The 57,671-nt window shown below is 58.4% G+C and carries 46 protein-coding genes and 7 pseudogenes (1 of these 53 running past the window's edge); 15 read left to right on the top strand and 38 right to left on the bottom strand.

The annotated features are described in order from the left end of the window. The 5 genes and pseudogenes from FJW03_RS00270 to FJW03_RS00250 all read left to right on the top strand — a co-directional run. On the top strand, positions 1 to 637 hold the 3' portion of the coding sequence (locus FJW03_RS00270; protein ID WP_140767233.1) for a M24 family metallopeptidase. Its footprint begins 464 nt before the window's first position; 637 of the gene's 1,101 nt are visible here — the last part of the coding sequence; its start codon lies off the left edge, out of view; its stop codon occupies positions 635 to 637. A gap of 3 nt (positions 638 to 640) precedes the next feature. After that, positions 641 to 1,633 carry a hydroxyectoine utilization dehydratase EutB gene (gene eutB / locus FJW03_RS00265; protein ID WP_140767225.1) on the top strand — a complete coding sequence of 331 codons (993 nt, stop codon included), beginning with the start codon at positions 641 to 643 and terminating at the stop codon, positions 1,631 to 1,633. Beyond that, on the top strand, positions 1,633 to 2,625 hold the full coding sequence (locus FJW03_RS00260; protein WP_140767224.1) for a cyclodeaminase: 993 nt from the start codon (positions 1,633 to 1,635) through the stop codon (positions 2,623 to 2,625). The genes eutB and FJW03_RS00260 overlap by 1 nt, the downstream gene beginning before the upstream one ends. Before the next feature lie 45 nt (positions 2,626 to 2,670). Beyond that, positions 2,671 to 2,826: pseudogene (locus tag FJW03_RS00255) on the top strand (transposase domain-containing protein); the annotation flags it as partial. After that, the gene (locus FJW03_RS00250; protein WP_140767223.1) at positions 2,823 to 3,440 is read left to right on the top strand and encodes a plasmid pRiA4b ORF-3 family protein; all 618 of its coding nucleotides are present in this window, start codon (positions 2,823 to 2,825) and stop codon (positions 3,438 to 3,440) included. The pseudogene FJW03_RS00255 and the gene FJW03_RS00250, both read left to right, overlap by 4 nt. 600 nt (positions 3,441 to 4,040) lie before the next feature. Here FJW03_RS00250 and FJW03_RS00245 read toward each other — a convergent pair. The 5 genes from FJW03_RS00245 to FJW03_RS00225 all read right to left on the bottom strand — a co-directional run bounded on the left by FJW03_RS00245 (position 4,041) and on the right by FJW03_RS00225 (position 8,865). Next, the gene (locus FJW03_RS00245) at positions 4,041 to 5,126 is read right to left on the bottom strand and encodes an ABC transporter ATP-binding protein (RefSeq protein WP_181173379.1); all 1,086 of its coding nucleotides are present in this window, start codon (positions 5,124 to 5,126) and stop codon (positions 4,041 to 4,043) included. 4 nt (positions 5,127 to 5,130) lie between these two features. Then, positions 5,131 to 5,958, bottom strand: a complete 828-nt coding sequence (locus tag FJW03_RS00240; protein WP_140767221.1) for an ABC transporter permease — start codon at positions 5,956 to 5,958, stop codon at positions 5,131 to 5,133. A 3-nt stretch (positions 5,959 to 5,961) separates the two neighbouring features. Further along, complete coding sequence (locus tag FJW03_RS00235) at positions 5,962 to 6,789, bottom strand: ABC transporter permease (protein ID WP_226890523.1); 828 nt, start codon at positions 6,787 to 6,789, stop codon at positions 5,962 to 5,964. Positions 6,790 to 6,865: 76 nt separating this feature from the next. Continuing rightward, a complete protein-coding gene (locus FJW03_RS00230) occupies positions 6,866 to 7,951 on the bottom strand; it encodes an ABC transporter substrate-binding protein (protein ID WP_140767281.1) in 1,086 nt (361 codons plus the stop codon). A 206-nt stretch (positions 7,952 to 8,157) separates the two neighbouring features. After that, positions 8,158 to 8,865: a hypothetical protein gene (locus FJW03_RS00225; protein WP_181173385.1), complete on the bottom strand. Its 708-nt coding sequence runs from the start codon at positions 8,863 to 8,865 to the stop codon at positions 8,158 to 8,160. A gap of 491 nt (positions 8,866 to 9,356) precedes the next feature. On the opposite strand from FJW03_RS00225, the gene FJW03_RS00220 reads away from it, so the two are divergent. Next, positions 9,357 to 9,545: a hypothetical protein gene (locus FJW03_RS00220; protein ID WP_140767282.1), complete on the top strand. Its 189-nt coding sequence runs from the start codon at positions 9,357 to 9,359 to the stop codon at positions 9,543 to 9,545. Positions 9,546 to 9,996: 451 nt separating this feature from the next. Here FJW03_RS00220 and FJW03_RS00215 read toward each other — a convergent pair whose 3' ends face one another. Beyond that, positions 9,997 to 11,166 (bottom strand): M24 family metallopeptidase, encoded by a 1,170-nt coding sequence (locus FJW03_RS00215; protein WP_140767283.1) that lies wholly within the window; start codon positions 11,164 to 11,166, stop codon positions 9,997 to 9,999. Positions 11,167 to 11,774: 608 nt separating this feature from the next. Between FJW03_RS00215 and FJW03_RS00210 the strand changes: the two are divergent. Further along, positions 11,775 to 12,463, top strand: a pseudogene (locus tag FJW03_RS00210) (Mu transposase domain-containing protein); the annotation flags it as partial. 257 nt (positions 12,464 to 12,720) lie between these two features. Here the strand turns inward: FJW03_RS00210 and FJW03_RS00205 are convergent. After that, positions 12,721 to 13,887: an acyl-CoA dehydrogenase family protein gene (locus tag FJW03_RS00205; protein ID WP_140767285.1), complete on the bottom strand. Its 1,167-nt coding sequence runs from the start codon at positions 13,885 to 13,887 to the stop codon at positions 12,721 to 12,723. Between the two features lie 4 nt (positions 13,888 to 13,891). Then, the gene (locus FJW03_RS00200; protein WP_140767286.1) at positions 13,892 to 15,094 is read right to left on the bottom strand and encodes a CaiB/BaiF CoA transferase family protein; all 1,203 of its coding nucleotides are present in this window, start codon (positions 15,092 to 15,094) and stop codon (positions 13,892 to 13,894) included. A 182-nt stretch (positions 15,095 to 15,276) separates the two neighbouring features. Between FJW03_RS00200 and FJW03_RS00195 the strand changes: the two genes are divergently transcribed. Further along, complete coding sequence (locus FJW03_RS00195) at positions 15,277 to 16,035, top strand: IclR family transcriptional regulator (protein ID WP_140767287.1); 759 nt, start codon at positions 15,277 to 15,279, stop codon at positions 16,033 to 16,035. 271 nt (positions 16,036 to 16,306) lie between these two features. Here FJW03_RS00195 and FJW03_RS00190 read toward each other — a convergent pair whose 3' ends face one another. Both FJW03_RS00190 and FJW03_RS00185 read right to left on the bottom strand, forming a co-directional pair. Next, complete coding sequence (locus tag FJW03_RS00190) at positions 16,307 to 16,726, bottom strand: hypothetical protein (RefSeq protein WP_140767288.1); 420 nt, start codon at positions 16,724 to 16,726, stop codon at positions 16,307 to 16,309. Between the two features lie 868 nt (positions 16,727 to 17,594). Beyond that, complete coding sequence (locus tag FJW03_RS00185) at positions 17,595 to 18,878, bottom strand: M20 family metallopeptidase (RefSeq protein WP_226890532.1); 1,284 nt, start codon at positions 18,876 to 18,878, stop codon at positions 17,595 to 17,597. Positions 18,879 to 19,081: 203 nt separating this feature from the next. Here FJW03_RS00185 and FJW03_RS00180 point away from each other — a divergent pair, with 203 nt between their 5' ends. The 3 genes from FJW03_RS00180 (at position 19,082) to FJW03_RS00165 (ending at position 22,455) form a co-directional block, all read left to right on the top strand. Further along, the gene (locus FJW03_RS00180) at positions 19,082 to 19,375 is read left to right on the top strand and encodes a hypothetical protein (RefSeq protein WP_140767289.1); all 294 of its coding nucleotides are present in this window, start codon (positions 19,082 to 19,084) and stop codon (positions 19,373 to 19,375) included. A gap of 1,061 nt (positions 19,376 to 20,436) precedes the next feature. Beyond that, on the top strand, positions 20,437 to 21,432 hold the full coding sequence (locus tag FJW03_RS00170; protein WP_140767290.1) for a succinylglutamate desuccinylase/aspartoacylase family protein: 996 nt from the start codon (positions 20,437 to 20,439) through the stop codon (positions 21,430 to 21,432). Positions 21,433 to 21,663: 231 nt separating this feature from the next. Next, positions 21,664 to 22,455, top strand: a complete 792-nt coding sequence (locus tag FJW03_RS00165) for an SDR family oxidoreductase (RefSeq protein ID WP_181173388.1) — start codon at positions 21,664 to 21,666, stop codon at positions 22,453 to 22,455. Between the two features lie 149 nt (positions 22,456 to 22,604). On the opposite strand, the gene FJW03_RS00160 is transcribed toward FJW03_RS00165, so the two are convergent. The 7 genes and pseudogenes from FJW03_RS00160 to FJW03_RS00130 all read right to left on the bottom strand — a co-directional run bounded on the left by FJW03_RS00160 (position 22,605) and on the right by FJW03_RS00130 (position 28,930). Beyond that, entirely contained in the window at positions 22,605 to 23,090 is a 486-nt protein-coding gene (locus FJW03_RS00160; RefSeq protein WP_140767292.1) for an Lrp/AsnC family transcriptional regulator, read from the bottom strand. A 568-nt stretch (positions 23,091 to 23,658) separates the two neighbouring features. Next, positions 23,659 to 23,854, bottom strand: a pseudogene (locus tag FJW03_RS00155) (IS5/IS1182 family transposase); the annotation flags it as partial. 96 nt (positions 23,855 to 23,950) lie between these two features. Then, the gene (locus FJW03_RS00150) at positions 23,951 to 25,042 is read right to left on the bottom strand and encodes an ABC transporter ATP-binding protein (RefSeq protein WP_140767504.1); all 1,092 of its coding nucleotides are present in this window, start codon (positions 25,040 to 25,042) and stop codon (positions 23,951 to 23,953) included. Between the two features lie 29 nt (positions 25,043 to 25,071). Next, positions 25,072 to 25,905 (bottom strand): ABC transporter permease, encoded by an 834-nt coding sequence (locus FJW03_RS00145; protein WP_181173412.1) that lies wholly within the window; start codon positions 25,903 to 25,905, stop codon positions 25,072 to 25,074. After that, entirely contained in the window at positions 25,902 to 26,861 is a 960-nt protein-coding gene (locus FJW03_RS00140; protein WP_140767506.1) for an ABC transporter permease, read from the bottom strand. The genes FJW03_RS00145 and FJW03_RS00140 overlap by 4 nt, the downstream gene beginning before the upstream one ends. A gap of 105 nt (positions 26,862 to 26,966) precedes the next feature. After that, positions 26,967 to 27,998 carry an ABC transporter substrate-binding protein gene (locus FJW03_RS00135; protein WP_226890531.1) on the bottom strand — a complete coding sequence of 344 codons (1,032 nt, stop codon included), beginning with the start codon at positions 27,996 to 27,998 and terminating at the stop codon, positions 26,967 to 26,969. A 620-nt stretch (positions 27,999 to 28,618) separates the two neighbouring features. Further along, the gene (locus tag FJW03_RS00130; RefSeq protein WP_140767391.1) at positions 28,619 to 28,930 is read right to left on the bottom strand and encodes a hypothetical protein; all 312 of its coding nucleotides are present in this window, start codon (positions 28,928 to 28,930) and stop codon (positions 28,619 to 28,621) included. Between the two features lie 116 nt (positions 28,931 to 29,046). Here FJW03_RS00130 and FJW03_RS30265 point away from each other — a divergent pair. Then, a pseudogene (locus tag FJW03_RS30265) lies at positions 29,047 to 29,628 on the top strand (transposase); the annotation flags it as partial. Positions 29,629 to 29,641: 13 nt separating this feature from the next. Here FJW03_RS30265 and FJW03_RS00120 read toward each other — a convergent pair. Further along, positions 29,642 to 29,935 (bottom strand): 3-hydroxyacyl-CoA dehydrogenase NAD-binding domain-containing protein, encoded by a 294-nt coding sequence (locus FJW03_RS00120; protein WP_319022921.1) that lies wholly within the window; start codon positions 29,933 to 29,935, stop codon positions 29,642 to 29,644. Between the two features lie 215 nt (positions 29,936 to 30,150). Here FJW03_RS00120 and FJW03_RS00115 point away from each other — a divergent pair. Both FJW03_RS00115 and FJW03_RS00110 read left to right on the top strand, forming a co-directional pair. After that, a pseudogene (locus FJW03_RS00115) lies at positions 30,151 to 30,244 on the top strand (IS5/IS1182 family transposase); the annotation flags it as partial. 587 nt (positions 30,245 to 30,831) lie between these two features. Further along, the gene (locus tag FJW03_RS00110) at positions 30,832 to 32,082 is read left to right on the top strand and encodes a serine hydrolase domain-containing protein (protein WP_140767389.1); all 1,251 of its coding nucleotides are present in this window, start codon (positions 30,832 to 30,834) and stop codon (positions 32,080 to 32,082) included. Between the two features lie 227 nt (positions 32,083 to 32,309). On the opposite strand, the gene FJW03_RS00105 is transcribed toward FJW03_RS00110, so the two are convergent. From FJW03_RS00105 to FJW03_RS00030, 16 genes and pseudogenes are all read right to left on the bottom strand, one after another. After that, positions 32,310 to 33,134: an MBL fold metallo-hydrolase gene (locus FJW03_RS00105; protein WP_210240625.1), complete on the bottom strand. Its 825-nt coding sequence runs from the start codon at positions 33,132 to 33,134 to the stop codon at positions 32,310 to 32,312. An 80-nt stretch (positions 33,135 to 33,214) separates the two neighbouring features. Continuing rightward, positions 33,215 to 33,919, bottom strand: a pseudogene (locus FJW03_RS00100) (3-hydroxyacyl-CoA dehydrogenase family protein); the annotation flags it as partial. Positions 33,920 to 34,503: 584 nt separating this feature from the next. After that, positions 34,504 to 35,886 carry an aspartate aminotransferase family protein gene (locus FJW03_RS00095; RefSeq protein WP_140767387.1) on the bottom strand — a complete coding sequence of 461 codons (1,383 nt, stop codon included), beginning with the start codon at positions 35,884 to 35,886 and terminating at the stop codon, positions 34,504 to 34,506. A 614-nt stretch (positions 35,887 to 36,500) separates the two neighbouring features. Beyond that, the gene (locus FJW03_RS00090) at positions 36,501 to 36,722 is read right to left on the bottom strand and encodes a hypothetical protein (protein ID WP_226890530.1); all 222 of its coding nucleotides are present in this window, start codon (positions 36,720 to 36,722) and stop codon (positions 36,501 to 36,503) included. A gap of 22 nt (positions 36,723 to 36,744) precedes the next feature. Then, positions 36,745 to 37,080, bottom strand: coding sequence for an SDR family NAD(P)-dependent oxidoreductase (locus FJW03_RS00085; RefSeq protein WP_140767385.1), 336 nt, complete (start codon positions 37,078 to 37,080; stop codon positions 36,745 to 36,747). Continuing rightward, positions 37,073 to 39,145: a 3-hydroxyacyl-CoA dehydrogenase NAD-binding domain-containing protein gene (locus FJW03_RS00080; RefSeq protein WP_140767384.1), complete on the bottom strand. Its 2,073-nt coding sequence runs from the start codon at positions 39,143 to 39,145 to the stop codon at positions 37,073 to 37,075. Before FJW03_RS00080 ends, FJW03_RS00085 begins: the two co-directional genes overlap by 8 nt. A gap of 316 nt (positions 39,146 to 39,461) precedes the next feature. Beyond that, positions 39,462 to 40,970, bottom strand: coding sequence for a class I adenylate-forming enzyme family protein (locus FJW03_RS00075; RefSeq protein WP_226890726.1), 1,509 nt, complete (start codon positions 40,968 to 40,970; stop codon positions 39,462 to 39,464). 235 nt (positions 40,971 to 41,205) lie between these two features. Further along, a complete protein-coding gene (locus FJW03_RS00070) occupies positions 41,206 to 42,138 on the bottom strand; it encodes an acetyl-CoA acetyltransferase (RefSeq protein ID WP_226890725.1) in 933 nt (310 codons plus the stop codon). Beyond that, positions 42,045 to 42,356 carry a hypothetical protein gene (locus tag FJW03_RS00065; RefSeq protein WP_226890529.1) on the bottom strand — a complete coding sequence of 104 codons (312 nt, stop codon included), beginning with the start codon at positions 42,354 to 42,356 and terminating at the stop codon, positions 42,045 to 42,047. Before FJW03_RS00065 ends, FJW03_RS00070 begins: the two co-directional genes overlap by 94 nt. Continuing rightward, positions 42,356 to 42,754, bottom strand: coding sequence for a Zn-ribbon domain-containing OB-fold protein (locus tag FJW03_RS00060; protein ID WP_226890528.1), 399 nt, complete (start codon positions 42,752 to 42,754; stop codon positions 42,356 to 42,358). The genes FJW03_RS00065 and FJW03_RS00060 overlap by 1 nt, the downstream gene beginning before the upstream one ends. 488 nt (positions 42,755 to 43,242) lie before the next feature. Next, positions 43,243 to 44,718 carry an NAD-dependent succinate-semialdehyde dehydrogenase gene (locus FJW03_RS00055; protein WP_140767203.1) on the bottom strand — a complete coding sequence of 492 codons (1,476 nt, stop codon included), beginning with the start codon at positions 44,716 to 44,718 and terminating at the stop codon, positions 43,243 to 43,245. A gap of 288 nt (positions 44,719 to 45,006) precedes the next feature. Beyond that, the gene (locus FJW03_RS00050) at positions 45,007 to 45,735 is read right to left on the bottom strand and encodes a GntR family transcriptional regulator (protein WP_140767204.1); all 729 of its coding nucleotides are present in this window, start codon (positions 45,733 to 45,735) and stop codon (positions 45,007 to 45,009) included. 504 nt (positions 45,736 to 46,239) lie between these two features. After that, positions 46,240 to 47,541: a hydantoinase/carbamoylase family amidase gene (locus FJW03_RS00045; protein WP_181173378.1), complete on the bottom strand. Its 1,302-nt coding sequence runs from the start codon at positions 47,539 to 47,541 to the stop codon at positions 46,240 to 46,242. A 55-nt stretch (positions 47,542 to 47,596) separates the two neighbouring features. Beyond that, positions 47,597 to 48,382, bottom strand: coding sequence for an IclR family transcriptional regulator C-terminal domain-containing protein (locus tag FJW03_RS00040; protein WP_140767206.1), 786 nt, complete (start codon positions 48,380 to 48,382; stop codon positions 47,597 to 47,599). Positions 48,383 to 48,433: 51 nt separating this feature from the next. Next, on the bottom strand, positions 48,434 to 48,640 hold the full coding sequence (locus FJW03_RS00035) for a hypothetical protein (protein ID WP_140767207.1): 207 nt from the start codon (positions 48,638 to 48,640) through the stop codon (positions 48,434 to 48,436). 395 nt (positions 48,641 to 49,035) lie between these two features. Then, positions 49,036 to 50,337: an aspartate aminotransferase family protein gene (locus tag FJW03_RS00030; protein WP_140767208.1), complete on the bottom strand. Its 1,302-nt coding sequence runs from the start codon at positions 50,335 to 50,337 to the stop codon at positions 49,036 to 49,038. A gap of 705 nt (positions 50,338 to 51,042) precedes the next feature. Here FJW03_RS00030 and FJW03_RS00025 point away from each other — a divergent pair. Further along, positions 51,043 to 51,207, top strand: a pseudogene (locus FJW03_RS00025) (TRAP transporter large permease subunit); the annotation flags it as partial. 273 nt (positions 51,208 to 51,480) lie between these two features. Here FJW03_RS00025 and fahA read toward each other — a convergent pair. The 4 genes from fahA to FJW03_RS00005 form a co-directional block, all read right to left on the bottom strand. Further along, positions 51,481 to 52,788, bottom strand: a complete 1,308-nt coding sequence (gene fahA / locus FJW03_RS00020; RefSeq protein ID WP_140767214.1) for a fumarylacetoacetase — start codon at positions 52,786 to 52,788, stop codon at positions 51,481 to 51,483. Positions 52,789 to 52,921: 133 nt separating this feature from the next. Further along, positions 52,922 to 53,863 (bottom strand): 3-hydroxyacyl-CoA dehydrogenase family protein, encoded by a 942-nt coding sequence (locus tag FJW03_RS00015; protein ID WP_210240624.1) that lies wholly within the window; start codon positions 53,861 to 53,863, stop codon positions 52,922 to 52,924. A 273-nt stretch (positions 53,864 to 54,136) separates the two neighbouring features. Further along, a complete protein-coding gene (locus FJW03_RS00010) occupies positions 54,137 to 55,723 on the bottom strand; it encodes an amidase (RefSeq protein ID WP_226890527.1) in 1,587 nt (528 codons plus the stop codon). Positions 55,724 to 56,000: 277 nt separating this feature from the next. Beyond that, a complete protein-coding gene (locus tag FJW03_RS00005) occupies positions 56,001 to 57,671 on the bottom strand; it encodes a N,N-dimethylformamidase beta subunit family domain-containing protein (protein ID WP_140767210.1) in 1,671 nt (556 codons plus the stop codon).

Genomic DNA, 57,671 nt, shown 5'->3' with positions numbered 1-57,671 from the left:
TGCGATGGCAGTGAATGAACTTGCCATTCGGACGTTCCAGTCGGCCCTTCGAGAGGGCGTAAGCGAGATGGAGATCGCAGAACTAATCAATGAGAGGGTGAGCGCTTTGGGGGCATCGCCGGTCATCCTTGTTTCGTTTGGCTTCGGTGATCGCAATGAACTGCCACATGAAAGGCCTTCAGCCCATCAGCTTTCCTTTAATGAGCCAGCGATGATTGAAGTCGGCGGCGTCAAGGATGCATATGTGGGGGCTCTGGTACGAAGCGCCGTGCTGGGCCGTCATGCTGAAACTGAGGCAGTCCACGCCTTGGCAGAGGAGGCTGTTGAAGCAGCCATCGTCGCTGCGAGACCTGGAGCCACGGCTGGCGAGTTCGATTGTGCCGTCCGAGGCGTGGTCGAACGAAGCGGGCGAGCGGACGGATTTCGACATCGCACGGGTTACCAAGTCGAGGCGTCTTGGAACGATAGCCTTGAACCGGAAGCGAAAGATATCATTGAAAAAGGCATGGCGTTCGATACGCCGATAATCCTATTCAGCGAAAACGGTTGTTTGTTCGGATGTAGTGAAAAGATCTTGGCGACCGAGCGGGGTGGCGAGCCTCTGAGCACGACTTCTCACGAACTGTTGAAAGCCTGACGTATGACAAGTGCAATTGATCTCGATTCGATCCACGAGGCCCGCGAGCGAATTGCTACCCATATTCGCGCTACGCCACTCGTGACATCGCTGACTTTGTCTCAGATTTGTGGCACGGCCGTGGGGCTAAAGCTTGAGCATCGTCAGGCTACTGGGAGCTTCAAACTTCGCGGCGCCACCAATGCGGTACTTCAGCTTTCTGAGACCCAGCGAGAGAGAGGAGTGGTCGCGGTTTCAACTGGAAATCATGGCCGAGCCCTTGCCTATGCAGCGCGTGCTGTAGGTTCTCAAGCGACGATTTGCATGTCCAGCCTCGTGCCGGAGAACAAGGTAACGGAAATTCAGCGTTTGGGCGCTGAAGTCCGAATCGTTGGGAATTCGCAAGATGAGGCGCAAGAGGAGGTGGGCCGATTGGTTGCAGATGGCATGGTGATCGTCCCTCCTTTCGATCATCCTGATGTTATCGCTGGCCAAGGGACAATTGGCCTTGAAATTGTGGAATCTGTTCCTGATGTCGACATAGTACTGGTCGGTCTATCAGGCGGTGGGCTTGCTGCAGGTGTTGCCACAGCCTTGAAGTCGTTACGACCTAGTGCAAGGTTCATCGGAATATCGATGACGCGCGGTGCGGCGATGAAGGCCAGTCTTAGCGCCGGCAAACCTGTGCTTGTGGCAGAGCTTCCGACGCTGGCAGACGCGCTCGGCGGCGGTATTGGACTCGAGAACCGCTGGACGTTTCCAATGTGCCAAAAGTTGCTGGACGATGTCATCGTGCTTAGCGAGGAAGAAATCGCTGCGGGCATTCGTCACGCTTACGAGGAAGAGAGAGAGATTGTCGAAGGTTCTGGTGCGGTGGGCATTGCGGCGCTCCTCGCAAGGAAAATCCCTAAGCCGAGAGGGCCGGTCGTCGTCGTCGTTTCAGGTGGCAATATTGATATGAACCTACATCGCAGCGTTATTAACAGCGTGCCCAATCCTTTGAGATGGAAAGAATAATGTCGAAAATACGGTTTCTTTCTGAGCACGATCTGAAGACGCTCGTGCCACTCGACCTTCGCGCGGTGCGATGTATCGAGGAGGCATTTCATTCGCTTGCGACCAAGGCGGTGGAGATGCCGCCAATTTTGCGATTGAACGTCCCCGAATACAGAGGGGAAGTGGACGTAAAAACGGCGTATGTTCCGGGTCTTGATGGATTTGCTGTAAAGATCAGTCCGGGGTTCTTTGACAATCCAAAGCTAGGTCTGCCTAGCACAAATGGGATGATGGTTCTCTTTCACAGCAAAACCGGACGTGTACAAGCACTGTTAATGGATAATGGCTATTTGACAAACGTCAGGACCGCAGCAGCCGGCGCGGTCGTGGCTAAATATCTAGCTCGAGGCGATGCCTCGAAAGCAACGATTATGGGCGCCGGAGTTCAGGCACGTCTGCAACTCCGGGCATTGACCCTTGTTAGGCCAATAAAAGAGGCGCGTATCTGGGCGCGTGATTTGACTGCGTCGAGGATGGTTGCATGTCAAATGTCTGAAGAATTGGACATACCGGTCGCTGTCTTTGACGATCCAGCTCATGCGGTCGCAGGCGCCCACATTATTGTGACCACCACTCCCTCTGAACGACCAATTATTAGAGGAGACTGGTTGGAGCCTGGTCAACATGTCACAGCTATGGGGTCCGACGCGGAGCACAAAAATGAACTGGACCCGGCCGCTTTTAAGGTTGCCGATTTGTACATCGCAGATAGTCTCAAGCAGGCGAGTAGGCTTGGCGAGCTGCATCACGCTGTTTCAGCTGGGATTGTAGTTGAGACTGAGCCATTTTCGGAAATAGGCGAGATCATCGCGGGCGAAAAGCCTGGCAGGACAAACGAAGGGCAGATAACAATCGCCGACCTTACCGGGACTGGTATCCAAGATACTGCCATAGCGGCGCTTGCTTTTGCAGAGGCTGAGGCGGCAGATGTCGGCATTTCGCTCGAGAATTGAGCTTGGGGACTGGTCCTGGAACACGCCCATTTCTGCTCTTGCCGCATGTACACGCTGATCGGAACGGCGAAGCTCAACGACGTCGACCCGCAGGCTTGGCTTGCCGACGTGCTCGCTCGCATCGCCGATACGCCGCAGAACCGGCTGAGCGATCTCTTGCCGTGGAACTGGAAGGCGCAATCTGCAAGATTGGCGGCATGACCAACGTCGATCGCATCGCCCGTATCAAGATCCAGCTCGATGACTGGCAGCCCGCCATCTGGCGGCGCGTGGAGGTGCCGATGACGGCCGCGCTCAAAGCGCTGCACGACGTCATCCAGGCGGCCATGCCGTTCGACGACTATCACCTCTTCGAGTTCCGGGCCGACGGAAAGCGCTATGGCATCCCCAATCCCGAATGGGACAACATGCGCGACAGAACCTATTCCGCCAAGACCATGCGGCTCGGCGCGCTCGTCGATCGCGGCATCACCAAACTTGCTTACACCTACGACTTCGGCGACGACTGGCGGCACACGGTCACGATCGAGGCGATCGCTGACGCCGATCCAGCTGTTGAATATCCCCGATACATCGACGGCGCCTGTCGCGCTCCACCAGAAGATGTTGGCGGCATCCCCGGCTTCGAACTGTTCCTCGACGCCATCGCCGATCCGTCGCACGAGCAGCATCGCCAACTCAAACGCTGGCACGGGCACCGGTTCGATCCCGACCGTGTCGCTGAAGACGAAATCCTCACCCGGATGCAAAAGCTCGCCAAACGCCGCGCTCTCGGCAAGGCGGGCTTCGCGAACAGCCGCAGCCAGACACGCTGAGCATCACGAATGGGTCTCGGCCCTCACCGAAGGCTTACACTTGTAGATCAGGCTGGTCGCGACATCACCACCGCCGCCACCGTGGCCCCCGGCGCCGCGGCCAGTATCCGGCACTGATCCTCTTCACTCCAACAACGACGGCGCTCCGGCCCGGTCAATATCGTCATCTGGCTCACGCTGTGCTGCTGACTGCGCTCGTAAGCACGACCTTGAGAGCGCAGCCTCGCTAACGTGCCACGCTCGCGCAAGGCGGCCTTCGCCGGAGGCGTACCTTCTCCGCCACGAATCTCGCTGTGTTGTGAAGGCGATAGTCGAGTTCAGGATGTTGGTGAAGGTAGCGGAGCCAGTCAGTTGCCTCGCCGTGCAAATTCCGAAAAGTCTCAACGCTGTGCATTTGTGCCATTCCATGTCAGGGTTCGTCGCCTTTTGGACATGTATCCTTAATGGAGCAATCATTGGCGGCCGAAGGGCTTGCCTGTCATCGGGGTGCCTATCAGTTATTGACGCTCCGCTGCTGAGACTGAAACCGGGTTACGGCCAATAGTGTTCCTGGAAGCCTTGCCGGCGCTCAGCTCGTGTGCACCTCATCAGCCTGTCATCCTAGAAGACGAGGACATCGGATGCTGCAAAGCGCAGTCTGACGGGTTGTCCGGGCATGACTGCCGGTGTCCTGCCGACGTTCTTGTGGATCACCAGCAAGCGATTTTCGTTCGGCAGTTCGACGACGACGTGCACATCCGAACCAAGGGGGGCAACGTCGAGTACGGTACCGGCCAGAACATTCTGGCTTGGATCCTCACGAACGTCGCTGGATCCATCATCCAGGAGCTCGATGTGCTCGGGTCTCACACAAAGATCGGCACCAGCACGCTTGTCCGACTGATCCTGGCTGGTGCGGATCTCAATGTCATCGCTTGCGACATAAGTGCTGAAGCCCCCTCGCGATTGGCCACGTCTTGTTCCATGGAACCAGTTGGATCTGCCCACGAACTCTGCCACGAACTTATCCGCTGGGGCCTTATAGATCTCGGTCGGCGAGCCGCGCTGGATCATCCTGCCGGCGTGCATGACAACGACTTCATCGCCCAGGCTGAGGGCTTCCTCCTGATCGTGGGTAACCACGATAGTGGTTGCGCCGACCGATCTGAGGATCTCCTTGAGCTCAATGCGCAACTCCAGCCGAAGCTTTGCGTCCAGTGCCGACAAGGGCTCGTCCAGCAGAACGATTTGGGGGTCAGTTGCAAGCGCCCGTGCCAGCGCGACACGCTGTTGTTGCCCACCGCTCAGCTGACCGGGATATCTGGCATCCATCCCCACCATGCGCACGAGCGACAGCATCTGTTGGACACGAGAAGGTATCGCCGAAGCCGGCGTGCCGCGGTAGCGCATGCCGTAGGCAACGTTCTGGGCGATCGTCATATGGGGGAAGAGCGCGTAGTCCTGAAACAGAAGTCCGACATTGCGTTCAAAGGGTTTCAAATGGCCAACGTCCTTGCCTGCGATCTCCACGGTTCCGCTGTTCGGCGAGGTAAAACCGGCAATGATGCGGAGCGTCGTTGTTTTGCCGCAGCCGCTCGGCCCCAGAAGAGAAAGCACCTTCCCTTTTTCTATCTCCAGACAGACGTCATCAACGGCGACGAATTCGCCATATTTCTTGGTAACGTTTTTCAGTTCGAGAACATTCATCCGGTCAAGCCCCATAGACGCCGTGGCCAATGGCCCGCTCGAGACCGAGCACGCGATCAAACACGAACAAAATAACGGCAGTCAGCCCCATCAGGAAGACGGCGGCGGCGGCGAGTGTGAGATCGAAATTCGACCTCATCAGACTCACGAGAGCGACGGGAAACGGATAGGTGTTGAAGTCACTCAAAAAGAGGCTGATTGTCAAATCATCCATCGAGAACGCAAAGGCAAAGATTGCGCCGGCCGCAATGCTGTTCCTGGCCAGTGGCAAGGAGACCGTGAAGAACGCTTGGCGCTCATTTGCGCCGAGGGTCAGCGCTGCCTCGCGCAGGGTAGCGCTTATGCCGGTCAGCCCGATCAATGTCATTCTGATCGTAAAGGGAATTGTGATGATGAGGTGCCCGGCGAGCAGCTTCAGAAAGGTCGGCACCATGTTCACTGTCGAAAACACCATCAGCAAGGCAAACCCAATGATAACTCCTGGCAGCACCAAGGGCGACAGGAACGCCGTTGTGACAGGATCCCGCCATTGCGCAGACATGCGACTGATCGCCAGCGCGGCCAAGGCACCAATCACGGTCGCGACAGCGGTCGTCGCAGTCGCGAGCAACAGGCTGGTATAAAATCCCGACCAAAGATAGCCGTTGTTGACAAACTGACTGAACCATTTTGTCGACAGGCCGGGAGGCGGGAACGGGCCCAGGTAGTCACGCGAATCAAACGACATTATTATGGTCATGATCACGGGAAGCGCTAGAAACACTGCGGTCAGCGCGATTAACAGTTTCAGCAGTTTCGCAAAACCGGCGTCGACATTTCGTTTGCTAAACATGCCTTACGTCCTGTCAAGTAGCGTCGTGAGCCTGGATAAGATGAAAATCATCAGTAAGGACAGCACTATCATGACAATTGAAATTGCTGCGCCGCTGGAATAGTTCGCGACCTCGCTGAAGCGGCTGTAAATTAGGTTTGAAATGAACAGCACACGCCCGCGCCCGAGGATCCAGGGTATGGCGAAGGCGCTTACGCCGAGCGTCATTGAAACCAGGAACGCAGAGACCAGCCCCTTTATGCACAAGGGGATCGTCACTGTAAGATGAGATGCCAATGCCGATGCGCCAAGAGACTGGGCCGCCTCGGTCAAGCGGGGGTTGAGATTCAGTATCGCGCCAATCACGATCAGGATCGACATGGGTATTTCGTAGTGAAGCAGTCCGATGATGATAACGAAGTTTATATACGGTCCGCCATTCATATTCACGCCGAAGAAGGCCATGATCGGGGCAAGTATCCCGACGGAGCCAAAGGTTAGCTGAATCGCATAGATTCGAACCAGAGAGCTTAAGAACATCAGCCCCACGAGAGCGGAAATCCAGATTTTTCGGATCCCCGCGGATGCATTCCTCGCGATGTAGTACGCGATCGGAAAGGCAATGATAATGGCGATAACGGATGCAATGAACGCCAGGACATAGGTTTGCAGGAAGTACCGGCCGTAGACCGGGACGAAGAGCTCCGTGTAGTTCTCGGTGGTAAGCGGAGCCCCCGCTACGGCCCCAATTCGACCTGGGGTGAATGTCCGAAAGCTCTCTTCAACCACAGTTAGCAGTGGAAGCACAAGGAAGAGGACAAATACCGCTGCCGCCGGGAGCAGCAGCAGCATCTGGGATCGTGTACGATTCATTCAATCTCTCCAGCCAACGACTTGGGGCCCGGCGCAAGATCGGAACGGTCCACGGCTAAAGGAGAGGCGCGATCTCCTGTTCCCAACGCTTCATCCAGGCATCGCTCTGCTTGGACAGATAAGGCCAGTCGGGAATATAGGCGTACTTGTCCATTTCTTCGTTATTGAACGCCAGGGGCTTGGCATCCTCGGATAGCTCCGCCTTCACATTGGCAGGGATGGCTCCGATGAGCCGATTGAATTCGCCGTCACTTTCCGGACTGATGGCAAAGTTCGCGAATTTGAATGCGGCGTCCGTGTTCCCGCCTTTCAGGACGCACCATCCCTCCTGATAGAAGAAGGTCACGAAGCCGGTCGCCTTTGGGTCCATCTTGTTGAGATACCGGGTATGGAAGTTCTTGACCAGATCGTGCCCCCCGCCATTGCCCTGGAAGCTGATGCTGGTTTCGCCGGAAGTAATGGAATTCCTGATCTCGACGTCGGAGTTGGCGACGCGACCGATATTTCCACTGCGCGCCAGCTTTTTCATGAAATCCCAGGCAGGCTCCATGTTCTTCTCGTCGCCGCCCTTGTACAGCGCCATCGAGACCATCTGGAGATTGGAGGTCAGTGTCGGAATCGGGAAACAAATCTTGCCCTTGAGCCTTGGGTCCAAAAAGTCGTCGATCTTCGTGATCGGGAAAGGGGTGGTGTCTTCACGATAAAACCATAAGGTCGACGACAAGGTGCGAGGGATGTTTATGACATTCCCGGCGCTGTCCTTGACCAGAAGCTTTTTCGGAATATCCGCAATATTAGGAACTTTTTCCGCCGTAACCGGCTCCGCCCAACCCTCACTGGCGATAACTTGCCACGTCACATCCCAGCCGGTCAGAAGATCTATGCCGGGGTGCGGCCACATCGCCTTGATCTTGGGCAGAATCGCCGCAGCGCCACCAGTGTGCAGCTGCCAGTTGATGTTCACAAAAGATTGCTTCGCCGCGATCTTCTTGATCGATTCAAAGTAATCCCCACCCCATTCAACCGCAGTGATCGTTTCAGCTGCACGCGCTCGGCCTAAACCTGACAGCGAGAGCCCCGTACCAAAGGCTGCAGCCGACGCTGAACTCTTTAGAAAATTTCGGCGTGATATCTCAAACATGATCGTTCCCCATTGTTTTAGCGGTTCATTGTTTAGTGAAGGCGCCGAGTGCGAAGCAGCATGCCCGCATTTTGCGATGTCAGCGATCTGAAACGCAATTGCCAAAAGCAAACTGTAGGCAGCAAGCTGGATCGCTGGAAATCGACACTCGTTACATCAGCTTCGATATAACCTCCCCCCGTTTCGCTGACACACAAAGAAGCCGTTCAACCGATCGAAGCAATCATCATTTGACAGATGCCATTGATGTCATAGACGGGCAGCTGCGTGTGCCGGCGGATCGCCGGTGCAACAAGCGGAAAGCCTGCACATTCGAATAGGATGGTCGTAATCTCCGGATTTGTTTGGCGCAGCCGCGCGATGGAAGCAGTGACATCCGCCTCAATAGAGGCGACATCGGTCGGAGGCACTGGCCGCTTCATCTCATTATGCCAGAACTCGCCGCCTTCGACGCCACCAACCACGATCCTCGCTCGATCAGCGGAACTGTCAATCCCAAAAAGGTCTTCACCAAGATGTGCCGAATCATACGTCAAGACAGCAATTTTGCCAGACGGCCCCGTCTGGCGGAGCAACATCGGCAGGAGGAGCAGACTAGACATCGCGACGGGTACATTCACCGAGGCGGCTACCGCCGCCTGGTGACGGACGGAGAAGCCACAGTTGGAGCTGATTGCTACTGCCCCTCGCTCGACCAACCGCCGCGCAGCTGCGATATAGGCGGGCTCCAACGCGGGATCGCCGCGAACGACATTCTCTACCCAAGCCCCTGGGACAGTCTCTGTGATAATCGGAAAGTTGAAAGTCTCCGGATTTGTGAGCGAGTTCGCCTTTGGCAGGGATGGCGTGGTGCTAGGCGGCAAGCCGCGTTCCAGCAACAAGACTCCAAGAGAGTGTGGGGATTGCGATGCCATTTAAAACTCCAAAAAACGTGGCTCAGGCGTGGGGTTGATGAAATGATAACACTACAGCGGAAATGCCTCGCTCAGAATGACGCATCGCCAATTCGGACCCTTGTCCAACACATCCACGCCTTCACAATATTAGCTTTGACTGAGCGTTTAAATCGCGCGATTTCTGCATTGATTCAAAGGATTTCTGCGTTCCGTTGGAGGAGGGCGCGCGAAACAGGCGTGAATCTGATTTTTAATCACCCGCGATGGGGTGCCTCTGATGTCACCCGAATATGTTCCCTTCCCGTCTAGGAGCGCAAAAGACGACTACAGAACCGGAGGATTTTATGAAGCAGCCTTGCGACGGAGTTCGTTAAGTTGAACAGTAGGGGACCGCTCGACATTAAAACAATGCACGGGGTCCGGTGGCGATTTGCGGCACTGCGACACGACGGGCATCGGCCCGGTGCCAGGGAAGCATGCCAAGCTTTGCGCGACCGGATGCGAATGTCTTGGGCAACGATCGCATAACCTTCACCTTGGCGATCCTGCCGAACTGGACGCGCCGGACGAAGCGCCACGACGCGCTGCTGCGGTTCCTTTACCTGCGCGGCATCTCCGCCGGTGACTTCCAGGAGGCGCGGACCGCCCTGCTCGGCAAGGACGCGCCGAATCTGTCGCCGTGTGTGATCGGCGACTGAAGGAAGAAAATAGCAGGCGATTATGATCGCTATGGCGCCGTGACCTTTCGGCCCGCAACTGCGTCTACATCTGGGCCGACGGCGTCTACCTCCGCGCGCAGCGGCTTCTGGAAGGCGCTCGAGAAGGTGTTCTCTTGAACGCGCCCTCAGAGTGGCTGGCCGCACAAGCTCGTCAACATCCTCAACAAGGGCCGAAATCGGTGCAGCCAAACATGAAGTCCGATCTCAGCGCAGTCCGGGACGCGCCGGACCGAACGTCGGCCAAGGCCGTCATCACCGCTCTCGTCGGCAAGTACGATGCCAATATCAAAACCCTGTCAATTGCCTGACGTGACCGCAACGCGCTGCTGGCCTTCTTCGATTTCCTGGCCGAACACAACGCGACGGGCCGAATCTCGCGTGTCAGCCGCAAAACGGTCGTTGCGGCTGACACACAATTCACTCGACGAACTCACACCGTGATAATATCGCGTGGAAACTTTGAAAACGTTTCACCGCCAAGGTCGGTGACGCGGAAGGTTTCACTGATCACATAGCCGAACTCGTCATCGACCCAGTTGCCGAGCATAAGGTGAAAGGTCATGTTTGGTTGAAGGATCGTCATGTCGCCCTCCTTCAAACTGGCAGTCGGCTCCGTCCAATCAATTCCGACGGCATAGCCACAACGTGATTCTTTTTCGAAGCCATGCTTTCGAAGGGCCGTATTGAACGCGACAGCGACGTCATTGCATGCCGCTCCAGTCTTTGCGGCCTCAAGCGCGGCCTCCAGGCCCGCCACTTCCCCTTCGTGTATCCGCTTCAAGCGATCAGAAGGTTGGCCCACGGAAATCGTTCGCATCAAGGGCGAGGTATAGCCATGCCGATTTCCACTAAACTCGAGGTTAACCTGCGATCCGCTTTGGAAAGTGTCTTCCGTCCATCGGATATGGCATGTGCCGGTGCGCGGAGTAGCGCACAAGAAGAAACCCGACACATCCGTGCTCGGCTTATTATCTACGCCGCGTGTCAATGCAGCTATGATTTCCGCAGCAGCGTCCGCCTCTCGGACATCTGGCCGGATGACATCTCGTGCTCTAAGCATACCCGCGTCAGTGTTAGCAGCCGCTTCTCTCATCAAAGCGATCTCTAAATCAGACTTGACACCACGGATCCAGGCTACACAATTCGTGAAATCATCAATTTTTGCCAGTGGCAAACGCGTCTTAAATTTTTGAACGGTTGCGGCAGGAAGAGAACTGGTTTCAAGCCCGATCCGCTTGTCGCCAAGGTGATGATCCATCAGAAAATCAATTGCGACGTCATAGCCATCCTTTTCCGGATTGGCGATTAGAGCCTCCGGGTAACCAATGATATGGCCATTGTCGATAAACATCTGGTGCTTGGCAGCCGGAGCATCCATCCGACGTGTGAAAAAAGTTGGCTCTTGATCTTCAAGATCAATCATCAGACCTTGTGGGACATAGCCAGATTTTGAGGTATAGCCGGTGAGATAGGTAATGTTGGCGGGAACGGTTACAATCGCTACCGCGATCTCGCGACGCTTCATTTCCGCCTTTACGGCGGACAGGCGCCTCAGATATTCGTTACGCGGAAATACTTGCGACATTTTTATAATAGTCATGATCTTGTTCCTCCTTTGGGATCGGGGAGTTGGATCCGGGTTCTCGAGGGCAGTTGTGAGAGTGAAACTGGCGCAATGCCTTCTGGCAAATTACTGATTGTCAGGGGTGCAGTAGTGCCAAAAATTGCGAATGGCCCGTTCGGCGATCGGAATGCGAAGATTGTCGCGGCCTTCACAGGTTGGCCTGTGAAGGCCGTCGGAAAGTAGGCTATTGTTCAATGCAATCCTCCCGGCTCGCTGCTACCGAGCGATCAGCGACTACACTAGCAGCGGCGTTGTTTGAAAAGCCCGCGAAGCGCAGCTGCGTGCGCAGTTTACCTGCAAAATTGAGCGAATCATGCGCTTTTTCACCATATTCGAGACATCAAATCGTCCGGAACCACCGCAGCAATGTTTGGCTCATCAACTTTTCGGCCGGTCTTCTTGACGAACCGATCTCGCTTGGCTTCGTGGCTCGGGAAATCGTACCCCCTGCCAATTCGCGCGAGCAGCAGCCCTGCCAATGAAAGAGCAACCCGGCGGGTCGCATTCGCCCATCGCCGGGTTTCGTTGCAATCCGCGACGGCGCGACTACGGTGCATTCATGGCATAGCGAACGAACCAGCCGACATCCGCGCGAGACGCAGGAGATGGTGTTCGACGCCCATGACAGGGCCTTTGCCTTCTTCGGCGGCGCCTGCACGCGCGGCATCTACGACAACATGAACACGGCGGTGGGAAGGATCTTTGTCGGCAAGGACCGCCAATACAATTGCCGCCTCCTACAGACGTGCAGCCATTATCTAGTGCAGCCGGTCGCCTTCACGCCGGCGTGGGCTGGGAGAAGGGTCAGGTCGAGAACCAGATCGGGCTGTTGCGCGAGCGCTTCTTCACGCCCAGGCGGCGCCTGAAGAATTGAACGTCTGGCTGCAGGTCAACAGCGTCGCCTACGCCAAGGCGCACCGTAACATCGAACAGCCGGAACGAACGATCTGGAACGTGTTCGAGGAAGGGCGCGGTAAGCTGGTCGAGTATCGCAGCCCCTTCGAACGATTGCATGCGATGCCGGCCTCGGTGTCGAAGACCTGCACGGTACGCTTCGACAACAGCGAATACTCCGTCCTTCGACGGCCCTCGGCCGCCGGTCGGGATCCATGCATATGCCGGCAGGATCGTCATCCGCCGGGGCGGCGTGGTCGTCGCCGAGCACGTCCGCTCCTTTGGGCGCGCCGAGACGATCTATGATCCCTTGCATTATGTCCCTGTCCTTGCTCGCAAACTGGGGGCTTGCGTCCGGCTTCAAAGTTACCGCCCTTTTCCCGGCGTTGATCAGGTCCCCAGTCCTCTTCACAGGCGATGGCGGTTCACCATCCTCGTGCTGTAGTCCCTTAGTCATACCATCCAATGCCTCATTTGAAGTATAACTACACTGACAAGCAGTCAGGATGCAAATATTGCAATTGCACATAGAGTGCTTTCCAGAGGCGCAGCCGCGCAGGAAACCTGATAATGTGTCATCTTGGGCGGGCGACCGTGTATTATCTGGAAATAGAGTCGCGGGGCATTTGTCAGTTCTCAATAGGATTTGGGAAGGTTCAGCACCTTCTCAGCGATGAAACAGAGCGCGAGTTGGGGCGACACGGGCGCAATGCGCGGGATCAGGCTCTCGCGTAAATAGCGCTCTACGTGAAATTCTTTGGCGTATCCGAACCCGCCGTGCGTCATTACTGCCGTCTGGCAAGCGTCAAACCCGGCCTCGCCTGCGAGGTATTTGGCAATGTTGGCGGATGCGCCGCAGGGAAGTCGGCTGTCGTATTCCCACGCGGCTTTCATCACCGAAAGCCAGGATGCCTCGAGATTGGCGTAACAGGCGGCCAAAGGGTGCTGAATGGCTTGGTTCTTGCCGATTGGCCGGTCGAAGACGACCCGCTCGCGCGCATAATCCGTGGCCCTCTTTAGGGCGGCGAAGCCAAGCCCAACGGCTTCAGCTGCAATCAGAATGCGCTCAGGGTTCATCCCGTGCAGTATATATTCGAATCCCGCGCCCTCCTTGCCGATGCGGTCGGCTTCCGGGATTTCGAACTCCTCGAAGAACAGCTCGTTGGAATCCACTGCCTTGCGGCCCATCTTTTCGATTTCGGCGACTTTGATGTGTTCACGGTCAAAACGAGTATAGAAAAGTGAAAGACCCTCCGTCGGTTTCCTGACGCCCTCCAGCGGCGTGGTGCGGGCCAGCAGAAGCACATTGTCTGCAACCTGAGCAGTGGAAATCCACACTTTTTGACCATTGACGACATAGCGGTCCCCGCGCTTCTCGGCGCGAAGCTTCAATTGCGTTGTGTTGAGCCCGGTATTGGGTTCGGTGACGGCAAAGCAGGCTTTGGCCTGACCTTCCGCCATGGGGCGGATCATTCTTTCCTTCTGCTCTTCGGTTCCAAAAACGGCAACCGGATTGAGGCCGAAGATGTTGATGTGAACCGCCGATGCTCCCGACAATCCCGCTCCGGATTGGGCAATCGTGCGCATCATTACCGCAGCCTCCATAATACCGAGGCCGGAGCCGCCATGGGCTTCCGAGGTGCAGATTCCAAGCCAGCCTTCCTCTGCGAGCGCGTCATAGAAATCGTGAGGGAAGCCGCCTTCGCGATCACGCTTGAGCCAGTAAGCGTCATCAAAGGGACTGCAAAGCCTGCCAATCGCCTCACTGATGGACTGTTGGACTTCACTTTGGGCAAATTCCATAGCTCTAGTCCTCAGTGGAAAGGCAAAGAGCACCAGAAGCTGTCATCTGGACGATCTCATCGTTCCCAAATCCGGCTTCCGCGAGAATCTCACGGCCATGCTCACCCAGCCGCGGCGCCAGACGATCCAGTGCGACATCACTGCGCGAGAAACGGACGGGAACTGCCATGCTGCGAACCGGTCCTTCACTGGGATGCTCAACCATCCTGAAGAAGCCGGTCGCCTTGAGGTGTTCGTCCTCGAGCACCGATTCGAAGCTGTGCATCGGCATGGCGGGCACGTCAGCCTCGAGAAAAAGCTGAAGCCAGTCCACGGTCGTTTTCGTCAACATGATACGGCTGAGTTCGGCGTAAACCTCATCGATATTGGCCATGCGTGACGCAAAGCTCGCAAATCGGGCATCGCTCTGCGGGATATCTGGTCGGCCGATCGCCTTGAAGAAGCGTTCCCAGTGTCCGTCGTTGTATATCAACGCGCAGACATAGCCATCACTGGTCTGGTACGGACGACGGTCCGGCGATAACTGACGTTGATAGCCGCCTTGGTCGAACGGCGGATCGAAGGTGAGCCCGCCCAGGTGGTCTCCAAGCACCAAGGCCACCATGGTTTCGAACATCGGAATCTCTATCTTCTGGCCGCGGCCGGATGCATTCCGCTCGATAACCGCTGCGAGAATGGCATTTATCGCAGCGACCCCGACAAACCGGTCGGCGATTGCCGTTGGAACGTAAGCAGGGCGCCGACCTGCCCGGCTGAAGCTGTAAGCAAGGCAAGCGCCGCCCTGAATCAAGTCGTCGTAGGCAGGACGGTCAGCATAAGGGCCGCGCAAATCGAATCCAATAAGTGCGGCGTAGATGATCTGCGGGTTGACCTTCTCAAAGTCCTCGTAGGAAAGTCCAAGCTGGGCCATACTCCGCGGCCGGATGTTTGAAACCACGAGATCAGCGTTTCGGGCGAGCCTAAGCATAGCTTTCCGGCCCGCCGGGTTCTTCAGATCCAGAGCAATACTGCGTTTTGAGCGGTTGGTATTCAGGAACAGCGGCCCCATGCCAGGGTGGCGGCTCGGACCGATCTGACGAATGATGTCTCCTTCCGGAGCTTCGACCTTGATGATTTCAGCACCGAGATCTCCTAACGTTTGGGTCGCGAACGGCCCCATCAGGACAGATGTCAAGTCGAGAACCCGCAGTCCGTCCAGCGGTCCCATAAAGAATCGCTCCCAGTATGTTTACATATATGGACAAATTTGTCGCAATTTGGAACAATATAAGTTTGGGAATGGAGATTGTCAAATTAGGCGCGCGTCACCGATATGTTTCCCTGTGGGATTTAGACGCGTCGCGTCCAAGCGTGGCTAACACGAGAGCACGAGAGTAGGGAGAAGGTCCAATGACGGTGAAGCAGATCGAGAATCTCATCGCCCTTTTGGAATATTTCGCTGAAACGAAGAGCCCAGCCACGCTTGCCGATATTGTCGATCATTTCGGCTGGCCGCGTTCGAGTACATTCCACATCCTCACAACGCTCGCTCAAAAAGGGTATCTTTATGAGCCTCGCGTCCGTGAGGGCTTCTATCCCACGCCCAGGTGGCTGCATCTCGCCAGCGTGATTGCGGAAGCGGAGCCGGTCCCGGAAGGTCTTTTGCGGATTATGCGGAAGCTGGCCGACAAGAGCGGGGAGACAGTCTGGATTTCGGCGGCAAGCGGGCAATACGCCGTTTTCCTTGAGGTGATCGAGTCACAGGCGCCGGTGCGCTATACGGCCACGCCAGGCAAACGGGTGCCTATTCATTTGACGGCGTCAGGGCTTGCGCTTCTATCCCAATTTGAGGAACGTGATCGAGAGATTGTCCTTCGCAAGGCGACGTTCGAAGAACGCGGACCAAAAGGGCCGCGCAACCTGGACGAGGTGAGAGCGGAGCTTGAGGCCGGCAGACGCCGAGGATGGTTCAGCTCTGCCTCTTATTATACCCCCGACCTTGGTGGCGTAGCTATTCCTGTCATGATCAACAGCCGGATCTTCGCTGTAACAGTTGCCGGTCCTCTTTTCCGTGCCGAAGCACAGTTCGCCGCCTTTGCCTCTGGAATTTGCGAGGCCGTCGCAGCGGAGTACGGTCCCGATTATGGCCGATACACACCAAAAGGGTGACAGTGCGCCCACTTTATTCACAACGAGGAAAACAAGGAGGTCCGTTGACGACGCAGAACTACATTGATGTCGGCGAAAACCATCCATCAGCACTATGCTTTGGCTACCGCCCACCCGGAGCGAGGCCTCGACGTGCGCGCCATCCGCCGAAAGGCACCGGCCGGCTCAGAATCTCGCTGACCCTCAATGTCGACCGGCTGATATTGCCAATCTGATCGAGGCGCCGGCTGAACTGCAGCGGGCGAGGCCATGACCAGCTTCATCGTCATCACTAGCACTGATACCGGCCGTCAAACACGTCTTGCCGATAGAAGGCCAGGCGCGGGGCCTCCGGAATGATCCGCTCAGCGGGCAACTGCGCGAGGCCGTCGGCGACCTGGCCGTCAGTCTCGCCATCAAGCCCAGACTGGATTGGGTTCCAGTAGGTGCCGTCCACAATGCTGGCCAGACCGGCCCCGCTCATAGTCGCAGTCGCCGGAGGATTGATGGTGCCGCTCAACCGAGACACTCTCTTCTTCGATGTCTTTGCCCGCTGACAGGCGCCGGTGGTGTGGTGTGGGCGGGCACCGCGCTCGGCACCATCTACCATACGCTCTGTCAATAGAGGCGCCGCGCCGGGCGGCATCCCCTTGCTCGGCGTGGCCTTCATCAGCGAGGCAATGCCGAACACCGGATTAACCATCGCCGGCATCGGCGAGATGCGCGTGCTTGGCCGCCTGCCCCGCTCGACTCGCTGACGCCGCGGACCTTGCAGTGGGCTATGAGCCCCTATTTCGACAAGGCGGTATTCGTTGAGTTCTTCCGCAAGAACCGCTCCGCCAATCCAGGGTCCCCTCACGCACCATCCGGTCGAACCGCCGCTGCCTAATGATCACGCGCACCGATGGGGCCTATGTCGAGACGCGTGAGGGCAGACGGATCGTCGACGCGATCTCGTCATGGTGGTGATCACCCATGGCCATCGCATCCGAAAATCATGGAGGCGATCCGGAACGTTTCCGAGACGCTCGACCAGCTGATCTTTGCCAATCTCACCAGAGCCGGCCGAGCGACTGGCCTCGGCACTGGTCGACATGACGCCTGCCGGCCTCGACTTGGGTCTTCTATTCCGACAGCGGTTCCACCAGCGCATCGGCAGCAGCGGGTATCCTTCGGAAGGCGGCGCGAAACTGCGCGCCTTTTTTCTCGGAGCGGATTGTTGGTGCGACCCTTGGGTAACGGCATCTACATTATAATGCTGCCGTGTTACGTGACGTCGGAGGAACTCGACCGACTTCACGAGGCAATTGACTGGCGGCTGAACTGGCCGGCGACAGCAAATTAGCCCCACCGCGCGTGTTGTCGGCCTAGCAGGTTGATGAAAAAGTCCCGGAGATACCCGTTTTGGATCGGATCTGTACCCTGTCTGACTCTGATACGTTCCGTGAACAAAGCAGTTTTTCAACAGCCTGCTAGGCCATTGCGTGCCGGGGCGCAGGGCCGACAATGCCGAGATCGAAACCTCGCTGGACCGCACAGTCAAGGCAGGCCACAAGTCATGACCAGGCTATCACTGGCGGTCAGGAATTCAACAGATCGAGTACGTATCTGACGGTAAGTTCAGTTGTTGGAATGAGAAGGCTATCGGAGGCTCCAAAGGTCGGCGTGTGAACGCCAGATTCGTTGGCCGGCTCGCTGTTGCCAAACCAGAAATAAATTGAGGGGACGCAAGCAGCGTAGAAGCCGAAATCGTCGCTGCCTCCTACCGATTCCGTGGCGTTAGAGAAGGCCTCGCTCCCTGCCGTATCGTGGACAAGCTGTCGGAAGCGCTCCACCATTTCGGCATCATTGATGACGGGGGGTTCGCCCGTACGGATGGTGCATTCGGCGTGGCCCCGGTGCATTGCAGCGACACCTTCAGCCACTTCGCGGACGCGCTGAGACAGCAGCGCCCGACGCTCCGAACTGCTGGTCCTGATTGTCCCTTCCATGACGACCGACGGGCAGATGATGTTGGTCGCTTCGCCGCCATGTATAGTGCCGATAGTAATGACCGCACCGTCGTCGAATGGCATTTCCCGCGAAACCACCTTCTGCACTTCGTTCACGAAGGCGGCTGCGATGGTGATCGCATCAACTCCCTTATGCGGCGATGCGCCATGCGCCATCTTGCCTGTAATGGTGAGCTTAAATTGATCGGCCGACTTGGTTACCGCACCTTGCCGCGCGCCATACATGCCAGCGGGAATCCTAGGGCTGACGTGAAAGCCGACAGCCCGGTCAAAACCATCCAAAAGCTTTTCGTCCTGAACAGTACGCCCGCCAAGCGGCTCCGCCTCCTCGGCAGGCTGGAAGAGGACACGTACCTTGCCAGCGAAATTGTTACGCATGCGATGGAAGGCGAGCGCGGTACCCAGCGCAATGGATCCGTGGACGTCGTGACCGCAGGCGTGCATGACGCCGTCGACCTGCGAACGATAGGGCAAATCCTCGCGCGTCTCCTGGATCGGCAGGGCGTCGATGTCGCCGCGCACCGCGATCGACCGCTTTGGGCCGGACGCGGTGCCTTCAATGTCGATGTACAATCCGGTACCGTGGAAGGGCTTCGCGCCTTCAAGGCCAAAACGCTCCAGTAGTGCCCGTATCCGCTCTTGCGTCTTCCACTCCGCATTGGAAAGCTCCGGCTCTCGATGCATCGCATGGCGCAGTTCGACTACTGCGTCACGTTCGGAATCCGATAGGAAAGCATTGCCGCGGCTGCTCATTCTGTTTTTTGACCCTTCGTCCGCATCATCCGGTGAGGCAGTATCCACCAGCGCAACCCTACACCAGTGCTGATGAAGGAAAACGGCGATCTTCCGCACTGCGGCGATTTATTTATGCTTGGGTTGGCGTTCTTTGGTAAATCTCTGTCGTGAAATTTATATTTCAGAGGCGTACCGAACCGGGGGCCATAGCAGTATAATTTCGATCACATCCGATGGGCCGAGTGTCCGCAAATCTTAGCCTCGGTTGACCCATGTGTTCGGCGGCCGCATGCAACCGCTGAAAAATCAACGGCGGCCTCTTGTATCTTGAAAGACGTCGCTCCCAGCAATTCCCCAGCAAAAGGCTGCTGAGGGCTGCGCGCGTCAGCAAAGAGCGCGTTGTCGCCTGGAACAAACATCGAGCCTTGATTGCGGACCGTTGCCTTGCACGCGTCCTGCAAGCATCGCAGGTCCTCAGAGGCGTCGATCTGATCGTCATTGTGATCTTCGCGACCGAAATCCGCAACATGTCGGCTGAGAACCCGTGGCAACTGATGGCTTCTACCGGCAGGCCTGCTGCAGCCACATCAATAAGTGTAAAAACTGCTGCCTGAGGGCTAGCGTCATCAACGGAAGATCAACTTGTCCTGCGGCATTGCGCTAGCTGTCTTCTCGAAGCGGGCTGCGACGTGCCCACGACAGTTTTTTGAGGTGACAGGACATCGTCTTTGTCTGCGATCACATGGCGCAGGCGATCTGGTGCCGCGCGCCGATTCTTGAAGCTAAATAACGCAGTATGCGGTATATGAAATGTGCCGGGTCTCTGCGTAAAGAGATCCGCCGGTCCGCATCGATACTGTGATGGTAGCTCACCTATTTTAAATCAGGCGGCGGATATTGCCGGGCCAGCTAGGGAGCTGAGTTCTTGGTAGGAGGCCCGCAAAGACGCCCGTATCGTTTGTGCCCGCGAAGTCGAGAGGAGCCATCGCGATCCTTGCTAGTGACATACCGATTGAAGCGGCCCCTCATTAATACGTCGACTCGCAAGCGGTTCGAATTTAGATTCGGCGCCGGGAAATGGCCTTGGGAGACAATCGGGACGTCTGCCCTGATTACGACTTGCTGCGCAGGCGCTTTGGCCGACTGGCAAGCCGTCGAAGACAGATGCACAATTTCGGCCAACTTCTCGGATGTGAGACGATTGTTCCGTTGCACCGCGCCTGCATTATCAATTCTTGTTACCGGAATCCTGCACTGATTAGGCAACATCGCAGCAAGCATGCACACTATCAGCAAACTCTGCCGTCAACCGGCGTCGCGGGCGGTCTAGTTTGTGTACCGAGAATCCGCCGAAGTTATCTATGAAGGCACTCTGTAGACATTGAAGACGCTAACGCGTCGACCTCTCGAGCGCCGTGCCTTTGTTGGTGGTCGTGGATCGAGGGCGCAGAACACTCAAGATCGTTAATCCGGCAAATGGGCGAACGGCTGATGGATGTTGCTGCATGCTACGAGGTCGATGTGGACTTCGCTGTGAGTGCTGCGCAGGACGCGTTTTGCCATCTGGCATGACATCCTGCCTGTTGAGCGGGGCGCCATATTGCGCGCCTGGGCAGATGCAGACTGGGCGAGGTTGCCACAAGTCTTGCAAATTTTCCTACCGAGGAGGCAAGCAATGAACGAAACAGCCCATCTGACATTCGATCTCGACACGCCCGGCGTGAACAAGGGTCACCTTGTTGTCCCAGGAGGCGCCGACTGTGAAGTGCTCTCGCTCCCGGTCTTCAGCCTCAATAAGGGGAAGGGACCGCGTCTTCTCATCACCGGCGGATGTCATGGTAATGAATTGCAGGGGCCAATAGTCGCGCGACGAATTATCGAGTGGCTGCCCGAAGTGCAAGCCTGCGGAAGGGTCATCATTTTACCGGTGCTCAATCCTCTGGCCGTGCAGGCATGGACCCGGAACACGCCGATCGATGGCTTGAATCTCAACCGAGTGTTTCCGGGCCGGGCCGAAGGGTCGGTAACAGAACGGATTGCGGATGCCGTTTCGCGTCTATTGCTGCCAATGGCCGATACCATATTTGATCTGCACAGCTTCGGACCAAGGTGGGATTTCCCACCGGCGACCACGACGCATCCCATTGCTGATGCCGATCTCATGGCCGAGACGGTCAAAATGGCGGAAGCGTTCAAATTGCCAATGACATTGGTCTGGGAATACGACGACACACCCGGGATGTTCGATATCGAGGCCCAAAACCAGGGCAAGGTGTTCATTTGCGCTGAATTCGGAGGCGGCACGGTCGGCGCCGAAGATCTGGCAATATACGAAGCTGGAGTACGCAACGGCCTCATCGCGCTCGGGCTGGTCGAGGGAACAGCCGAGTATCCGACCTTCCGTCAGCACAAGTCTCGCCAGACACTTGAAACGCATTTGGCCGACCAACTGAAATCGCCCGTGACAGCGATCTTCGAACCTCGCCGCTCGGTATTGGATGAAGTAAACAAGGGAGATCTATTAGGCCTTCTTCATCCGATGGAGTCGTTGTCGGCTCGTTCCATTGAAATTCGAGCACCGGTCACGTCTATCGTCTGCGCAATTGCATCCGGGGCACATGTGAATGCCGACGAAGGAATAGTGTTCCTTGCGCGTCCACTCAAGCGTTGAGAAGTTGGTTGACGACGCACAGGCCGGAAACGCGAGGCGGACGCAATGCGGAGCATTTTTTAGCGTGGCGTCGCGGGTATCGACGTTGACGGGCGCGCCGGATGCCGATCGTGACGGTGCGCTAGGAACAAGTTGGGCTAAGCCGCAGACGCGCCTGGGGCATTGGCAACGTAGGCAATCGTCGGTATGCGTCATAGAGTTCATTCATTTCCACTATGTAGAGGTCGGATAATGAATAGTCATCGCCGAAGGGTATTGGTTACGGCAGGCAGCAAAGGTCTAGGCTTTGCAATCGCTAAACGACTGACCGAAGACGGCGCAGACGTTGTAATTTGCAGTCGCAATCAGGCGGTACTAGACGAAGCTGTAAGTCAGCTGCGCAGCAATGAAAAATGCCAAGAGGCTCATGGTATCGTCGCCGACCTTTCGCAACGCTCGGACGTAGACTCGTTATTCGAACGTGCAACGGAGCTTCTGGGCCACATCGATTGCCTCATTGTAAATTCTGGTCACATGCCGTACGGGACCTTCGAAACCCTAAGCGACGACGATTGGGATCATTCCTACGAGATGCTGCTTATGAGTGCAGTGCGACTTTCACGGGCTGCAGCCAGTGCAATGAAAGCATCTGGTCGACGTGGGGACATCGTCTTCGTCACGTCTTCCGGCGTGCATGAGGCCACGGGTCATCTACTTCTATCGAATGTCATGCGTGCCGGGATAGCGGTGCTGGCGAAGCATCTCGCCGACGCACTTTCGGGGAGTGGCGTTCGTGTGAATGTCGTGGCTCCTGGCTATTTTGATACGGGTAGAGTTCACAATAGAATTGAGGCATTAATGGCTGACGAAGGCCTAGATCGAAACGCTGCCATTGTAAGAATTGCAAATACCAACCCCTCAGAACGGATAGGAATGGCTGAGGAGCTCGGGGAGCTAGTCCAATTTATCGTCGGCGAGCGAGCAAGATATCTCAACGGCACGACAATCGTGATTGATGGCGGCGGCGGTCGTCTCGTGACGTAACTTGAACAGTAAAGTGCGATATCTGTCGCTGCAGCTAGAGGGTCCGTAGGCTTCCTGAGCCGCTCGGCTGTCCGATAGCTTTTGCATTTGCAACCTGTCGAAACGTCACCAAAATTGTGGTGATGGCAGGGCAATAGTAGTCTCGTGGCTCAATTCGGATCTTCCGGTGCCTCTATGGGTATAGTGAATCCGACCTTTACGCGATCCATGACCACCATCGTTTTGAAGCCCTTGATATCGGGGTTTTCATAAAAAAAGCGGCGCGTAAATTGCTCATAGCCCTCCATATCGGTGGCTGTGACAACGATCACGAAATCGGCCTCTCCAGTCACATAATAACCGCTCATTACTTCTTCGTTCGCGCGAAGGTGCTGTTTGAACCGGTCGATGATATCTGACCGCTCGCGTTCAAGCGAAACCAGCACCAACATCGACACGGGTCGCCCGACCGCTTTCGGCGATATAATAGAAACGTCTGCTTCTATGGTGCGGCTTTCACGCAGCTTTTTGAGCCTGCGCTGGACGGCGGTAGAAGAAAGACCAACGCGCTCACCGATCTCGTCGGTGGTTAGTCGATTATTTTTCTGTACAAGCTGCATGATCCGAGCGTCTATTCGATCGTAGCTGCCCGGCATGTTCAAAATCCTGTGCACTGTAAGTCTTTTCGGTAGAAAACCTGCACGTCTGTAACGTCGCACGATGAGAGACGCCCCGCAAGACCGCTACGGCGCAACCAACTGGGAACTTCTGGGGCTGCTCTCAGAACTGCCGTTCCGTTCGCTCCTGAATCTGGGCAGGTATATGACCAGGCACACCATAAGGCCGATAGTGCCAATGTCGACCTAACCCTGCGCCCGTCGATCTTCTTGCCCTGCCCGCCCCCCCGGTTCAGCGCCTTCCGTCGCATTGCCCGGTCGGCTGTCGACGACAGGGTGATCGGGCTCGCTTCTTTCAATTGGCTCGGAATACCCAATGCACTTGACGACATGTTTGATCGCTCGCCCTGCTTCGAAAAAGTCAAATGGCCTCATTTATCTTCCGCCGGCGCAGGTGCCTTGGTTTTGCCGGCGTTCAGCATACGTCCGAAGCTTCGGGATAATTACGGCGCTCCCGACAGCATCGAGGTGAGTGCTTCCTCTGCACCCCAGCCGCCGGCAGATTTGATCTCACCGATCGGAATAGATTGGCTGCAAGCCGCCGCCCGTCGATGGCGGAGCCGCGGCTCATCTGACGCTTGAGGCCGGGGTGACGCGGCGCTTCTGGCCGGCGGCGGTGAAGACCCTGAACCTGTGGCTGTCGGGTGCATTGTGGCCCCGATATCCGGCGTCGGCGAGATTGCGGCCGATCTCATTGCCGATGGCCTTTCCATGTCGGGGATGATCGCTGCCGGCGTACGGCCGTAAAAGGATTGCGCAACGGGCCGCAGCGGAGTCTCACTGGGAAGCAGCAAGTTGGCGGACACGGCGTGGATAGCGCCCCTCCTTTTGTCGGACGATCAATTCGCCGGAACGACGACGCCGTGCTCCGTCCGCCACTCCACCCCTACGTCTTCGCCTGGAGTCGCCTGGAAGCTCGAGGCATCCGACTTCGACCGAGCATAGATGGCTTGATTCAGCGCTTCCACTTCGTATTTCAGCGTGCCGCCCAGGTACACGACCTGCCGCACACGGCCAATGATTCGTTGCGTGCCGGATGCAATCGGCGAATTGACTGGAACCAGGACCAGCTTATCGGGCCGGATCACCAAGGCAGCTCGGGATTCGGGCGCGAGAGCCTCTTTGCAGTGCGCCGGTCCAAGCAGATGCCAACCGTCCCCTTTGACGGAGATCGTCTCGCCGTCGCGGCCCACGACCCCGCGGAAGATATTCGCCTCGCCAATGAAGTCGGCAACGAACTCCGTTTTGGGATGATCGTAGATGCCCTTGGGATTGTCCAGTTGCTCTATACGCCCACGATTGAATATTGCGATCCGATCAGACAGGACCAGCGCTTCCTCTTGATCGTGGGTCACGTGCAATACGGTGATGCCCAATTCCTGATGCAGACGCCGCGCCTCCAGTTGCAGCGCCTCCCGAAGCTTCTTGTCGAGTGCGCCGAATGGTTCGTCCATGAGCAGGAGACGCGGCCGGTAAACGACGGCCCGCGCGAAAGCCACGCGTTGTTGCTGCCCCCCTGAAAGCTGCCGCGGGAAACGTTCCTCCAGTCCCTCCAGTCCCACAAGGCGCAGCGCCTCGCGCACCATTCCGGCACGCGCGGCCTTTGGGGTGCGCGTCAACGGGAACGCGATGTTCTGTCCAATCGTCAGATGCGGGAACAGCGCATAGTTCTGAAATACCATGCCGATACCGCGCTTGTGGGGAGGTATGTGCGTTGCGTCCTGCCCGTCGATCAAAACTCGTCCTGCGGTCGGGTGAACAAACCCCGCCACCATATTCAGTGTGGTGGTCTTGCCGGAGCCGGAAGGGCCGAGCAAAGTCATGAACTCGCCCCTGCGCAATTCGAGGTTGATTGCGTCGACAGCGACATGATTGCCGTATTTCTTGGTAACCCCTTGCATCACCAGGGCCTGCGACGTCGTTTCGTGCATTACCTCGTCCCGTCGTGTTTGGATGTTCATCATTGCACGCTATCGCCGAGAAGTTGGCGCTTCCCTCGAAAAAGCATGAACCCGAGAATGAGCGAAGTGACTGCCAGAAGAAGCGTCGAGATCGCGGCCGCCGTAGGGTCGATGGAAAGTTTCACTTCGTTGAAGAGACCGACGGGAATGGTGATGACAGCCGGGCTCGTCAGGAACGACGCCACGATAAATTCGTCCCAGGATCCAAGAAACGCGAAGACAAACCCGAATAAAATCCCCACCCGGATCAACGGAGCGGTGACGCGCAAGAAAACCATGGGCGGGTTGGCGCCCATAATCGCGGCGGCACGCTCGAGATTGCGATCCACCGTGACCAGGGAAGCCGTTATCATGATAATGGGGAACGGCAGGTTCAGAACGGCGTGTGCCAGGATCAGCCCGAGCACGGTCCCCACCAGATTGCCGCCCACCGTGATCGGTCCGATCTGCCATCCAAAGGTCCACACAAAGAACATGCCGATGGCAATCACGACGGTAGGAACGATCAACGGCGACAGAAGCAACGCCGACACCAGGCGCTTTCCAACAAACCTGCCGCGCACGAGCCCAAGCGCCGCAAACAGACCAAGCACGGTGGCTAGCGTTGCCGAACCGATACCGACCTCGAGCGAGGAGACGACTTCGCTTTGCCAGACAGAACTGGACAGCACCACATCGTACCAGTGGAAGTCGAAGCCCACAGGCGGCCATATCATTTCCCGAGCTTCGGTGAAGCTCAACGGCACAACGATCAGCAGCGGTGCCGCCAAGAAAAGGCACACCATGACACCAAAGACGCCAAACAGGAGCCGAGAGAAGAACTTGGGCCTCATTCGGAAACCCCCACGCCGAAGACGTCGCGGAACCGGACGAAAGCGCTGGCAACGATTAGCACCGTAAACGTCACGCAAAGCAGGGCCACGCTGATTGCACTCCCGTATCCCCATTCCACATGCTGGACAGCGATGACGACCTGCTGGGCCACGTACAGATCCCGACCGCTGCCCAAAAGCGCGGGCGTGATATAGAAACCTAGCCCGATGACAAACACGAGGACGCACCCGGCAAGGACGCCAGGCATGCTGAGCGGAAGAATTATGCGAACGAACGTCCGCACGGGTCCCGCCCCCAAAATCGCCGCGGCCCGTGAATAGTCGTGGCTGATCCGGCGCATTACCGCGAAGATCGGAAAGACCATGAAGGGCAACAGAACAGCCAGTATGCCGAACATCACTGAGAAATTATTGCGGATCAATGGCAATGGCGTGCTGATAACCCCCAAGTCGATCAGCGTGGTGTTTACGACCCCGGTATCACGCAGGAGCACGGTTAAGGCATATGTCCGCACAATGAAGCTGACCCATGAGGGGATCAGTACAGCCAGTTGCAGGATCGTGGCCACCCTCGCCGACGAAATGTACATGAGATATGAGTAGGGATAGCCAATGAGCAACGCCCCGAACGTCGCTACAAGGGCCGTCTCGATAGTCGTGAGAAAGGTCTCCCCCACGATTGGGGAAGACACGAGACGAATGTAATTTGCGAAGCCGGGACTGGGATCCACAAAACTTTGGACCACTACAAACGCCAACGGCCAGATGAAAAACAACACCAAAAAGATCAAGGCCGGCAGCACCAGCCATCCCCATCGGTTGGCTGGTGCTGCCTGCGCCTCGTCTTGCCTGGAAACCGGATTTGACGATGTTCCGCGAACGGCTCGGAACCACCGGCGGAAGAGGCCTCGATACCCGGACGCCAGGTTATTGGACGGGCTAAGCGACACAGACATTCAAAAGCTCCAGCATGGTTTGTATCGTTCTAGGACGCCTTCCATTGCTGAAATTGATTGTTGATCTCATCATAGTGGCTGCCCAGCCATGACGCGAGCGTCGGACTATCGAGCAGCACGTGCGGCTTGTCCAAATGACCGGAGGGATACGCGTCGCCCCATTTCGGGTTGGTCTCCGCATGGATGTTCGCGGGGCCGAGGGCGATGCAGCTTGTCTGCGTCCCGTTGATTTTTTTTGCTCAGGACAAAGGCCAGATATTTCATTGCCAGGTCCTTGTTCGGATTCCCCTTGGCTACGGCCCGCATATCGGAGGCAACCAGGAAACCGTTCCAGACCTGCCCCACCGGCTTACCGTCGGCATGTGCCGAGGCAACACGATTGGCATACATCATGGTGAGCGGCGTTTCGCCCGATATGAGCAGGTCTTGGACCTGGGCGCCCGTCTCCCAAAACACCAAATCCTTCCTAATGGTGTTCAGCTTCTTGAATGCACGGTCAAAATCCAGCGGCACGATGTCCTTGGGTGCCACACCGTCGGCAAGCAAGGCCATAATAAGGATCGTATTCGGGCTATCTCCAACGCCGCGCTTGCCGGGGAACTTCTCCAGGTCAAAGAAATCATCCCAGCCCGTCGGAATCTTTCCGCCTGTCTTCTCGGAATTATATCCGAGAGTGTAGGCAAAATCGTCAAGCGCGACAGCATAGGTTTGCGCCAGGTCCGGGATCAAGTCCGCTTTGTTGATGACCGAATAATCGATGGGCTCAAGATATTTCTCACCGTTCGGAGGTTGAGCAAATGCCGAACTGACATCCATTACATCAGAGGTATAGTGACGGGTGGTCACCGCGAGCTTGAATTTCGAATTATCGGCGTTTTCGGGACTGGTCAGGATTTTGATCCCTGCCTCCTTTTCAAATGGTTCGAAAAAGGAAGTGCGCAAACAATCCGCGTACATGCCTGTCCCACTTTCAAGCGTCAGGGTTTTGCTCTCCGCCCTCGCCGAACTGAGCAATGCCTCCGGCCCAAGAATCGTGCCCAGCGCCGCACCGCCGCCAATGGCAAGGCCGCCCTTTAGCACGCGTCGCCGAGTGGGGCCCTTCGAGAATTGATTGAATTTCGACGTCTCCGATACCATGGTTTCCTCCCTCGCTATAGCTACGTTTCTTTGCTCTCTTTTTCCCGGCCCCTCGTTTGCAATGCCTATTTTAGATAGGATACTGAATAAACGGTCCGGAATAATTGCTACATTTGGACTTGCATCATTTGGACTTGCGTCTTCTCCAAGGCAAACGAGACGCCCATCTCTGACGCTGATGCCCCTCGCGCCACTTATCGACACCGCTCGGCAACGCTGGCCCGTCTAGGTCGACGCCCATCCTGCCACTCCGGGACTGGATCTGGGCCAAAATGTGCTACTTACCACATGTCGAGCGCAGGACTCAGCGCAACTTGAAATGTGGCCATCCTCAGTGGGGCTGCGGGCTTTGATTTCTGCTCGCCTTCAGCACACAGGCTTTCCAAACGCATGAGCGCTCCCCCCTTAACGTCACTACCATATCTATATGCTGGCGTCTTTCGTCGTCGAGTTTTGCCGATTTCGCGTAGGAATCCTGCATTAGGCGCCGAACTGCGCGGAATAACTGTTAGCTCGCTGGGCGGTGCGCGGTCTTGTCGAAAGCGGGATAGTCCCGCTTTGTTCCTAGGCCGTGAACCCATAAATTGATGGTGTCGCGGGCTAGCGGTCGCTTTCGCCCGTCAGCTCTCTGCGTGTTCGAAGTGGCTGGCGAACTTGACATTGTAGGCATGGAATTCGCCTTCCGGCGTAATTACCAGCTCAGTGATGTTGGCGCGTTGGAAGGCGCCCTCGGCTGCTGGATCGTTCATTTTCAGACTGACCGTCAGAGCGCCATCATCTGTATCGACCAGCTTATAATCGTAGCAGACTGCTTCTCCGAAGCAGATGATCTCGCCGCCCTGAACGATCAGGTCCGAAGTCGAATCTTCCACGTCAATCCACCGGCCCTGCATTTCGACGGGAAGTGGCGCGTCCCGTTCAAGTCGTTTCATGATTGACCTCTCGAAACTTCTTTCGCGTCATGTTGTCATCCGACGGTGGGGGCGGCAACGGGTCATTTCGCAAATGGCGGCTTTCATGAGAGGCAGATTTCTGATTCAGCATCAGAATGAGCCGATATGACCTGACCGACTTCGAGTGGCGCGTGATCCAGCCGCTGCTGCCTAACAAACATCGAGGCGTGCCACGCGTCGACGACCGCCGCGTATTAAACGGCATCTTCTGGGTGCTGCGATCCGGGTGCGCCGTGGCGCGACCTGCCGGAGCGCTATGGTCCGCGCACCACCTGCTACAATCGTTTTGTCCGATGGCGGAAAGCAGGTGTGTGGGACCGCATCATGGCCATACCAAAGCCCATAGCGACGGCAGGTCAGATGAGTGACATCGCCTCCGCAACGGACTTGATCACGGACTTGCCCGAGGGTGCCATGTTGCTCGCTGACAACGGCCATGATGCCAACGTCTTGCGGTCTGTCGTCACCGAGCGAAAGGCATGGGCAACATCCCGCCTAAGGCTAACCGCAAGGATCCGATCTGCTTCAGCCCCTTCCTCTACAAGGCGCGCAACCTCGTCGAGCGCTTCTTCAATAAGGCCAAGCAGTTCCGCCGTATTGCCACCCGCTACGACAAGGTGGCCGAGAACTATCTTGCCGCCCTCAAACTCGTCTCAATCCGCATCTGGTTACGCTGTAATGAGTCTACGCCTAGGACTCCTGATGCTCGGCGAGCGGCTTCGAAGCGACTGGCGCGTCCCGCCTGTCGGTCGTGGCGGCGATCTCATCGACGTTAAGAAAGGAGATGTTGGAAGCGAGAATAGCGCCTGGCTTCGCAACCTTGTTGAGCACGCCAAAGATTTGGTTTTTCACTGCCATATCCTCGAAGACGGCTTCGATGACGATGTCCGCGTCGGCACGGCTCTCGTAACGCGTCGTTCCGGTGAGAAGCGCGATGCGCCGATCGCGCGCCTCTGCGGTCAGCGAGCCGCGATCTACCGAAATATCGTAGTTCCTCCGAATGACACCAAACCCACGGTCGAGTGCCTCCTAGTTCATTTCCAAGACGGTGACTGGGATGCCAGCGCTGACGAACGATGGCGATGCCGCCACCCATTGTGCCAGTGCCGATGACGGCCGCCTTGCAAATCGAGGTGCAGATGATCGACACCTCCATGTTCGCGTCCATCAGCAGGGCGTGACGGCAAAAAGGGGATCGAGATCATTGTCTCGGTCGATCCCGAGGCGGGCTGACAACCAAAATCCATCGCTCTTGTGGACGCCAAAGGCAGGCCGATCAAGCTGATGCTCACGGTGCGCGGCTTCACGTCCCGCCCGACGCCGGCGACCTTTGCAGCCTTGAGCCGCCGGTCGGTCTTTTTCTGCTGCTTTGCTCAAACTTGAGACGCACCTCAGCAAGCCAAATCGCGCAATCAACGTTGAGAATCAAATGATGCGCTTTGACACCTTAGGGAGCATTCGATACAAAATCGTAGCACTCTGAACACGGCTTCCGCTCAGCGAGGGACAAGTATGCAATCCATCACCACAGGACGTAGTAGCAGTGAGGTCTCGGGCCGAACTCCCCGGCAGAGTTTGAGCGTTCCAGGCGCATCACGCCGGGCAGCGTGCGGGCGGCGCCGTTCTTTCAGCCGCAGCCGCCCTATGCCGCTTCCGGCAGCGGATGCTAGATCACCGATGTGGACTTCGACCGCGCCAACATTTCTTCTCGCTCGTGCACGGCCACGCTTTTCTTTCCGTGATCCAGGCACTTCATAAGACATTGGATGCCGGAACAGCATTCGGCCTGCCGGACGCCCTCGCGGAAACTGCGCTGGCGAGATGGTGAGAGAATCGAGCAGCATGCCCCGATAGGCAACGTGAAGGAGGAGACGAAGTCGATGGGCTTACTCGAATTCGACGGAAAACGTTATCTCGACGGACGCGCGTCCGATCCGCGCGAACTCGGCTGGATGCGCGGTGCGCCGCCGCCAGCAGACAAGTGCGTCACATTCGAGAGCGGCACCTTCCTCGATTTCCCGCAGATCCGCTGGTCGTTATCGCACAGGCGCGAGCTTGCGGCGAGTGCCAACGTGTGGCGCGGGCGGGGCGGGCCGTCGCCACTCGATTGCAGCGACAAGTCGGCCGACATCGACGGACTCACCTTCGACGATCTGGACGGCCGTACCCGCCGGTTCGACGAGGCGCTGTTCGACAGCTACTGCGATGGCATCGTGGTGCTGCATCGCGGGCGCATCGTGTACGAGCGTTACTTCGGCGCACTCGAGCCGCACTTGGCGCATGCGTGCTTCTCGGTCACGAAGTCGTACGCGGGTACGCTCACCGCGGCCTTCGTGCACGAGGGCATGCTTGATGACGGCAAGGTGATCCCGCATTACCTGCCCGAGCTGCGATCCACTGCCTGGGCTGATGCCACGCTACGCCAGGTGATGGATATGCAGACCGGTCTGGCGTACACCGAGATCTATGACGACGAACGCTCCGGGGTTCGTGCGTATTCGCGCGCCTTTGGTGGGCGGCCGCGGCCGGTCGGCTATGATGGGCCGCGGACATTGTGCGATTACCTGCGCACCGTGAAGAAGGAGGGGGCGCACGGCGAAGAGTTCGCGTATAAGAGCGTCAACACGGACGTGATGGCCTGGGTTATGGCGCGCGTGACCGGCCGCTCGTTCGCACAGCTGCTGCACGAGCGCCTGTGGGCGCCGCTCGGCTGCGAGGAGGATGCTTACGTCCTTGTCGACGCGGTCGGCATGCCGTCGGTCGGCGGCGGGCTGAACGCGAGCCTGCGCGACCTCGCGCGCTTTGGCGAACTGATGCGTCGCGAAGGCGAGTGGGACGGAAAGCAGCTCATTCCAGCGTCCGTCGTTCACGAGGTGCAAAAGGGCGACGACCCCGCAAAATTCCATTACGCGTGGCTGCCAGGCTATTCTTATCGCAGCATGTGGTGGGTGAGCCACAATGAGCTGGACGCCTTCGAAGCCAAGGGCATCCACGGCCAGCGGCTGTATATCGCGCCTAAGGCCGAGATGGTGGTCGCACGGTTCGCGTCGCACCCAGTGGCGTCGAGCGCCGCCAACGACTCGATCACTTTGCCTCAGATGCTGACGCTGGGGCGGATGCTGCGTACTTAGAATGCTGGGACGGCTTCACTGCCTTCCTCCACGACGGCCGGACCTGCCCGACGTGGGATGCTGAGAAGCCCAATACCAGGCCCAGTCCAGCCTTTCCGTACCCGGGGCGCACCTGCCTTAAGCGACGACGTCGTTCTTGTTCAATTTGCATTAGAAATTTCGGCTGATCAATCGCAGGTGGTGGCCGGGATCGGTGAGAATACCTGCTCCATAAGCTGGCGTTTGCGTCAAATGGCCCGCCATCTGTTGCCGTCCCGCACCGCGCATCCTTCTTGCTTGAGTTTATCGAGATGGGCCTCGACGTTGCGCTCCGCCGCCCAGGCAAGCGATTTATCGGTTTTGCGGTAGACGGTCTCCGCGATTTCCGCAGGTGTTGCAGGTGCCTTGCCGATCTGTATCCGGATCGCATCCTCGCGCTGCAGGCGGTGTTGCAGAAGCATGCATGTATATGACGTCGGATCATGGAGCGCCGGTCCGTGCCCCGGCAGGTAGAGTCGGTCCTCCGCCGCGATGAGCCGCTCGAGTTGACGGCAATAGGCGCCCATGTCGCCGTCGGGGAGCATGACGATGGAACTGTTCCAGGCCATGACATGATCGCCACTGAATAACACTCCATCATCGCGCCGGAAGCAAAGATGATCGCTGGCGTGGCCGGGCGTATGCACAACCCCAAGCCCTGCGACGTAATCGCCCTCTAACAACGGCAAGTCCGGGCGAAAAGTATCGTCAGCGAAATTGGCGGAGGCGTGGACCCTCAAACCAGTCTCGCTCTGCAGGCGAGATACGGCGCCGAAGTGGTCGGAATGGTGGTGCGACACGATAATTCCTGCTCCCCGACCACCCAACGCCGAGATGATCGCATCGAAATGCCTTGCGTCGTCAGCTGGGCCTGGATCAAGCACAAAGAGGCCTTCGGGCGCTTCGATCAGATAGGTGTTGGTGCCGTGGTAAGTCATTAGCGAGGCATTTGCGGCCACCATGCGGCGGACCCCCGGGGCCACCTCCTGGAAGACTCCGCGTTCAGGGTCTGGTTCGTAGTGGAAACGGCTCATTCTCTGTTCCTAGGACTCCTTATGCGCCGTGCGGCACGGTTTCAAAGCGATTGGCGCGCCAAGTCAGATGAAGAGGTCCGTCATGCCGCCTTCTCTATCTGCAATCCGACAAAGCACCCGCCGGACTGGGCCAACCGCTTCAGCAGCGCCGCTGGCTCAAAGGCAACCTTCCCTGTCCTGCCGTGCCAGTACTCGAGGCGCTGGACAATCTTGGGAAGTCCCTCGTGGTCAGCCCAGAACATTGGGCCGCCTTTGCCGACTGGGAAGCCGTAGCCGTTGACGAATATCACATCGACGTCGGAAGGCCGCGCCGCGATGCCCTCTTCAAGAATGCGCGCACCTTCGTTGATCATGGGATAGATCGTGCGCTCGATGACCTCTATAGGCTTGATTTCCCGCCGGTTGACGCCGGCCTCGCGCGACTTCTCCTCGATGAGCGACCCGACCCATGGGTCGGGCACGGATATCCGTGAGCCTGCCTGATAGAGGTAGAATCCCTTCCCCGTTTTCTGCCCGAAGCGGCCGAGCTCGCACAGCGCATCGGCGACCGCTGCCGTCTTGCCGAGAGCCTTTCGGTTGCGCCATCTGATGTCGAGCCCGGCGAGGTCGCCCATGGTGAAGGGCCCCATCGGAAAGCCGAAATCGGTGAATACTTTGTCGACGATATCGGGTGTCGCCCCTTCGAGAAGAAGATCCTCATTCTCCGCTGAGCGGGCGGCAAGCATGCGATTACCAACGAAGCCGTGACAAACGCCAACGACCACCGGAACCTTGTCACAGCGCTTTGTTTCCGGATCTTCTGGCAAGCCGCCAGCCGCAATCTGCTGCACCAGACGACGGACAGGCATTACGAAGGCATAGCTCCCTCCTGGATGCCAAAAGCGCCTTTCGTCCCACCAAAATCCGGTTTTGGCTCTTGAAGACATCGTCATCTCCCTCCCCTATCATCTCCCTGCATGTGCCTACCGGGCCAAAAAGGTGAGCAACAGGTGCCGCCCGCCGGAAAAATCCGCTCTTGGGGCAAGAGGCGGGTTTCATGTGTGTTGTGCATGGATTTCTGTGCTGCCAAATGCCGCAGCGCGTCCTTCACAACCCGGACCGTATTCCTTGGCGCTCCATGGGAGCGAAGCGCCTTCTCTCACATTGATTGGCAAGTCCGGCCCATCTCTGCTCGGGCAAGTGCCCGGCAGGAGAACAATGCTCGCTGCCGGGCAAAAAACGCCTTGGGAGGATGCGTGAACCTCGTCCAAAGTAGCCGGGTTTTCGGGGCGCGGGACTGCTTGTTTCGCCACCTCTTCGCCGAATACCTGCGAAATAAGGTGCCAATGAGCATGAACGCAGCGCGCCAGGCGGGCTAACCTACGGGTTTCTAGCTGAAGCCGTGTTCCTTCTCGGCAATGGTAAGGCTCTCATCCACGATGGCCACCATGCGATTGATCTCCTCTCGCGTCGCTACGAGCGGCGGACAAAAATGTACTGACGCGTATACACGGGAGAGGAGGCCCTTCTGCTCCATGAGTTCTTGGACTCGCCGGCTGAACGGATGCGCGGCAGGAATAGGTCCAAATGGCTCCTTCGTCCCCTTGTCCGCAACCAGTTCCGCAACGCACATAAGGCCGAGGCCGCGCACGTCGCCAACTGTGGGATGGTCGCGCAGGCCCTGCAATTTCTGGAGCAGGTAAGCGCCGTTGGACGCGCTGCGCTGCGGCAATTCCTCACGCTGAAGAATCTCGATGTTCTTGAGGGCGGCGGCGCACGAGACCGCCTGCCCGCCAAAGGTCAAGAGGTGCGCGAGCGCCGTGTCCTGTTTCTTGAACTCGTCGTAGATTCGATCGCTGACTCCGACCGCGCCGATCGGCGCGTACCCCGAGGAGAGACCCTTCGCCATCGTGATGAGGTCAGGCACGACGTTGAATTGCTCAGTGGCGAACATTGTACCAGTGCGGCCGAAGCCGTTGATGACCTCATCGAGCACAAGCAAAACGCCATGCTTGTCACAAATCTCCCGCACGCGCTGCCAGTATTTCTTTGAAGGCACGTGGCAATTGTTCGACGTTGAAACCGGCTCGCCGATGAACGCCGCCACGGTATCTGGCCCTTGAGCCAGAATCTCCTGCTCTAGGGCATTGGCGCAGGCGATATCGCCGGCATCTCCCTCGAGCCCGAAATCGTTTCGGTAGCGATTTGGCGAAGAGACGAAGCTAACACCGTACATAAAGGGACCGAAAAATCTTTCGTTGCGCGAGGAGGTGATGCTCATCGCCCCCATTGTCGCTCCGTGATACGCACCGCGTCGCGCAATGATCTTGTATCGCTTGGGGAAGCCCCGCATTGCCTGAACTTGCTTAACAATTTTGATCGCACTCTCGACCGCTTCTGAGCCACCTGAACAGAAGAAAAAGCGGTTGATGTCCCCCGGCGTCAGTTGCGCCAGAACTTCAGCGAGTTGAACTGCTGGGAGGCAAGTATAATCGGCGGATGAAACATAAGCGATCTGCCCTGCCTGTGTCGCCATTGCCTCACCGATTTCTTTGCGCCCATGGCCTACATTGACGAGATAGAGACCCGCGAGGCCGTCGAGATATGCACGGCCATGCGCATCGTAGAGTGTCGAGCCATCGCCCCGGACAATGACGTGCAGCCCGTCTCGCTCGGCGAGGTCGAGCCAACGCGCGGAGTGGATCCAAACATGATCTAGCGCTTGCCGCTCAATCGGCACAAACTCGCGAGGTTTCGGGGTTTCGTCTGCCATGCTGTCCTCCTCAAGCGTACGAGGCCAGCGCCTGCCGGCGCCGCCCGAATGTAGCAATTAACGACAAGCTTCCAAAGGTCACACGGCACTGGGCTGCCGTGTCGAGTGTTAGCACTCCTCAGGAAACTCGACACTTAGCGGAATGGCGGTCGGCAATTGGATTACTGACCTGGGCGTGCACCTGATCCACGAAACGGTGACTGTTCAAATACATTTTTCTGTTAGCGGCTATCTTGTTTCAAGATGGAGATTTTTCTGGCATTGCCGCCGACTTTGAGACCCCTTGGCGTGCACCTAACGTAGACATGCGTTGTCGTCAGCAGCTCCTTCGCGCCCTCGTGAGCGACCTGCGCACGAATGATGCCTGACAAGGCCATTGCTGGCATGCTCAACCGAGCAGGACAGCGGACAGGTCGATCTAATGGCTGGACACAGTCGCGAGTGCGGGGCTTCCGCAACACGCACGATATCGCCGCCTACAGGGACGACGAATGAGCCGAGCGCGGCGAAGTCACGTTGACCGAGGCCGCCAGGATGCTCAATCTGAGCCCGGCGACGGTCCTTCTTCAGATTCGTGCCAGCATCATCCCCGCCGAGATCCGAGCCGAGGCTATTCATTGAGAGCGAGCACCTTTGACGCTCCAACTCCGTCGGCGGCGAGGGATGTAGGAGGCGTCGTCGGACGCGCGAAAGGCCCCGGGGGCCGCCACATCGCCCAGAGCTCGCTGCCGGTGAATCGGCGTAGCGTCGAGCATGACGGTACGATACCAGGAGTTGGTATCGGAGTTGAGCTGATACATTTTCGATTCGATCACGCCATGGGCGACGGCGTTCACGGTGATGCCGTCCCACGCGTAATCAGCCGCCACGGCCCGGCTGAGGCGATGACACCTGCCTTAGCGGCCGCGAAATTCGCCGAGCTGCGGAAACCCAAAATGCCGAACACGGAGGTAATGTTGATGAAGCGCGCCCATGGGAGCTCTGCTTGAGAGCGGCCATTGCGCGCTTCGAAAAGCGGAACACGGATCCGAGATTGACGCTTATTATCTCGTCCCAGTTTTCATTTTCCAATTCGTGGATCGAGCGCGACCCGCCGATGCCCGCGTTGTTGACAAGAATGTCCAGCGCTCCAAACGCGTTGGCGGCTTTCGCCAAAATCTGCTCCGAAGGGTGGGGACAGGAGGTATCACTCAAAGCACGCGTCGGACTGTGCCAACCGCTTTAGAAGCGCCGCTGGCTCAAAGGCAACCTTCCCTGTCCTGCCGTGCCAATATTCGAGACGCTCGACAATCTTGGAAAGTCCCTCGTGGTCGGCCCAAAACATTGGGCCTCCTTTGCCGATTGGAAAGCCGTAGCCGTTTACCCACACGACATCGATGTCGGAAGGCCGCGCCGCGATGCCCTCTTCAAGAATGCGCGCACCTTCGTTGATCATCGGATAGATCGTGCGCTCGATGACCTCTATCGGGCTGATTTCCCGCCGGTTGACGACGGCCTCGCGCGACTTCTCCTCAATGAGCGACCCTACAAATGGGTCGACCACGGGTATCCGTGAGCCTGCCTCGTAGAGGTAGAAGCCCTTCCCCGTTTTCTGCCCGAAGCGGCCGAGCTCGCACAGCGCATCGGCGACCGCTGCCGTCTTGCCGAGAGCCTTTCGGTTGCGCCAGCCGATGTCGAGCCCGGCGAGGTCGCCCATGGCGAAGGGCCCCATCGGAAAGCCGAAATCGGTGAACACCTTGTCGATGGCTTCCGGTGTCGCCCCTTCGATAAGAAGATCCTCATTCTCTGCTGACCGGGCGGCAAGCATGCGGTTACCAACGAAGCCGTGACAAACGCCCACGACGACCGGTACCTTGTCAATGCGCTTGGCGACCGAAAGCGCCGTGGCGAGAACATCTGGCGCAGTCTTTCCGCCGCGCACAATCTCGAGCAGCCGCATAACATTGGCCGGCGAGAAGAAGTGCAGGCCAAGCACGTCCTCCGGCCTGTCGGTCGTGGCGGCGATCTCATCGACGTTAAGAAAGGAGGTGTTGGAAGCGAGAATTGCGCCTGGCTTCGCAACCTTGTTGAGCGCGCCAAAGATTTGCTTTTTCACTGCCATGTCCTCGAAGACGGCTTCGATGACGATCTCGGCGTCGGCAAGGTTCTCGTACCGCGTCGTTCCGGTGAGAAGCGCCATGCGTCGATCGCGCACCTCTGCGGTCAACGAGCCGCGCTCTACCGAAATATCGTAGTTCCTGCGGATGACACCAAAGCCGCGGTCCAATGCCTCCTGGTTCATTTCCAGGAGGGTGACTGGGATGCCAGCGTTGATCAGGGACATTGCGATGCCGCCACCCATTGTGCCCGCGCCGATGACGGCCGCCTTGCAGATCTTGCGCGGCTTCACGTCCCGCCCGACGCCTTCGACCTTCGCCGCCTCGCGCTCGGCGAAGAAAAGATGGCGCTGTGCCTTCGATTGCAAGCTATTCATCAACTCAATGAAGATCGCTCGCTCTTTGTCGAGCGCCTCGTCGAACGGCGTGTCCAACGCCATGCGTACGGCCTTGACGCATGCTAGAGGGGCGTCAAGCCCGCGCGCACGCTTCGTCAGCTCCTTCGCGTGGGCGTCAAAGGTAGAGGGGTTGGAACGCGCTGTGGCGAGCTTCTCATCGCGATCGCGCACAGCGGCAGGTGTTTCGCGGCTATGTACGAGCTCCCGCGCGAACGCCTTGGCGCCTTCGAGCAGATCTCCTTCGACGATGCGGTCGATGATCCCTATTTCCAACGCGTTCGCTGCACCAACCGGCTTGCCTGGAACAATCACATCGAGAGCCGCTTCAGGGCCGATGAGGCGGGGTAAACGCTGGGTACCACCAGCACCAGGGATCAGTCCGAGCTTCACCTCGGGGAGGCCTATATGAGCGTCTGGCGATGCGACGCGCGCACGACAGCATAGGGCCATCTCGAGCCCACCACCCAGTGCCCAGCCGTGGAATGCCACGACCACGGGTTTCGTGGACATTTCGCAGCGCCTATTGACCTCTCTGAGCGGCGGCTCTTTCGGCGGCTTGCCGAATTCGGTGATATCGACGCCGGCACTGAAAGTCCGGCCGCTGCCGGTAAGCACTATTGCGCGGACAGCCGGATCGGATTCCGCCTGGTTCATTGCCCCCACAATGCCGCTTCTCACTACATCGCTAAGCGCGTTGACCGGAGGGTTATCGATTGTGAAGACGGCCACATCGCCGTCCACCGAATATGTAACCGCACCGGTCATCTGATTCTCCTGTTCTCGGAATACTTGCTATTCGGCTGCGCTGGCGAAGCGCCCAGTGCAAGGTCTTCGGCCTGCAATGATGCGCCCGACGGCCGCTACGGTCGCTCGGTGAATGAGGAGGGATTTAGTCGTACACCTACCAGATCTCGTCATGTGGCCACCGCACTCTGGATTGGACCTCTGCAGCGCCCATCGAGCGGTTCTGCAACCAGCTTGAGCAGCTCCGCGACATCGTTCGTTGAAGTGCACGGCGCAACCACCCGGCCTCCATAGAGCTCGCTGATGACCCGTCGGGAGCGGTTCATGGCTCGACGCCCTACTCCGACGCCAGATGGGCATACTGGTCCCTCAGCTCTCGCTTTAAAACCTTGCCGATCGCACTGCGAGGCAGGGCGGACAATATCTGAAGAGCGTGTAGACGCTGCATCTTGCCGACCCGCTCATTGGCCCAAATGCGAAGATCCTCAGCGTCGATCACGGTGCCGGCGTTCAGCACCACGAGAGCTATCGGCGTCTCGCCCCATCGATTCGAGGGCACGCCGACCACCGCCGCCTCGGCCACCGCCTCGTGAGATGTCAGCACCGCCTCCAGGTCCGACGGGTAGATGTTGAATCCGCCGGAGATGATCATGTCCTTGCGGCGGTCCATCAGGATCAAAAAGCCATCTTCGTCGAGACGACCGACATCGCCCGTGCGAATGAACCGCTTGCCGGTTGCGTCGCGCCATTCGACCTCGGCTGTCTTGCCTGGCTGGTTATGGTAGCCATTCATCATCGACGGCGAGTGGCCGACCACCTCGCCGATCGCGCCAACCGGAACCTCGCGGCCCTCCTCGTCGATTAAACGGATGTCGGCGTCCGGCACGGGCCGGCCTACCGTGTGCAGCTTGTCAGGGTGTTCGTGGGCGGCCAGGACAAAGCCAGCGCCGCCTTCGGTCATCCCGTAGAATTCCATGAGGCCACCTGGCCAGCGCTTCAGGACCTCTGCCTTCACCGCCGCTGAGAAGGGGGCGCTGGTCGAGAACTTCATTTGGAAGCTGGAGAGGTCGTAGCGATCGAAATCCGGATGTTCCATCAATCGCCGGTACTGAACCGGTACAAGCATTGTGTGGGTGGCTCGGTGTGACTGAGCCTGTTCAAGGAAGCGGACCACCTCGAACTTATCCATCAGTACCACGGTCCCACCGCCGGCCAGAGCTGGGATCAGGCTCACCAGTGTAGTGTTCGAGTAGAGCGGGATGGAGATCAGGGTTACCGCGTTGGGGCCATAGCCCAAGCCGATTCCACGGCGGATATGCTGCCACCGAATGGCGTGCGAGTGGACAATGCCCTTCGGGGCGCCCGTGGTGCCTGAGGAATAGATGATGTTGAACGGCCAATCGGGCTGAATCTCCACCGGGTCCGGGCGTGTCCCGGCCGGAGGCAGCCACGCTTCGAAGGCCTCGCCGGCGGCGGAGCCATCGAGAGCGATATGCCGCGCCGCAATCCTGTCTGGCACGCGAACCAGCGACTGGGCAACCATGTGGTCGAGGAACAACAGGCACGCACCGCTGTCGGCGATCATGGTGGCGAGGCTCGCCGGTGTGGAGGAGGGAGCTAAGGGCGCGACCGCAACGCCAGCGCGAAGCGCACCCATGAAGACCGCCACATATTCGGCCGAGCTCGAGGCGCAGACTGCGACCACGTCCTGGGGCTTGACGGCATTGCGCTGCAGGCCGGCCGCTACTCGGTCGATCAAGGCGTCAAGTTCACTACATGTCAACTGTCGCTCGCCATGGACGAGAGCGACGTGGTCCGGCCGGACCGCGGCTTGCCGGCCGATCATGGCTGGCAAGGTCCCGAAGTCCTGGGCAACCATGTCGGCTATGGCGTGGGCTTCGAACATGAGTTGGTTCCTTGTGAGGTAGTCAGCTGCTAGATATCGAGGCTCAGTTGCTTCACACGTCGCAAGATTCGATGCTATGGGGTCACTTGGGTTACCTGCCATCGCGATCGACGTGGGCACGTCATCAGCCCGATCGGCCCGGTTCTCGCGGTGAGTTGTACATTGTCGTGGTGGGTCAATCTTGTGTTAAAACAGTGATTGCCTGGCTGGAGAGCACACCGCCATTGCCCTGGGCAATCGCGGTGCGCGCGTCGGTTACCTGGCGGTCACCGCACTCGCCGCGCAATTGGCGCACCGCCTCGACGATGGTGAAGAGCCCGTACATGCCTGGATGCACACACGAAAGGCCGCCGCCATTGGTGTTCACCGGCAGGCTGCCCCCTGGAGCGATCGCTCCACCAGCCACGAAGCGCCCCCCTTCGCCCTTGGGGCAAAAGCCGAGATCCTCCAGGAACAGGATCGTGTTGATGGTGAAGGCGTCATAGAGTTCCACGACGTCAATCTCGCGTGGGCTCAAGCCAGCCTGCGCGAGGGCGCGTGGACCGCATTCGGCCAGCGCAGTCGTCAACAGGTCCGGCATCGCCGATATGTGCGAGTGTGTGGTCATGCTGGCGGCTCCCCGGACCCAGACAGGGACCTTGGGGCGATCGCGGGCGCGGTCGGCGCGTGTCATGACCACGGCCGCCGCGCGCGCGTCGGTGACGAGACAGCAATCAAGCTTGGCGAAGGGGTCACTGATCATACGCGATCCGAGGTACTCGTCCATCGTCAAAGGATCACGCATGGCCGCAGCCGGATTGAGCTGCGCCCACGCCCGCGCCGCGATGGCGACCTCCCCCAGTTGTTCCTTTGTGGTGCCGAACTCGTGCATATGGCGAGCGGCGGCCATCGCATACGCCGAGATTGGCATGAGCGGACCGTAGGGCGCCTCATACGGGAAGGGCTGCGAAGTCTTGGCGAGCTTGCCAGTAGTCGAGCCCTGATTGCTGCCATAGGCGATCAGGGCGCAATCGATCAGCCCAGCATCAAGCAGCCAAGCCGCACGTTCGACGTAGCTCTCAAAGACATTTCCTCCAGTGCGGCTGTTGTCGGCGACTTTAGGCTGAATGCCGCAGTATTGAGCGAAGGTCGTGCCGCCGCGAAGAAGGTGTCAGTCGAGGTGGTGACGAAAACGCCATCCACGTCGGCAAAGCTCAGACCTGCCTCAGCCAGAGCATCGCGCGCCGCGATGGCCGCCATGTCATAGGGCGTGTAGCCTGGGCAGTGGCCCTCACCGAACGTCGCCGCGCCGACGATCGCGGTCCGTGCAGTAGGAAAGGCGCTCATCAGGCTTTCTCCTGCTGAGGGGCGAAAACCACCAGGTGCCCCTCTTCGTGCGGAACGATCCGGGCCTCGACGGCCATACCGATCCGAACGGAATGGGCATCGATGCCTTCGACGCGGCTCATCATGCGGACGCCTTCTTCCAAATCTATAAGCGCGACATTGACGTCGGATTCGGGCGGGCGCTTGCGAACCACAGTCGTGGAATAGACGACACCACGCCCGCTGGCCCCAACCCATTCCAACTCTTCGCCGGTGACCGGTGCGACGGCACGAGGGAAAAAGACCATCTTACCGGTGCTTACACCCCGCTGGATCATGAAGCGGCCGGCCGCAAGGTGGTTCTGGTACTCTATGTCCGGACCTTTCGTCGGAGACCTGTCGCTCGTGGTGTCTGTCATTTATGTGCCTGTTAGTAGTTCCGTTGCTGAGGCTGAAATCGGTGTACGGTGCCAACAGTGTCCCTAAGTGTCTTAGAAGCTTTGCCTCTGTTGGCTCCGAGAAATGCGCGTGAGATGCGTTGCATTTGCGATCGATTATAGCGGCCCACGTAGGCCGATTTTCTGCGCATTATAGGGTATCAGCCCTGAAAATCTGCGCAGGATGGCGGTCAAAACGCCAAACCCAGTCATCAAGAAATTCATCGGGTACGCCACCGGCCAACCTGCTCATCGTTTTATGAGTCACTCCTAAATGACTTTGCGACACCCCTTCAGGTTCACAGGACATTCTGGCTGCTCCTTTTGCCCATCCGGGGACATTAGCGCCAGACGAGATTTTGTTGCCGGCGAGGCTAACTCCCTAGCGGAGGCAACCTGCACCTCAGTTTAATCGAAAAACAGTCCAGAAATCGGGGGAAATTTTCATATTAGGACGATCTCGCTCACGGTCACACGCTCAAGCACATGTATTTGACCTCCGTGTAGTCATCGAGGCCGTATTTCGATCCCTCTCGCCCCAAGCCAGACTGCTTGATACCGCCAAAGGGCGCGACTTCGGTGGAAATCAGTCCGGTGTTGATGCCCACCATTCCGTATTCAAGCGCTTCCGCCACACGGAATATCTTCGCGACGTCCTTGGAGAAGAAATAGGATGCAAGCCCAAACTCGGTGTTATTCGCCGATTCGATAACGTCTTCTTCAGTCTCGAACTTGAACAGTGGGGCAACCGGACCGAAGGTTTCCTCTGTGGAGACGAGCATATCTGTCGTGACCCCAGTCAAGATCGTAGGCTCAAAGAACAACCCGCCCTGGCTGGCCGGGTTACCACCGATCTCGACCTTCGCGCCTTTGCCGACAGCGTCGCTGACATGCTCCTGCACCTTGTTGAGTGCATTTTGATCGATCAGCGGTCCGGTCGTCACGCCTTCGGCGAAGCCGTCGCCGACTTTCATCTGCCGAACTCGGTCCGCAAGCTTGCTGGCGAATGCGTCGTAAATGCCGGCCTGCACGTAAAGGCGATTGGCACAGACACAGGTCTGACCGGCATTGCGGTACTTGGAGATCATGGCTCCTTCAACCGCGGCGTCGAGGTCTGCATCATCGAAGACGATGAACGGCGCGTTGCCGCCGAGTTCGAGCCCAAGCTTCATGATCTGGTCCGCGCCCTGCCGCATGAGTATTTTCCCGACGTTGGTCGAGCCGGTGAAGGTGACCTTGCGAATCTTGTCGTTCGCGCAGAACTCCTTGCCGATTTCGGAGGAAGCGGTGGAGGTTAGGACCGAAAACAGGCCTGATGGCAGCCCGGCACGTTCTGCCAGAACAGCAAGCGCTAGCGCAGACAGAGGGGTCTGCGCGGCTGGCTTCGATACGATGCTGCAGCCCGCCGCCAGCGCTGGAGCCATCTTGCGAGCGAGCATGGCGTTGGGGAAGTTCCAGGGTGTGATGGCACCGACCACGCCGACCGGCTGTTTGATCACAATGATGCGTTTGTCCGGCTGATGACCGGGGATGGTATCGCCATAGACACGCTTTGCCTCCTCGCCGAACCATTCGACATAAGAGGCACCGTAAAGGATCTCTCCCCTTGCCTCCGGCCAAGGCTTACCCATTTCCATCGTTAGAATGGTGGCCAGATCGTCGGCATTGGTCACCATGAGATCATAGAGCTTGCGCAGAATTGCCGCCCTCTCCTTGCCCGTGCGCTTTGCCCATGCCTTCTGGGCATCATGAGCGGCATCAATCGCTTTGATGGTCTCTTGCCTGCCAAGATCGGGTAGCGTGGCGACGACGTCCCCCTTCGAGGGGTTAGTGACGTCAAAGGTGGCGCCTGTCGAACTCGCGGCTACCCAGTCCGAGCCGACCAAGGCCTTTCCGGTCGCGAGCGACGGGTCTTTCAGTTTGCTTATGAGCGCGTCGGAAATCATGTCTGCCTCTCAGTGTTGGTCGCGATCGTCGCGCCATGAATCACCATGCCACAACCCTCAAGGAGCTCTTCCAAGGTGAGGCCGACCTTATTGCCAATGGGGTCAGCGCGGTGATGATGCCCGCACCCGGATCATCGGCCGGGACGGCGACTTCAGCGCCTCGATCTTTCCGTTCGATCAATGAGGACCGGATCGGTAAAGGTCACCAATGTCGATGCCAAGGCCGTCCCCCCAAATGTTATGTGTTATAACAAACATGGAATCATCTCGTCAAGAAGGCTCTTGGACTCAGAGCGAACTTGCGATGGCCTTTCGCAGGACGGTCGAACCGTCGCTGATGTCCTGCTGGATTGCTGCACGCAATCTCTGCGCATCCGCATTGCGAATCGCTTCCATGGCTTCTTGGTGATTGCGAATTCCCGTCCGCCCTGCCATGAACTGCGGATAAAGCAGGTTCAGGGATGGCCCGATCAAAAGCCAGCAGTTGCGTATCATTGAGAGAAGGATCGGCGCTTGGGCTTTGTTGTAGATCAGGAAGTGGAAGCTCCGGTTGTTTGCTAGGATTTCGCGGTAGTCGCGTTGGTCGTAGGCCTCGTTGATCCGCAATTGGAGCATTTCCAGTTCACCGAGATCTTGTTTTGTCAGGCTCGGCCCTGCTAGTTCCGCAGCCATTCCCTCAAGGCAAATCCGGATACGCGTGATTTCCTCGAGCCTTGCGGGCATCAGATGCGGGATCTTCATTGTCCGGGCATTCGGCATTTCCACGACTGCGTCAGCCACCAGTCGCAACAAAGCTTCGCGGGCGGGCGTCGGGCTCACGCCAAGGGTGAACGCGATGTCACGCGTCGTCAGCTTGTTCCCGGGAAGGAAGACGCCCTCCATGATAGCCATACTGAGTTTTCCGTAGGCGGCTTCGGTCAGCGTCTCGCTGCGTTCAACGCGCGACATCTCCGGTGCTGCGGCCAGTACGTTCATAGGCACATAGACCTCATTCGTTTGCTGCCCGCCGTCCGGCATTCATAAATCTCACAATAGATGTTGCACACTGAAAAGCGAGGGGCTACCTCGTTCGGCAATATCGAGCATCACCTTCGTCGTCATGCCAGCCTCGGTTGTCTTGTGCGCCAAGAGAAGTAGCTCGGTTGCTCTTTCCTGGGCTCCATGAACGTCATCGATCTGACGAAAGATCATTCTGGAGAAAATTGTGAAGATAGTTGTCCAAGTCAAACGCGTTGTCGATTATGACGAACAATGAACTTGTCGGCGACATGACCGTAAAGGACGAGAGATTTTACGCCAGTGAGTAAGGAGGAGGCTATAGCGCGGCGATCTGGTGAGAACCCACCTTTTTGTTGCCGCGCAGAGGAGGCGATCATCCTTCCGCCGATGGTAAGCGGCAACGTACACGCAGCCGAGCGCGGGCACCAACCCAGAAATCGAGCCGAGCGCTCATCCTCGGGTCGCGCAAGCACAAGATCGTCGTCATCTTCGCAGCCGAGGTGGTTCGGGCCGCCGGGCGAGCTATGCGACCGCGAAGCGGGCCGCCGCCAGCGCGTAGATCGCGGCGGCCTCCTGAAAATGCGCCATCTCCATCGCTTCATGCGGGTTGTGACTGCCATTTTGGTTGCGCACCAGCACCATCGCGGCCGGGATCCCGCTCTTAGCGAAGACCTGGGCATCGTGCCCGCCGACTGGGAAGGAGAGTGCCTCCAGGTCAAGGTCCTTCGCCGCCCGCGCAAGGTCCGACCGCAGGCCCGCGTCGAGCGCTTGAGGCGAGCTGCCAGTCCGGAAGCCAATCTCGAACCGCACCCTGCGGTCCTCGGCGACCGTATTGAGAAGACGCTCCAGTTCCGCGACCCCGCGCGCGATCTCGGCGGCGTCGGTGCTGCTGTAGTTGAACGAAAAGCTGCACGCGCCAGGGACCACCGTCATCGCCTCCTGCCCGGGATCGGTGTGGATCTTGCCAACGGTCAACAGCGCGTCGCTGCCCGATTTGGCGCGGCGCGCCTTCCACCACTTTTCGAACCGGTGCAACACCTCGACCGTCGCGAGGACCGCGTCGTAGCGCTGACCGAAGGGTGCTCCGGAGGCATGGGCATGGACGCCGGTGCAGGTGACGCGTGGCAGGCGGACATTGCCGCGGATCGCGGTCGGGATAGCGGCGGAGATCCCGGCGTCCTCGCACACCGGCCCCTGCTCGATGTGCAGTTCCATATAGCGTGCGGTGTTTGTCGCATTGATCCGCGGAGTTCCGGCGACGGCGCGCACTGCCTCCGGGTCGTAACCCAGCGCCGCGATGTGCTCTGGTAGGGTTTTGCCGGTATCGACGCGGCGCAGTGCTTTCATTTCCTCCCAGCCCAGATCGCCACAGGTGAACCGGCTGCCGATGTACGCGATCCCGTACCAGGGACTTTCCTCGCCGCGCATCCCGATTAGCGTGACGTCGCGCTCCGGCGTCACGCCCGCGTCGACCATTGCGGCAAGGGTACCAAGCGCGGCCAGAACGCCGGCGTAGCCGTCATAGTGCCCGCCCCGGTTCACACTGTCGAAATGCGATCCGATCAGTAGTTGCGGCAGATCCCGCTGGGCTCCGGGAAGCGTGGCGAAGAGCTGCCCGACCTCGTCGCGCACAACTTCGAGCCCCAGTTCGGCGCAGACCTCGGCGATCCGCTCCAGCCCCTGCTCCTCGACCTCGCCCCAGGACGGCCGGGTGATCCCCTCGACATCGCGCGAGGTCTCTCGGTACCAGTCCATCAGCGCGGCAATCCAGTCGGCGCGCGCGGCGAGCGCCCTGGTCAGGCGGGTTTCCGTTTCGGTCAGCATCGGTGTCTCTCCTGATCTAGTGGCCCTGCTCGTGCCACGCAACGAGATGTCGCGGTCAAGATTGCCGGTGGAAGGCCTTGAGAATGTCGCCCAGCGCCTGCGCCGTCTCGGACATGCGCGGCACCATGGCTTCGAGCGAGGCACGGTCGTGCCGGCTCGCCTGTGTGCTGACCGACAGCGCATAGGGGACCGATTTGTCCGGCGCGAAGATCGGGACCGAGATGGCGTGCATGTTGAGGTCCACCTCGCCCTCGACGATTGAGTAGCGCTGCGCCCGCACCGTCTCGATGATCTCGCGGATCCGAGCCCTGTCGGTCAAGGTGTTAACGGTCAACGCGTCGTAACGGCTGGCCTCCAGAACCGCATCTCGCTGGATCTCCCCCATGAAGGCCAGCAGGACCCGTCCCTGCGAGGTGTGAACAGAAGGCAGCCTCACCCCGGTGTTGAGGCTAATCGACATGATCCGCCGCACCACCGCGCGGGCCAGAAGCACGATATCCGGAAAATCTATCATCGCAATCGAACAGCATTCGTCCAGATCGGTCATGAGCCGGTCCAGTTCGGGTTGCGCAATCTCCAGCCAGCCCTGGGTGCACAGGTAGGCGTACCCGAGACGCAGGACCCGGGGTTTCAGCGAAAAGCGCCGTCCGTCCGCCTGGGCATAGCCGAGTTCCGCAAGCGTGAGCAGGATGCGCCGCGCCGCCGCCTTGGTGATCCCGAGCCGGTCCGCCACCTCGGACTGCGTGAGATAACGCGACGGTTCCCCAAACAATTCGATCACAGACAGGCCCTTGGCCAGGGTCGAAAGAAAATCCCGCTCGGGAAGCTTGTCGTTGGGCATCGAGCATACCTTTTCGCGAACTGCGGATTTTAAGGCGATAGCCGTGTAAAGTTAAAGCGGCGGGGACGGAACCATTTCAGGCAGGCGGCCCACGTCGTCCCCCCTCATGAAGAACTGTGCCACTTCCATTGAATGGCTGGGTCGCCCGGGCGGATGTCGCGCCGTCTCGCCCTGGGCGATTATTGCCACGTGCATCACCCGCTTTTCGAGATCGGTCCAAGGTTGGCAGCCGATCTTGTCCATGATGCCGGCCGACATCGGTGCCCCATTACCCTGCGTGACCTGCTCCACCATCTCGCCGGCGAAGCTGTCGATCTACCGTTCATGGTTCGCAGGGTCCTGGTATTCGGCAACGTAGTAGCCACAGCCCATCACCACTGCCGCCCCGGTATCTAGGGCGATCTCGCCCATGCCCTGAGTTCGACCATCGCGACACCCTCAACCTGGTCATCCAGTCCACCTCGTGCTTGACGGGGGAATGATGTCGCACAGCAGATGTTCGTGCATCAGCATCGGCCCGAGCGCCTCCGGCGCGATGTTCCGAGGAGGGTTTTGGATCTGTCCCTGGCGGCTTGGGTCATTCCGGTCTCGCGTGAAGGCTTGGCTTGGGCGGAGTCGGTGGCAGCCAGTCCCGAGCTGCCGCCGCTGTGAACTCAGGTCAAAAGACCCTTCCGCAGGTGGACGAAGCTGCTCACGGCGTCGGCGATCCGGTCCATCTCGGCAGGGCCCATCGGCAGCGACAGGTTGATCATGCCACGCCGAGCAAGCCAGATCCCTTGGTCCACCATGTCGAAGAAAAAGAGCGCTTTGAGCCGCTGGTCGACTGCGCGGGTCTGGGAGTAGGTGTCCAGCGGCCCGGCCATGGGATGGGCCGTCAGCAGGGAGCCGAGCCCGCTGAACAGGAAGGCCACGCCAGCCTCCCGGCAGATCCTGTTCAGGCGGTCGCGCAGCCCATCGCCGCGCGCGTTGTGGGCGCCGACGACATCGGGCGTGTAGACCTTGGTCATCGCAGTAAGGCCCGCAGTCATGGTCATGACATTGTTGTTGAAGGTGCCCGCGTGCATCAGAGCTCCGGGGGCGGACGGGTCGAGTCGAGCCATCAGGTCGGCGCGCCCGCCGAAAGCGCCAAAGCTCATCCCGCCGCCGACATACTTGCCCAGGGTCATCAGATCAGGGGTGATTCCGTGCTTTTCCTGAAGCCCGCCGGGCGCCAGGCGCGATGTCATCACCTCGTCGAAGATCAGCAACGCGCCGGTACGGCCGGCCAGGTCGCGCAGAGCCGCGAGGAAGTCGCGCGTCGCGGGAATGCAGCCGCCCGATCCCATCATCGGCTCGACGATGATCGCCGCCAAGTCATCGTCGATGTCGCGTGCGGCCTCCTCGGCGGTTTCGATCCGGTTGTAGCAGAACTTCACGACATCGAAGGGCGCGTTCAGCGGGTTATCGACCGCGAAGGTCAACATGCTGCCATGATAGGCACCGTCGGCGACCATGATCTTTCCGCGCTTGGTGAGGGTCCGGGCGAGGCTCAGCGCCAGCAGGTTCGCCTCCGTCCCAGAATTGGTGAACCGCACACGGTCGAGCGCAGGAAACCGGGCGCAGAGAACGGCGGCAAACTCCGCCTCGGTCCGGGTATGGCCGCCCAGCACCAGCCCGCCGTCAAGCGCCGCGTCGAGCGCCTGCCGGATCACCGGATTGGAATGGCCGAACAGCCCGGCGGTATATTCCCCCAGCGCATCCAGATACCGCTTTCCGTCAAGCGAGATGACGTAGCAGCCGTCGCCGCCACTCAAGGCCATCGGGAATGGCTCGTGGTAAAGCACACTGCGGGTGTTGCCGCCGGGCAGGACCGCCGAGGCGGCCTGGTGCTGGGCAAGGCTTGCCGGGTTCTTCTGTTCGAAACGGGCAATCGCCTCGCTCAGTGACGTGTCGATGCTGCTGTTCTGTATCGTCATTCTCTTGGAGGCCCTGCTTATGAAGGGGGTGGGCAGACTCTACCCACGTTGGTTGTAACGGCGTCCGGGGGGCGTCAGGTCTGCTAGGGATATTCCAGTAGACCCGGGTGCCGGTCACGAGTCCCGTGACGCAGGTCTTGTTGAAAGCGATCGGGCGGTAGAACTGGCGACTGCGGTATAGGCACGACCTCGAAGTCCCGCTGTTGATCGCGTCCATGATCTTTGGCCCTCGGCGCATGTGGGCGATCGGGTTCGTGATTGAGTTGCCGCCCCACCGGTCGAGAGAATGTTTCAGCCCTCCTTGTTCTTCTTCACGCTGTCCTTGATCGACCGGCGCTGCACCAGCGTGCTCCCAAGCCTATCGCCTCCAGGCTCGCTTTTCGGCAGCTCCGGCTAATCCTGAAAAGTGCGCATTTCGCACTAAAAACCGTATTGCGAACAATAGTTGCGGTAAACAGTCGTGTAAAGCGAGATTCGCAATTGCCCACGTATTTCGTACAACTTACAAGCGGTTCCGCGGCGTGGGCGTGCCTCCGCTTTCCATCCTGGCCGGCTCTGCTCTCCATCTCGATCGGGGACGCCACTCCGTTTTCGATGCTGAGTGGATCCTCGATTGCCAGTGTTTGGGAGGTGCCTTGGCGCACCGCTTACCGCCAGTGTGACGGCGATGCGTAAGTTCGTGCCGGTGATGATGAACGCGGCTTTGACAGGTCGCTTACTGTGGGCACGATCGCTGCTGCTGGGTCCATTAGGTCGCTGATCCCGCCGTCGAGCGCGCTGTTTCTTTGCGCGGTCATCGCCGAGGTGCCGCTCAGCAAGCTCTTCATCGGAGCGGTCGGCCCAGGCCTGATCACCGCGTTGGCGCGATGATTCTGATCCAGATTCGCCGCAATCCGCGCTCGCTCGGCCCGCGACATCAGACTCGCCGCCAACTTAATCTTCCAGATCGGCGTGGGCGCCGCGATGCTGGCACGCTATTTCGACTTCGCGGGCCTGCCCGATTACGTGCACGGCCTGATGGACGGTGCCGGCTCGTACCGGTGGGGTAAATGCCGCTGGTCGCGGTGCTCTACAGGTGCTCGTTCCTCGACCTGATAGGGATCATGCTGCTGACACGGCCGGTGGTGCTCGCACATTTCATATCTAAATCGCGGGAAGTACCTTAGCACGGCACTCCCCGAAGCCGATTGAGACGTAACCGTTGCGAACGCCGTGCGCCCTCAGAATTATTTCGTCACCATCCTCGATAAAACTTCTCTCTTCACCGTTTGCAAGCGAGATCGGATTCTTTCCGCCGCCCGAAATCTCCAACATGCTACCATAGCTCGTCCGGTCGACGCCTGAGATGGTTCCTGTTCCCAGTATGTCACCCGGCCGGAGGTTGCAGCCATTGCTGGTATGATGTGCGATCATTTGCGCTACGCTCCAATACATGTGACAAGTGTGGGAAAGCGTCAGCCTCTGCGGCGCCAATTGTTGCTCTCGCATACGGGCGGTGAGCAGCAAGACCTCAAGCTTCAGATCCAGTCCTCCCTCACGCTGATCCGTCGCACTCGCGAGATATGGCAGCACCGCAGGATCGGACTCCCCCCGGGGGGTCTGCGGCATCCGAAACGGCGCTAGTGCTTCAGGCGTGACAAGCCATGGGGATAGCGTGGTAGCAAAGCTTTTGCCGAGAAACGGGCCCAGCGGCTGATATTCCCACGCCTGAATGTCACGGGCCGACCAATCGTTTAGAAGACAATATCCGGCGACGTGCTCAGCGGCTTTCGCTATCTTGATCGGCTGCCCAAGCGAATTGCCGGGGCCCATCCACACACCAAGCTCCAACTCGTAATCAAGCCTTTGGCTCGGCCCAAACTGTGGCTCGAGCGCCTCGGGCTGCTTTAGCTGCCCCTTCGGCCTTCGCACGGCTGCTCCTGATGGACAGATCGACGATGCTCGCCCATGATAACCTATAGGGATGTGCTTGTAGTTTGGCAGCAGAGGATTGTCTGGTCGGAACTGGTTACCAACATTGGTGGCGTGGTGGATTCCGACATAGAAGTCTGTATAGTCACCGATGATCGCCGGCAGGTGCATCGTGCAATTGTCGGCGTCGTGCAGGCATGACTCCGCCCTGTCCTGCTCGGACGCGCCTCGCGCCAACAGCTCGGACATACGGACTCGCAGAGCTTGTCGCGGACCTTCCCCGAGTGCCATAAAACTGTTCAAGGTCTCCCCTGAGACGGCCTCTTCAAGCTTGGAACACTGACCTTTGAACAGACCGACAGCAACGGCCTTTCGAAGGTCGAAGACCTGATTGCCAATGGCTACACTGATACGGGGAGAGCCATTGTTGGAGCTAACCACTCCCAGCGGCAGGTTTTGAATCGGAAAGTCTAGATGACCGTTTGCCGAGTGCACCCAGCTCTCAAGTTTTGGATTATGTGTTTGATCAAGTCGCGTCACAACCTTACCTGTCTCGGAAAAATGGTCGATCTCGTTTTGAATCTGGCCAGCGTCTCGTCTAGAAGTCTTACCGTTCAACACCACAAATGTTGACAGATATGGGGCTTGGCCAGCAGGCTCCTATTGCTAGTCTTCAAGTTCTCTCTTGGCCATGCTGATGATCGCTGCTCAGTTCCCGGCGACCTTCTGCCTGGCGAGCCAAGAACGTCTTGAGGCGTTCTCGAACGGCCTCGGCACGCTCCTCCGTCCACTCATAGAAACCCTTTCCGGTCTTCATGCCGAGATGGCCGGCGGCCACGAGTTGCTGAAGATAGGGATGTGGCCCTTGCGTCACATCCAGGTCTGGAATGACAACATTATGGATGTCCAGTGTAAGATTGAGTCCAACCATGTCGGACTGTTCGAGTGTTCCGATTACGCCAAGTCTCGACCCAAAGCCGAGTTTGATCACGCGATCAACTGTCTCGGCATCGCAAATACCATTGGCGACAAGCGCGATTGCCTCGCGCTTCAGTGCGTGTTGTAGCCGGTTTCCGATGAAACCGGGAATGTCTCGCCGAACGAGCACCGGCTCCTGTCCCACAGAGGTTAGGAGCTGCATGATGCGGTCGCGCTCAAGATGACCCGTCTCGGGAATTTCCACCACCTCGACTAAGGGAACGAGATATGGGGGGTTCCAGAAATGCATACCCATGACCCGCCGCTTGTCGGTGACCGGTACTGCGATTTGCGAAATCGGAATGACGGAAGTGTTCGACGCCAGGATCGCCTCTCCGGGGGCCCTTTTCTCAAAGACGCTGAAGATCGACTGCTTGACCTCAAGCTTCTCGGCAGCTGCTTCGATCACAAGGTCCGCTTGTCCCACAGCTTGGCCAAGGTCGGTAGTCGTCCTTATTCGCCGAGAGGTTTCAGGGTCGTTGCCGAGGAGGTCGCCTATTCGCGCGATAGTTTCTGGCATTCTATCCAGAGCCGCAATCGAGATATCTTGAACGGTTACGCTATAGTATCGCGCAGCGAAAATCTGCGCGATCCCCAATCCCATGAGCCCTGCTCCGACGACAGTGACGTTTTTCATGTTTCAGTTCCTTTAGGACCGGGTCATACCCTACGGTGCCGTCGCTTTTTCGTGAAACATCCGAGGAACGGTGCCTGTTAGGGGGAGTTCGGCAGGGCCTGCGGTTTCGGCCTAGGCAATTCCCCGAGCGAGCACCTCACGCCAGACCTCAAATATCTTGAGCAGTCACTCAAACCCAAGCTGCGACTCCATTGGGAGCTATGATCCCATGTTCAGCAGACATTCGCGTCAGTTCCAGGGAGACATGAGCCTCGGTCGCCGTCCCCAGCGCGCTCACACGAACGCCGTCTCAACGATTTGAGGTACAATTCTGCAAGGATGAGCCTTCTCGTAGGAATGGGCCAAGCTGAGCAAGTAAGCTTCACTCCACATCCTACCCACAAAGATCAAACTGAACGGAGACCCGTTAGGATAACGACCGGCGGGAACAGTCACGCCAGGAAGACCTGCAATGTTAATTTCTGAGACGGTAGTCGCTGGATATCTCGACCCGTCGAATACGCCGGGTATTTCTGCCAAGGATTGTGGGAAGGCAAGCGCCATGAGGTTGTGCCGATTCATGATGGCTTCAAAGGTGTTGAGATATTGGAGCCGGACCGCGAGGAACCCGCTAAGATCAGGGGGTTGCGTCGGATCCTCGAGCGATTTGCGGGCAATAGGCTCTGATTCGACATACCTGCCCAGAACGCCCCCCGCTGCAAAGGGATCTTCGGAAATCAGGTTCTTCAGGCCTGCAAGCGAATTCGCCGCCGAGGAGCGCCCGAGGCGGCGCAAGTAATTCTCGAAATCGTACACCACCGACTCGAGACCTCGATTGTCGTCTCCATGGATCTTCACGGCTATGTCGGCGAACTCGGAGTGAGCGAATGGATCCTCGATGAGCGCCGCGCCAGCGGTCCGTAAGTTGGTTTTGGCCACGTTGTAGAGGGCTGTAGTCTCGTCGGATAGCGCCTGCTTCCGCCAGCCAGCGCCGTAGAGGCCCAGACGCGCGCCCACGAGCGCGTCACTGTCCAGGGCGGCGGCGTAGCCTCCAACTGGAAGCCTACCGATCGAAGCCACGGTCTTAGGATCTTCCACTGTATAACCCGCGAGTGCATCAAGCAGAATCGCTGCGTCAACCGCGTTTCTGGCATGTGGTCCCACGACGTCGCGCGTCGATCCGGCGAGGGGCGCGACGCCTGTGTTGGGAATTAGGCCGAATGTCGGCTTGACGCTGACGAGACTCTGCGCTGCGGCCGGGTTCTGGATTGATCCCCCAGTCTCCGTTGCAATACCGACTACCGCGAAGCTCGCGGCAACAGCCGTCGCAGTTCCGCTCGAACTTGCCCCGGGCGCAAGGGAACGATCGACCGCATTGTAAGTCGGCCCATAACAACTTGAAGTGGCGCGCGTGTCATCGTAGCTGAACGCCGGGATATTAGTCTTGCCGAGTATGATGGCCCCCGCCGCCCGCAATCGGGCAACGACGGGCGCGTCGTTCTCTGGCATCAAATCGATTCCACCGACCTTGCTCGACAAAGGCGCCCAGCCGATCGTCGACGGCAATCCGACAATGTCAATAGCCTCCTTCACCACCACGGGAATGCCAGCGAGGGGGCCAAGCGCCTCGCCCGCAGCCCTGCGTGCGTCGATGGCCTTCGCGTCCTCAATGGCGGTGCGATTGAGTGAAGTGAACGCGTTGTAGTGTGGCTCGTATCGCTCGATGCGCGCCAGATGGGCGCGGGTGACGTCCTCTGCCGCAAAGCGACCTCCCGCGAATCCCTCCTGCAGCCGCGGGATCGAAAGCTCCACGATGTCGAGATCGGACCGAGCCCGTGTGTTCATGCCAATTCCTTCGCCAGTCGCCGGATCGATGATCAAAGAATACTCCTGCTCACGATAGTATCTCCAGAGTAATTCACCTCCGAGAGGTTGTAATGTCCCATTCAGTCCATGTGGATATGCCCCTAGCAGTATACATGTGAGAACAGGCGGCAGCCGTCGAGGAAGACCTCCCTGTTCATCCCGACGCGTCGCGGGTGAACGTCTGTACGTAACTTAGCTTCTATACTGCAGCTGGATAGTCTCGAACGCGGGGCTTATGGGTTGGACATTTAGCATGCTACTCATGCAGTGACAGTCACCGCAGACCGAGGACTTAAGGTTTCTGGCGCGTGCTCAAGAAGCGGTCGAAGACGTTCCGAGTGATCCGTTCGACATAAAAGTCTTTTTCAATCAGCCCGTTTACCCATTCACAGGTGCCGGCACAGAACACTTCCCCGCAGCCCCTCTCGAAAGAAACTATCATCCCGCTCCCGCGCGAATGCCGCTCGACCGCGGCCGCACTGTCATCACCTTCCAGTATCGCGGCGGTGAACCGTGCATCGGCGTCGGACAGCGAATGATAGCAAGCGTGCTCATCTAGGCCGAACTCGGCTTTTGTTGCCCAGTTCATGGCAATAATTTCTAAACCTTGCGGCGCTCCATCGGTGCCTCGAGGTACCGGCAGACCATCGACGAACTCATAATCCAGACCATCTACCTCAAAGGAGAAGATACTGGCCTCGTCGCCAAACATGTCGCCATACCCAAGACCCGTGTTTGCCAGGCACCAATGCTTGTGTCGAAACACATTGAAACCGCGCGACGAGCGAGGCGCCATGGAATATATTCCGGCGTACATTCCCCGAAGTGCGTTCACTCCAAAAGTCTCCGCGCCAGGGTAACCAACGATCGGATCCTCCCAGGCCCCTGTCATAAGCGCGGGATTCACATCGCGAAACTGATCGCGCTCGCGCGCCAAGTACTTGTAGCACGTCTGGCTCTTACGATCGTTAGAAAGCCTGATTTGCCAAGTGAAGTTGCCTGCGAAACGGGCTATCTTTCCTCCACTTTCCACCCAGGCATCGATCGTCTCCCGCATCTTTCGCGACCAATATTCATCATGGCCGACGAACGCCAAGCACGCATATCCTTCGATGCAGGCGGGGTTCGAATCGAGGTCGTCTTGAGGAATGATATGAACCCGATATCCGGCGTCTTCGGCCCACACCAGAAATGGTCGCTCGTATGTCGCCCAACCAGTGGAGGCGAAATATCGAGCATACCCGTTAGCATAGGCCCAGTTTTTGGCATCCTGATTAGGTGGCGCCGGTTGCCTGGGCCTTGCTTTAGCGATGTTGCGCGGTGCCCCTGGGGGCAGCCATACCTGTCCCCGCGCCCAAGGCCTCTGCGCCGACAGATTTGGGCATGCGCCCTGCGGGTAGTCCGGGTGCAGGCCGCGATAATGGCTGGCGCCGCCCCAATCGTTGTAAGCGTTCCAAGTGCACGTTGATGCGACTAAAAGTATCGTGTCGGAACGTTCTTCCCTTCGAGCGCGGACGAAAAAGATATGGTGCCCCAGCGGTGGCTCCGACGGCGACCCGCCAGGTTTGCGCATCTCGACGACATAGCCTCCTGGAGCGATTTCATCCCGCAAATCAATTGTGATCGACTGACGCCAATCGCAACCTACCTCGTATGCTCGCTCAGGGGCTGCCTGGAACGACGCACCGAACTTAGGCCACGACTGCAATAGCTCACGCTTTAATCCATCCTTATAAATGCTGACCGATAGCTGGGATACATTGGAAGAGATATAGAGCCTGACTGTTTCGCCCCCATTATAACTTCTCTTGTCGCTGTAACACCACGCGGCCGGTGGACCGTCTTCAGCAGGAACTTCAACCCAAGTACTCTTCGAAGCCTCTCCTGCGCCTGATATCGTGCGCGGAGGCCATGCACCAGCGGACGGTCGGACGCCAGGAGCTGCTTGTTCGGATTTTGTCAT

This window comes from Mesorhizobium sp. B4-1-4 (genome assembly GCF_006439395.2).
GTDB lineage: Bacteria > Pseudomonadota > Alphaproteobacteria > Rhizobiales > Rhizobiaceae > Mesorhizobium.
Note: the sequence above shows the minus strand (reverse complement) of the source record. Positions and strands in the feature narration are given on the sequence as shown.

Bases quoted from the DNA above. Each gene is read 5' to 3' on its own strand.
- FJW03_RS00055 (WP_140767203.1), bottom strand. From the start codon at position 44,718: ATGATTTCCGACGCGCTCATAAGCAAACTGAAAGACCCGTCGCTCGCG.
- FJW03_RS00030 (WP_140767208.1), bottom strand. From the start codon at position 50,337: ATGACGATACAGAACAGCAGCATCGACACGTCACTGAGCGAGGCGATT.
- FJW03_RS00245 (WP_181173379.1), bottom strand. From the start codon at position 5,126: ATGAATGTTCTCGAACTGAAAAACGTTACCAAGAAATATGGCGAATTC.
- FJW03_RS00060 (WP_226890528.1), bottom strand. From the start codon at position 42,754: ATGACAGACACCACGAGCGACAGGTCTCCGACGAAAGGTCCGGACATA.
- FJW03_RS00040 (WP_140767206.1), bottom strand. From the start codon at position 48,382: ATGCCCAACGACAAGCTTCCCGAGCGGGATTTTCTTTCGACCCTGGCC.
- FJW03_RS00045 (WP_181173378.1), bottom strand. From the start codon at position 47,541: ATGCTGACCGAAACGGAAACCCGCCTGACCAGGGCGCTCGCCGCGCGC.
- FJW03_RS00235 (WP_226890523.1), bottom strand. From the start codon at position 6,789: ATGCTGCTGCTGCTCCCGGCGGCAGCGGTATTTGTCCTCTTCCTTGTG.
- FJW03_RS00225 (WP_181173385.1), bottom strand. From the start codon at position 8,865: ATGGCATCGCAATCCCCACACTCTCTTGGAGTCTTGTTGCTGGAACGC.
- FJW03_RS00110 (WP_140767389.1), top strand. From the start codon at position 30,832: ATGGGCTTACTCGAATTCGACGGAAAACGTTATCTCGACGGACGCGCG.
- FJW03_RS00080 (WP_140767384.1), bottom strand. From the start codon at position 39,145: ATGACCGGTGCGGTTACATATTCGGTGGACGGCGATGTGGCCGTCTTC.
- FJW03_RS00205 (WP_140767285.1), bottom strand. From the start codon at position 13,887: ATGGAATTTGCCCAAAGTGAAGTCCAACAGTCCATCAGTGAGGCGATT.
- FJW03_RS00260 (WP_140767224.1), top strand. From the start codon at position 1,633: ATGTCGAAAATACGGTTTCTTTCTGAGCACGATCTGAAGACGCTCGTG.
- FJW03_RS00150 (WP_140767504.1), bottom strand. From the start codon at position 25,042: ATGCACGAAACGACGTCGCAGGCCCTGGTGATGCAAGGGGTTACCAAG.
- eutB (WP_140767225.1), top strand. From the start codon at position 641: ATGACAAGTGCAATTGATCTCGATTCGATCCACGAGGCCCGCGAGCGA.
- FJW03_RS00135 (WP_226890531.1), bottom strand. From the start codon at position 27,998: ATGGTATCGGAGACGTCGAAATTCAATCAATTCTCGAAGGGCCCCACT.
- FJW03_RS00130 (WP_140767391.1), bottom strand. From the start codon at position 28,930: ATGAAACGACTTGAACGGGACGCGCCACTTCCCGTCGAAATGCAGGGC.
- FJW03_RS00215 (WP_140767283.1), bottom strand. From the start codon at position 11,166: ATGACTATTATAAAAATGTCGCAAGTATTTCCGCGTAACGAATATCTG.
- FJW03_RS00035 (WP_140767207.1), bottom strand. From the start codon at position 48,640: ATGTCGGCCGGCATCATGGACAAGATCGGCTGCCAACCTTGGACCGAT.
- FJW03_RS00250 (WP_140767223.1), top strand. From the start codon at position 2,823: ATGACCAACGTCGATCGCATCGCCCGTATCAAGATCCAGCTCGATGAC.
- FJW03_RS00160 (WP_140767292.1), bottom strand. From the start codon at position 23,090: ATGCCGGGCAGCTACGATCGAATAGACGCTCGGATCATGCAGCTTGTA.
- FJW03_RS00065 (WP_226890529.1), bottom strand. From the start codon at position 42,356: ATGAGCGCCTTTCCTACTGCACGGACCGCGATCGTCGGCGCGGCGACG.
- FJW03_RS00240 (WP_140767221.1), bottom strand. From the start codon at position 5,958: ATGTTTAGCAAACGAAATGTCGACGCCGGTTTTGCGAAACTGCTGAAA.
- FJW03_RS00050 (WP_140767204.1), bottom strand. From the start codon at position 45,735: ATGCCGGACGGCGGGCAGCAAACGAATGAGGTCTATGTGCCTATGAAC.
- FJW03_RS00195 (WP_140767287.1), top strand. From the start codon at position 15,277: ATGACGGTGAAGCAGATCGAGAATCTCATCGCCCTTTTGGAATATTTC.
- FJW03_RS00170 (WP_140767290.1), top strand. From the start codon at position 20,437: ATGAACGAAACAGCCCATCTGACATTCGATCTCGACACGCCCGGCGTG.
- FJW03_RS00230 (WP_140767281.1), bottom strand. From the start codon at position 7,951: ATGTTTGAGATATCACGCCGAAATTTTCTAAAGAGTTCAGCGTCGGCT.
- FJW03_RS00095 (WP_140767387.1), bottom strand. From the start codon at position 35,886: ATGGCAGACGAAACCCCGAAACCTCGCGAGTTTGTGCCGATTGAGCGG.
- FJW03_RS00105 (WP_210240625.1), bottom strand. From the start codon at position 33,134: ATGAGCCGTTTCCACTACGAACCAGACCCTGAACGCGGAGTCTTCCAG.
- FJW03_RS00015 (WP_210240624.1), bottom strand. From the start codon at position 53,863: ATGAAAAACGTCACTGTCGTCGGAGCAGGGCTCATGGGATTGGGGATC.
- FJW03_RS00200 (WP_140767286.1), bottom strand. From the start codon at position 15,094: ATGGGACCGCTGGACGGACTGCGGGTTCTCGACTTGACATCTGTCCTG.
- FJW03_RS00005 (WP_140767210.1), bottom strand. From the start codon at position 57,671: ATGACAAAATCCGAACAAGCAGCTCCTGGCGTCCGACCGTCCGCTGGT.
- FJW03_RS00165 (WP_181173388.1), top strand. From the start codon at position 21,664: ATGAATAGTCATCGCCGAAGGGTATTGGTTACGGCAGGCAGCAAAGGT.
- FJW03_RS00075 (WP_226890726.1), bottom strand. From the start codon at position 40,970: ATGATCGGCCGGCAAGCCGCGGTCCGGCCGGACCACGTCGCTCTCGTC.
- FJW03_RS00190 (WP_140767288.1), bottom strand. From the start codon at position 16,726: ATGCCGGCGATGGTTAATCCGGTGTTCGGCATTGCCTCGCTGATGAAG.
- FJW03_RS00145 (WP_181173412.1), bottom strand. From the start codon at position 25,905: ATGAGGCCCAAGTTCTTCTCTCGGCTCCTGTTTGGCGTCTTTGGTGTC.
- FJW03_RS00140 (WP_140767506.1), bottom strand. From the start codon at position 26,861: ATGTCTGTGTCGCTTAGCCCGTCCAATAACCTGGCGTCCGGGTATCGA.